This window comes from Micromonospora sp. HK10, assembly GCF_000982955.1.
Lineage (GTDB): Bacteria > Actinomycetota > Actinomycetes > Mycobacteriales > Micromonosporaceae > Micromonospora.
The window spans coordinates 1-52,304 of sequence record NZ_KQ058783.1 but is presented as its reverse complement, the minus strand read 5'-3'; the positions used below and the strand labels follow the sequence as shown (position 1 = coordinate 52,304).

Sequence of the window (52,304 nt, the reverse complement as noted above, 5' to 3'; positions counted from 1 at the left end):
GGGTGCCCCGGCCGGCGGCGGTGGCCGTCCGGGCGGTGGCGGTCGTGGCCGTGGCGGCGGCGCCGCGGGTGCCTTCGGGCGTCCGGGTGGCCGGCCGACCCGTGGCCGCAAGTCCAAGAAGCAGCGCAGACAGGAGTTCGACAACCTGTCGGCCCCGACCATGTCCTCGGGCGCGCCCCGCGGGCAGGGTCAGGTCGTCCGGCTCTCCCGTGGCGCCTCGCTGTCGGACTTCGCCGACAAGATCAACGCCAACCCGGGTTCGCTGGTCCAGGAGATGTTCAACCTGGGCGAGATGGTGACCGCGACCCAGTCCTGCTCCGACGACACCCTGCTGCTGCTGGGTGAGCACCTCGGCTTCGACGTGCAGATCGTCAGCCCGGAGGACGAGGACCGCGAGCTGCTCGCGCAGTTCAACATCGACCTCGACGCCGAGGTCGCGGCCGACCGCCTGGTCAGCCGTGCGCCGGTGGTGACCGTCATGGGTCACGTCGACCACGGTAAGACCAAGCTGCTCGACGCGATCCGCAAGGCGAACGTGGTGGCCGGCGAGGCGGGTGGCATCACCCAGCACATCGGCGCGTACCAGGTCCACGTCCCGCACGACGGCGAGGACCGCGCGGTCACCTTCATCGACACCCCGGGTCACGAGGCGTTCACCGCCATGCGTGCCCGTGGTGCCCAGGTCACGGACATCGTGATCCTGGTGGTGGCGGCCGACGACGGCGTGATGCCGCAGACCATCGAGGCGCTCAACCACGCCAAGGCGGCGGACGTGCCGATCGTGGTCGCGGTCAACAAGGTCGACAAGCCCGAGGCGAACCCGGACAAGGTCCGCCAGCAGCTGACCGAGTACGGTCTGGTCGCCGAGGAGTACGGCGGCGACACCATGTTCGTCAACGTGGCGGCCAAGCCCGGCATCGGCATCGAGGAACTGCTCGAAGCCGTGCTGCTGACCGCCGACGCGTCGCTGGAGCTGACCGCTCCGATCGACGGGCCGGCACAGGGTGTCGCCATCGAGGCGCACCTGGACAAGGGCCGCGGTGCGGTGGCGACCGTGCTGGTGCAGAAGGGCACCCTCCGGGCCGGCGACTCGATCGTCGCCGGTGGGGCGCACGGCCGGGTCCGGGCCATGCTGGACGAGAACGGCAAGCCGGTCGACGAGGCCGGGCCGGCGCGTCCGGTCATGGTGCTGGGTCTGACCACGGTGCCGGGTGCGGGTGACACCTTCCTGGCCGCCGAGGACGACCGGACCGTGCGGCAGATCGCCGAGCAGCGGCAGGCGCGGCGGCGGGCGGCCTCGTTCGCCAACTCCCGCGGCCGGGCCACCCTCGAGACGCTCATGGAGCAGCTCAAGGAGGGCGAGAAGACCTCGCTCAACCTGGTGCTCAAGGGCGACGTCTCCGGTTCCGTGGAGGCCCTCGAGGACGCGCTGTTCAACCTCGACATCCCGGAGGAGGTCCAGCTTCGGATCATCCACCGGGGCGTGGGTGCGATCACCGAGAGCGACGTCATGCTCGCGAGCGCCTCGTCCGAGGCGGTCACGATCATCGGCTTCAACGTGCGGGCCGCCAACAAGGTCCGCGAGATCGCCGACCGCGAGGGCGTGGAGATCCGGTACTACACGGTCATCTACCAGGCCATCGAGGAGATCGACGCCGCGCTCAAGGGGCTGCTCAAGCCGGAGTACGAGGAGGTCGAGCTGGGCACCGCGGAGATCCGCGACGTCTTCCGCTCGTCCAAGATCGGCAACATCTCCGGCTGTATCGTCCGGTCCGGCCTCATCCGCCGCAACGCCAAGGCGCGGCTGCTGCGGGACGGGGCGGTCGTGGCGGACAACCTCACGATCAGCTCCCTCAAGCGGTTCAAGGACGACGCGACCGAGGTCCGCGAGGGCTTCGAGTGTGGTCTGACGCTGGGCGGTTTCAACAACGTCCAGGTCGGCGACATCATCGAGACCTTCGAGATGCGGGAGAAGCCGCGCGCCTGAGCGGTGTGCACGACCGGTGACGGCCGGGGCCTTCGGGCCTCGGCCGTCACCGTTTTCGCAGGCTGCGACAATCTCCCGCGTGCTCAGGTACGCGCTGCTGCTCGCCCCGTCCGCCAACCGCGTCTACGCCGACGCGGCTGGCCGGCTGGCCCGGGCCGAGCTGGACATCTTCGCCCGCTCGGGGGTGCTCGACGCCGTGCCGGTGGACGGCGCGGTGCAGCGGATCGGCGGGGTGGAGTACCTGACCTTCGCCGCGCCCGGGCCGGGCCTCGGTGTCCGGGACCTGGCCTACCTGGCGAACCTGTCGGCGGCGTACGCGCTGTTCGAGCGGGTGGGCGAGGACCTGTTCCGCCCGGTGCCGCTGCACCCGCTGGCCCGGTACGACGCCGACCTGATCACCATTCCCAAGTACGCCGGCAAGACCAACGAGCAGTTCACCCGGCTGCTGCTCAACGCCACGCTGCTCGCCTCCGCCTCGGCGGGCGCCATGCTGGACCGGCAGCTGGTGGTCCTCGATCCGCTCTGCGGCCGGGGCACCACGCTCAACCAGGCGCTGATGTACGGCTACGACGGCATCGGGGTCGAGCACGACGGCAAGGACGTCGACGCGTACGCCGCCTTCCTGCGTACCTGGCTGCGGCGCAAGCGGCTCAAGCACACCACGGAGACGGTGCCGGTGCGCCGGGACCGCCGGCTGGTCGCCCGGCGGTTCGAGGCGGTCCTCGCGCCCTCCCGGGACGAGCACCGGTCCGGAACCACCCAGCGGGTCACCGTGCTGCACACCGACACCGTCCGGGCCCGGGAGGTGCTCCGCTCGCGCTGCGCCGACGTGCTGGTGACCGACGCCCCGTACGGGGTGGCGCACGGCAGCCGCACCGACCAGGGGCTGTCCCGCAGCCCGCTGGAGCTGCTCCGGGCCGCGGTGCCGGTCTGGCGGGAACTGCTGCGCCCGGGCGGCGCGCTGGGACTGTCCTGGAACACCCGCGTGGCGCCCCGGGCGGCGGCCGAGGCGGTGCTGACCGACGCCGGCCTGCGGGTGGTGGGCGGGCCCGGCTACCTGGACCTGGCGCACCGGGTGGACCAGGCGATCGAGCGGGACGTGCTGGTGGCGGTCGCGCCCGCGGACGTTCCGGCGCGGCCGGCCGGAGGCCGTACCGAAACCGGATGACCCCGAGGCGGCCCTGCCGTACCGTTGCTCGCCGTGTACACCGGAACCGCGCAATTCGATCTGTTGCTGCCGGGGGACTCCCGGTCCCTGAAGGCCAAACGGTCGTACGTCCGGCCGATCGTCGCCGCGCTGCGCCGCTTCGAGGTATCCGCGGCCGAGGTGGGCGCGCTCGACCTGCACGGCCGGGCCGAGATCGGGGTGGCCGTGGTGGCCGCCGAGGCGGCGCACGTCCGCGAGGTGCTCGACTCCTGCGAGCGCCTGGTGGCCGCCCGCCCCGAGACCGAACTGCTGTCGGTGCGCCGCCGCCTGTACGGCGCGGACGACGACTGACAGTGCCTCCGCGCCCGGCCGAGTTCCGACCGGGCCGGCGGCCGGCCGACCGGGTCCGCGCCCGGCCGAGGTCCGGCCGGGTCCGGCGACCGGCGGACCGGGGTCGTCCGGTGACTGGCCGACCGGGCCGGCGCGTCGGCGGGTGGGCAGGCGGATCCGGTCCGGTGCCGTGGGGTGCGGACCGGGGCGCCGCCCGGCCCGGCGGCCCGGCGCGGGGGCCGCGGGCGCGCGGGTAGTGTGCGAGATGTTGGGCGGCTCCAGGTCGCGGCGCGTCGCCAGACGCGCCGAGCTGGAGCCGTCGTAAGGAGCAGGGTGACCCTGGAGGTGGGGGAGATGACGGATCCGGCCAAGGTACGCCGGCACGCGGAGCGCATCCGTGAACTGGTCGCGTCGGTGGTGCGGAGCCAGATCAAGGACCCCCGGCTCGGGATGATCACCATCACCGATGCCCGGATCACCGCCGATCTGCGCGACGCCACCGTCTTCTACACGGTGCTCGGCGACGCGGCGGCCCAGTCCAGCACCGCCGCCGCGCTGGAGAGCGCCAAGGGCATGCTGCGCAGCACGGTCGGCAAGGCGCTCGGCCTGCGCCACTCGCCGACCCTGACCTTCGTCCTGGACGACGTGCAGGACCAGGTCAAGCACATCGACGACCTGCTGGCGGCGGCGCGCAACGCCGACGCCGAGGTGCAGCGGCTGGCCGCCCGGGCGCAGTACGCGGGCGAGGCGCAGCCGTACCGGCTAGAGGACGAGGACGAGGACGCCGAGGACGGGACCACGGTCGAGGACGAGGACGAGCCGCGCGGCGGCGACCGCCCGTGAGCGAATCCGCCGAGGTCGGTACGGCGGCCGGCGCCGGCCCGACCGACACCGACTGGGCGGCCGCCCTCGCGGCCGTACGCGGGCTCCCCGCCGACGCGCGGGTGCAGCTGATCTGCCACGTGAACCCGGATGGCGACGCGCTGGGCACCATGCTCGGCTTCGGGCTGGGCCTGCGCCGGCTCGGCGTACGGCAGCTGCGGGCGACCTTCCCCGGGCCGCCGGTGCTGCCCGAGCCGTTCCGTTGGCTGCCGGGGCTGGAACTGCTGGTCGGGCAGGACGACGCGTACCCGGAGCCGGACCTGGTGATCTGCTTCGACGTGGCGAGCGAGTCCCGGCTGGGTGACCTGGCCGACCGGCTGGACAAGGCCGGGACGGCCCTGGTGCTGGACCATCACGCCTCGAACACCCGGTTCGGCGACCTCCACCTGGTGGACCCGCACGCCGCGGCCACCTCGGTGGTGGCGCAGGAACTGCTGGACCGGCTCGGGGTGCCGCTGGACGCGGAGATCGCGACCTGCTTCTACGTGGCGCTGAGCACGGACACCGGCTCGTTCCGGTTCGAAGCCACCACCCCGGCCGTGCACCGGCTGGCGGCCCGGCTGCTGGCCACCGGCATCCGGCCCGGTGACATCTCCCGGCGGATCTTCGACACCCGCCCGTTCGGCGCGGTCCGGCTCTTCGGCGAGGTGATGCTGCGCGCCCGCCTGGAGCCGGCGGCCGCCGCCGGGCGCGGGCTCGTCTGGACGTACGCCACCCGCGAGGACCTGGCCCGCCACGACCAGCCGGCGTACGTGCTGGAGGCGCTGATCGACTCGGTCCGGTGCACGGCCGAGGCGGATGTGAGCTGCGTGGTCAAGCAGGTCGACGCCGCCGAGTGGGCGGTGTCGCTGCGCAGCAAGGGCGCGGTGGACGTCAGCGCGGTGGCGGTGGCGCTGGGCGGCGGCGGGCACCGGTTCGCGGCCGGCTTCACCGGGCGCGGCACGGTCGACGAGGTGGTGGACCGGATCCGGGGCGAGCTGGCCGGGGCGCTGCTGCCCGGCTGAGATCAGGGGCGGCTCCGGGGCGCGGCGGTCTTCCCGCACTTCGTGACCGTGGGGACAATCGGTAGATGGATCACCCCCGAGAGCTCACCGTCGAGGCGCCCCGAGCCTGGGACCGTCCAGTCGTCTCCGTACCGGTGCTGATCTGCCTGTCCCTGGTCGGTGGCCAGTTGCCCTCGTTCTCGGCCCAGGCCAACCTCTACACGCTCGGCACGGGTGGCGCGCTGATCTGGATCGGCCTGAACAACCGGGTGCCACGCCGGCCGGCGCCGCGCCGGCTGGGCCGCGGCGCGGTCTGGTGGTTGCTGCCGGCGACCCTCTTCGGGGTGCTCGAGGGAGCCACCTTCGTGCTCGCGGTGGGTGACGAGTTCCCCACCTTCTCCCGGCTGGCCGACCCGCTGCTGGAGGACCATCTGGTCCGGTCGGCGGCCTGGTTCGCCTGGCTCTCCGCGTTCTGGGGACTGGTGCGCCGATGATGCGGCTGCTGGCGATCGGCGGTTTCCTCACCGCGCTGGCGCTCTTCGCGGTGATCGAGTGGGCGGCCCGGCGGGAGGGCTCCCGGATCCCGTCGCTCGGTGAGGTCTGCGCGTTCGTGATGCGTTACGAGGTGGGCCCGGTGCCGGTGGGCCGGATCGGACTGTTCGGCTTCTGGTGGTGGCTGGGCTGGCATTTCCTGGCCCGCTGACGGGGCCGCGCGGGGTGTCCGCATTCCGGGAACTGCGGGCAGCATGTGGAAAATGAACGTTAACTTGGGTGCGGGACCGGCGCCTTGCGGCGCTGGTCAGGGGCGGTGGCTCCGCACCAGGTGCCGCCTCCCTCCAGGGTCAGACCGACCCGGGCTCACGCTGCCAGGCGAGCCGCTCCGGTGATCCCGGACCGCTCCCGGGCGCTCCGAACCGCCCGAAGGGCCGCCGCCGTCGGCGGTCCGCACCCTGGAAGGGAAGATCCCGTGGCGACCAAGCACAAGCCGCAGACCGAGACCACCACCGACGAGGCGCGGGAGCAGATGCGCCGCGCGCTGCAGACCTCGATGGACACCCGTCAGTGACGTCGGCCCGCCGGCGGTGACGTCCGGTCAGCCGACGTCACCGCCGCGCCGACCGCACGTCGCGGCCCTGGCGCCACCGTCCCGGCCGGTGCGACCGCAAACCTGATCGCCGGGAGTGCCGTGCTCGGTCGGTCTCCGGATCGCCGCCGTCCCGGCGCTATCGTCGGTCGGTGCGCCGCATCCTGATCGTCGGCAGCGCGGGCGCCGGCAAGAGCACCCTGGCCCGCGAGGTCGCCCGCCGGCTCGACCTCCCCCTCGTCCACCTGGACCGGCACTACTGGCGGCCGGGCTGGGTCGCCGCCCCGGACGCCGCGTTCCGCGCCGAGGTCGGCGCGCTCGCCGCCCGCCCGGCCTGGGTGATGGACGGCAACTACGCCGCCACCCTGGATCTGCGCCTGCCCCGCGCCGACCTGCTGGTGCTCTGCGACACGCCCCGGCTGCGCTGTCTCGCCCGGGTGCTCCGCCGCCGCTGGACCCACCGGGGCACGCCCCGACCGGACCTGCCGCCGGGCTGCCCGGAGCGGATCGACCTGGCGTTCCTCCGCTACGTCTGGCACTACCCGCGCCGCTCCCGCCCCCGCGTCGAAGCCGCCGCCCGCACGCTCACCCCCGACCTGCCGGTGGTCCACCTCCGCACCCCCACCCAAACCCGCTCCTGGCTCACCACCCTCCCCACCCCTTGATTCCCCCCACCCCATCTCCGCCCGCCGTCATGAAGTTGTTGCGGCGGTGCGGAGGACAACTCCTTCAGGGCGGGGAAGGAGAGCGGGGTAGTAAGTGATGCTGTGGGTTGCGGGCCTTACGCGGGGCGTGCCAGGATCGGCCGTGATGAGCCAGACCCTCGCCCCCGCATCGCCGGCTGTCTCGGCGCGGCGCATCGCCGGGCTCGCCCTGCCGGCCCTCGTGGTGCTCGCCGCCGAGCCGCTCTATGTCCTGGTCGACACCGCCGTCGTGGGGCACCTGGGCCGGGTCCCGCTCGCCGCGCTCGCCGTGGGTGGCACGGTGATGACGTTGGCCGCCTGGCTGGGCACGGTCGTCGCGTACGGCACCACCGGGCGGTCGGCGCGCCGGTTCGGCTCGGGGGACCGGGCCGCCGCGGTGGCCGAGGGCGTCCAGGCCTCCTGGCTCGCGCTGGCCGTCGGGGTGCTGGTGGCGCTCGCCGTCCAACTCGGCGGGGGCGTGCTGGCGCGTACCCTGGTCGGCGGCTCGGGGGAGGTGGCCGAGCAGGCCGCGACCTGGCTGCGGATCGCGGCGCTGGGCGCACCCGGCCTGCTGCTCGCCGCCGCCGGCAACGGCTGGCTGCGCGGCATCCAGGACACCCGGCGCCCGCTGCTCTTCGTGCTCGCCCCCAACCTGCTCTCGGCGCTGCTCTGCCCGCTGCTGGTCTACCCGGCCGGGCTGGGGCTGGCCGGCTCGGCGGTGGCGAACGCCGCGGCCCAGACCCTCTCCGGCGGGCTGTTCGCGGCGGCGCTGGTCCGCGAACGGATCTCCCTGCGGCCCCGGCCCACGCTGATCCGCCAGCAGCTCGTGCTCAGCCGGGACCTGCTCGTCCGGGGCGTCGCCTTCCAGGCCAGTTTCCTCTCCGCCACCGCGGTCGCGGCCCGGTTCGGCGCCGCCGCGGTCGGCGCGCACCAGATCGCCGTACAGCTGTGGTTCTTCACCGCCCTGGTGCTGGACGCCCTCGCCATCGCGGCGCAGTCGCTGGTCGGCGCCGCGCTCGGCGCCGGCGACGCGGCCGGCGCCCGCGCGCTGGCCCGGCGCATCGCGTTGGTCGGTGGGGCGTGCGGCGTGGCGTTCGCGGTGCTCATCGCCGCCGGCGCCGGCGTGGTCCCGTCCTGGTTCAGCGCCGACCCGCAGGTACGCGAGCAGGCCATGGTCGCCTGGCCCTGGTTCGTGGCGCTGCAACCGATCGGCGGGGTGGTCTTCGCCCTCGACGGGGTGCTGATCGGCGCCGGTGACGTCCGCTACCTGCGCAACCTCACCATCGTGGCGGCGTTCGGCGGTTTCCTGCCGGCGATCTGGCTGGCCTACGGGCTCGACCTGGGCCTCGGCGGGATCTGGGCCGGGCTGCTGCTGTTCGTGGTGCTCCGGCTCGTCGCCCTGCTGCTGCGGCTGCGCTCCGGCGGCTGGGCGGTGGTCGGCGCGGTCCGCTGACCGGCGTGCCGTCGCCGCCGGGTGGGACGAGACGCGGAGCGGAGACGTCGCCCCGAGGCCCGGTTCAGAGCTGCCGCTGCCTGATCTGGTGGAAGAGGTACAGGGCGCCGACCACCAGGCAGGTGGCCGCCACCGCGACGAAGACGAAGGACACGATCGCGGAGAGCACCGGGCGCCGCTCGCTGAACCGGGTCCGGTCCCGCCAGGCCCAGAGCCGTCGTCGCGTCGCCGCCAGCGCCGGCACGCCGTCGACGAGGTCGGAGAGCCGGCGGCCGAGGGTACGGCGCGCTGGTTCCGGGTTCCGCATCCAGTCGGGCAGGTCGACCCGCGGGCGGTGCTCGTGCGACGGCGGGGTGGTGCTCATCGAGGGCTCCTTGGCGTGGGGAGGCGGGAAGGTGGCAGCGGCGTGCCGGCACGGGCAGGCACCGTGACCAGGCGCTCCGCGCCCGACCGAGGTCGTCGTCACGCACCGGGTGGTCGGGTCGGAGTCGAGCGAGGGGCGCATGACCTTGGCACGCCGGTCGATCGGACCGGTATCCCCCACCCGGCCGACCCCCGCCGTCTGGCAGGCTTGGCGGGCGTGAGCACTGACGGACTGATCGTGGTCGACAAGCCCGGCGGCATGACGTCGCACGATGTGGTGGCCCGGATCCGCCGGCTGGCCCGGACCCGGCGGGTGGGGCACGGCGGCACGCTCGACCCGATGGCCACCGGGGTGCTGGTGATCGGCGTCGGGCGGGCCACCCGGCTGCTCACCTACGTGATCGGTGCCGGCAAGAGCTACACCGCGACGATCCGGCTGGGGCAGGCCACCGTCACCGACGACGCCGAGGGGGACGTGATCGCGGCCACCTCGACCGCCGGGGTCACCGACGAGTCGATCCGGGCCGCGCTCGCCGCGCTCACCGGCGAGATCGACCAGGTGCCGAGCGCGGTGAGCGCCATCAAAATCAACGGGCAGCGGGCGTACCAGCGGGTGCGCGACGGAGAGAGCGTCGACCTGCCCGCGCGCCGGGTGACCGTCTCCCGCCTCGAGGTGCTGGCCATCCGGCGGGACGCCCCGGACGTGCTCGACGTCGACGTCGACGTGACCTGCTCGTCCGGGACGTACATCCGGGCCATCGCGCGCGACGCGGGCCTGGCGCTGCGGGTCGGTGGCCACCTGACCGCGCTGCGCCGCACCGCGGTCGGCGGCTTCACGCTGGCCGAGGCGGCCACCCTGGACGCGCTGGAGCAGCGCGCCCCCGAGGTGGTCAACCTGCCGCTCGACGCCGCGGCCGACCGGTTCTTCCCGCGCCGGGACGCCACCGTGGTGGAGGCGAAGGTGCTCTCCCACGGCGGACCGCTGGACCCGGCCGGCATCGCCGGCCCGTACGCGGTCTTCGGCCCGGAGGGCGGGTTGATCGCTATCGTCAGCGAGCGGGACGGCCGGGCCCGCGCGGAGATCGTGCTGGCCCCCGCCTGACCGGCGGCGCGGGGCTTGTCGAGCAGGGGAGGAGCGGGAATGCAGCGGTGGCGGGGGTACGAGGCGGCGCCCGGCGGCTGGGGTCGCTCGGTGGTCACCATCGGCGTCTTCGACGGGGTGCACAAGGGCCACCAGGCCACCATCGGCCACGCCGTGGCCCGGGCCCGGGAGCTGGGCGTCAAGTCGGTGGTGGTCACCTTCGACCCGCACCCGGCCGAGGTGGTCCGGCCCGGCTCGCACCCGGCGGTGCTCACCGAGCCGGCGCGCAAGGCGGAGCTGATCGAGGCGCTCGGGGCCGACGTGCTCTGCGTGGTGCCGTTCACCGCCGAGTTCTCCCGGGTGCCGGCCGAGGCGTTCGTGCACGACATCCTCGTCGAGCACCTGCACGCGGCGCTGGTGGTGGTCGGGGACAACTTCCGCTTCGGGCACCGGGCCGCCGGCGACGTGGCCCTGCTGGAGCGGCTGGGCCGCACCTTCGGCTTCGGGGTCGAGGGCGCCCCGCTGGTCGCCGAGGCGGGCACCGTCTTCTCCTCCACGTACATCCGCTCCTGCGTCGACGCGGGCGACGTGGCCGCGGCGGCCGCCGCGCTCGGCCGGCCGCACCGGGTGGAGGGCGTGGTGGTCCGTGGCGACCAGCGCGGGCGGGAGCTGGGCTACCCCACCGCCAACCTGTTGACCCACCGGTACGCGGCGGTCCCCGCCGACGGCGTGTACGCGGCCCGGCTGGTGCGCCGGGGCGGGGAGCCGCTGGCCGCCGCGGTCTCCATCGGCACCAACCCGACGTTCTCCGGCCGGGAGCGGCGGGTGGAGGCGTACGCGCTGGACTTCACCGGTGACCTGTACGGCGAACGGCTCGCCCTGGACTTCGTGGCGCACCTGCGCGAACAACGGACGTACGACGCGATCGAGCCGTTGGTGGCCCAGATCGCCGAGGACGTGGAGCGGACCCGGCGGGCGGTCGGCTGACGCCCACCGGGCCGCCGCGCCGCCCTTCACCGGGCGGTTCCCGGCCGGGCTGGTAGTCTGGCGGGGACGTCGGCTGACCGACGTGGGGCCTCGCGTGCCTGCACGACGCCGCGGGTGCGAGGAACCGGTCCGTTGCCCGGTCACGCAGACCGATCCGACGGACCTCATCGAACGTTCCACGAAACAGGGAGAACATGGCGCTCGACCAGGAAGCCAAGGCCAAGATCCGCGCGGAGTACGCGACCGCTGAGGGCGACACCGGTTCGCCGGAGGTGCAGGTCGCGGTCCTCACCAAGCGGATCGCCGAGCTCACCGAGCACCTGAAGGTGCACAAGCACGACCACCACAGCCGCCGCGGGCTGCTGCTGCTGGTCGGCCGTCGCCGTCGGCTGCTCAACTACGTCCAGAAGAAGGACATCAACCGCTACCGGTCGCTCATCGAGCGGCTCGGTCTGCGCCGATGACGTGACGGGGGAGTGGCCGCTCGGCCGCTCCCCCGTTCCGGTACCACAGAAGAAACCGGCCACACGACAACCCGAGAGGGAACTGGTCAGCGCACCGGTCTCCGGTAGTGGCCCCCGGGAATCCCGGCATCATGCCGGCCACCCGGGCGCTTCGATCGAAGACCGGCCGTCTGGGCAGGTCCCCGTGTCGTGGCCGACGACGCGAAGGAGCACCACCGAACATGACCGAGACCAACCTCGGCACCGAATCCCGCACCGCCGTGATCGACAACGGGGCCTTCGGCACCCGCGAGATCACCTTCTCCACCGGCCGGCTGGCCCGTCAGGCCGCCGGCTCCGTCATCGCCCAGCTGGGCGAGACGGTCGTCCTCTCCGCCACCACGGCGGGCAAGCAGCCGCGCGAGTCGTTCGACTTCTTCCCGCTGACGGTGGACGTCGAGGAGCGGATGTACGCCGCGGGCCGGATCCCCGGCTCGTTCTTCCGCCGCGAGGGTCGCCCCAGCGAGGACGCCATCCTCACCTGCCGGCTGATCGACCGGCCGCTGCGCCCGTCCTTCGTCAAGGGCCTGCGCAACGAGGTCCAGGTCGTCGAGACCGTGCTGGCGCTCGACCCGCAGCACCCGTACGACGTGGTGGCGATCAACGCCGCCTCGATGTCCACCAAGCTCTCCGGCCTGCCGTTCTCCGGCCCGATCGGCGCGACCCGGGTCGCGCACGTCGACGGCCAGTGGGTTGCCTTCCCGACCCTGGAGGAGCTGGCGCGGGCCACCTTCGACATGGTCGTGGCCGGCCGGGCGCTCGCTGACGGTGACGTCGCGATCATGATGGTCGAGGCCGAGGCGACGCCGCACGCCGTGGCCCTGATCGCGGACGGCGCCACCGCTCCGACCGAGGAGATCGTGGCCAGCGGCCTGGAGGCCGCCAAGCCGGCGATCCGCGAGCTGTGCCGGGCGCAGAGCGAGCTGGCCGAGGTGGCCGCCAAGCCGGTCGCCGAGTTCCCGGTCTTCCTGGACTACCAGGATGACGCGTACGAGGCGGTGGCCGAGCTGGCCCGCGCCGAGGTCGCCGAGGCCCTCAAGATCGCCGGCAAGGCGGATCGCGAGGAGGCCCTCGACCGGGTCAAGGCCAAGGTTGCCGAGGAGCTCGGCCCGCGTTTCGAGGGCCGCGAGAAGGAGCTCTCCGCCGCCTTCCGCTCGCTGACGAAGTCCGAGGTGCGCAACCGGGTGCTGCGCGAGCAGGTCCGCATCGACGGCCGCGGCCCGCGCGACATCCGTCCGCTGACCGCCGAGGTCGGCGTGCTGCCGCGGGTGCACGGCTCGGCGCTGTTCGAGCGGGGCGAGACCCAGATCCTGGGCGTCACCACGCTGAACATGCTGCGCATGGAGCAGATGGTGGACACCCTCTCCCCGGAGAACCGCAAGCGCTACATGCACAACTACAACTTCCCGCCGTACTCGACCGGTGAGACCGGCCGGGTCGGCTCGCCGAAGCGGCGCGAGATCGGTCACGGCGCGCTGGCCGAGCGGGCGCTGATCCCGGTGCTGCCGTCGCGCGAGGAGTTCCCCTACGCCATCCGGCAGGTCTCCGAGGCGCTCGGCTCCAACGGCTCCACCTCGATGGGCTCGGTCTGCGCCTCCACGCTGGGCCTGCTCTCGGCCGGTGTGCCGCTGAAGGCGCCGGTCGCCGGCATCGCCATGGGCCTCATCTCCGACGAGGTCGAGGGCAAGACCCGGTACGTGACGCTGACCGACATCCTCGGCGCCGAGGACGCGTTCGGTGACATGGACTTCAAGGTCGCCGGCACCCGGGACTTCGTCACCGCGCTCCAGCTCGACACCAAGCTCGACGGCATCCCGTCGGACGTGCTGGCCGCCGCGCTGCAGCAGGCGAACGAGGCCCGGCAGACCATCCTCGACGTGATGCAGGCGGCGATCGAGGCCCCGGCCGAGATGTCGGATTACGCGCCGCGGGTCACCACCGTGAAGATCCCGGTCGACAAGATCGGCATGGTGATCGGCCCGAAGGGCCAGACCATCAACGCCATCCAGGACGAGACCGGCGCCGAGATCTCCATCGAGGACGACGGCACCATCTACGTCGGCGCGACCAACGGCCCGTCCGCTCAGGCGGCGGTGGACCGGATCAACGGCATCGCCAACCCGACCCTGCCGAAGGTGGGGGAGCGGTTCCTCGGCACCGTGGTGAAGACCGCCGCGTTCGGCGCCTTCATCTCGCTGCTCCCGGGCCGGGACGGCCTGCTGCACATCTCCAAGGTGGGCGACGGCAAGCGGGTCGAGAAGGTCGAGGACTTCCTCAACGTCGGCGACAAGGTCGAGGTCGAGATCGCGGACATCGACCAGCGCGGCAAGATCTACCTGGACAAGATCCGCCCGGAGGGTGCCGAGGCGCCGGCCGCCGAGGAGGCCGCCGGTGGCGAGCGTCCGGCCGGCCGGGACCGCGGCGACCGTGCTCCGCGGGACCGGGGCGACCGGGGCGACCGGGGTGACCGGGAGCGCGGCGGCCGGGGCTCCGAGCGGGGCGAGGGTGGCGAGGGCGGCGGCGAGTCCCGCCCGCGTCGCCGGACCCGGCACAGCTGATCCACCGTCCGGCCCGGGGGACGCCGACGGCGTCCCCCGGGCCGGACCACAGCTCCAGCGGCACGGCTTCCGGCCGGTGCGCGGCCACGGCCGAGCTGGAGTTGTCGGTTTCCCGTGGCGCCCCGAGCGGCACCACCGCACCCTCCACCCCTCGTTGAAACTGGGAGCAGGTTCTCGTGAGTCGGACCCGGCGTTCGTCTTCCCCGACGGCTCGACCGGGGGTGGCGCCGCCGGGCGGCCGGATGGCCCGGGCGGTCACCCGTACGCTCAGCGAGGACCCGCTCGGCGGCACCGTGCGCCGTACCGTCCTGCCCAGCGGGCTGCGCGTGCTCACCGAGGCCATCCCGGCGATGCGCAGCGTGTCGTTCGGCATCTGGGTCGCCGTCGGTTCCCGCGACGAGACCCGGCCGCAGGCCGGGGCCGCGCACTTCCTGGAGCACCTGCTCTTCAAGGGCACCAGCAAGCGCACCGCGCTGGACATCTCGGCGGAGATCGAGGCGGTCGGCGGCGAGACCAACGCCTTCACCACGAAGGAATACACCTGCTACTACGCCCGCGTGCTGGACGAGGACCTGCCACTGGCCATCGACGTCATGTGCGACCTGGTCGCCGACTCGGTGCTCGACCCCGCCGACGTGGAGACCGAGCGCGGAGTCATCCTCGAAGAGATCGCCATGCACGACGACGAGCCCGGCGACGAGGTGCACGACCTCTTCGCCCGCGCCGTCTACGGCGACCACCCGCTCGGCCGGCTCATCTCCGGTACCGAGGAGACGGTCACCCCGATGACCCGGGGGCAGATCCAGAGCTTCTACCGCCGCCGCTACACCCCGCCGGGGATCGTCGTGGCCGCCGCCGGCAACCTCGACCACGGCGCCGTGGTCCGGCTGGTCCGCCAGGCGCTGCGCGGCACCCCCCTGGACACCGATCCGGCGGCGCCGGCGCCGTGCCGGCCGGCGGCTCCGGCGGTACGCACCAAGCCGGTCACCACGCTGGTCGAGCCGAAGGAGACCGAGCAGGCGCACGTCATCCTCGGCTGCCCCGGCATCGACCGGGCCGACGAGCGGCGGTTCGCCCTCGGTGTGCTCAACAACGTCCTCGGCGGCGGCATGTCCAGCCGGCTGTTCCAGGAGATCCGCGAGCAGCGCGGCCTGGCCTACTCGGTCTACTCCTACGCCAGCCAGTACGCCGACAGCGGCCTGTTCGCCGTCTACGCCGGCTGCGCGCCGGGCAAGGTGGACGAGGTGCTCCAGCTGACCCGGACGGAGCTGGCCAAGGTGGCGGAGCACGGGATCACCGAGGAGGAGTTGGCCCGGGGCAAGGGGATGAGCAAGGGCTCCTTCGTCCTCGGCCTCGAGGACACCGGCTCCCGGATGAGCCGGCTCGCCAAGGGCGAGCTGCTCTACGGCGACCTGATGCCGGTGGACGAGCTGCTCGCCCGGGTCGACGCGGTGACCCTGGACGACGTGAACGTCCTCGCCGCCGAGCTGCTCACCCGGCCGATGTCCCTCGCCGTCGTCGGCCCCTTCGACGAGGCCGCCTTCCTCGCCTAACAGACCTGCCCTGCCCTGCCCCGCCCGTCGGGCCGTCGGGCTGCCCCGCCCGGCCGCCCTGGCCGTGGGCCGAGCCGCCCCGTGGGCCGAGCCGCCCCGTGGGCCGAGTCGTCCGTGGGGCCGAGTCGTCCGTGGGGCCGAGTCGCCCCGTGGGCCGAGTCGTCCGTGGGGCCGAGTCGTCCGTGGGGCCGAGTCGCCCCGTGGGCCGAGTCGTCCGTGGGGCCGAGTCGCGGATTGCGGCAGTCTGGGGCTTCCCGGGCCAGGGAAGGCACGGTTTGCCGCAACCCGAGTCGATCATGACCGAATGGTGGGACGGTTCCGGCCGGTCGGTCGAGGACGTGACGTCCCGAATGGGACTGCCCGGAGGCGGGTCCGGTCGGTCGGGGGATAACGGGCCGCGTCTCGTGGGAAGTGGTCGGGTGGTGGGACGGTGCCGGTCTGGCCGGGAGGCGACGTCCCGATTGGGATAGGTTGTGCCCCGTGACTGACGAGCGGGAGCAGGACCGGGCCGAGCCGATCCGGGTCGGCGTGCTGGGCGCCCACGGCCGGATGGGCAGGGAGGTCTGCAAGGCGGTCGACGGCGCCTCCGACCTCGACCTTGTCGCGGCGATCGACCAGGGCGACGAGCTGGCCGCCGCCGGCAACGCCGGCACCGAGGTGGTCGTCGACTTCACCACCCCGGACGTCGTGATGGACAACCTGCGGTGGTGCATCGACCAGGGGATCAGCGCGGTGGTCGGCACCACCGGCTTCACCGAGGAGCGGCTGGACCAGGTACGCGGCTGGCTCGCGGGCAAGCCCGAGGTGGGCGTGGTCATCGCCCCGAACTTCGGCATCGGTGCGGTGCTGATGATGCAGTTCGCCACGAAGGCGGCCCGGCACTTCGAGTCGGTCGAGATCATCGAGCAGCACCACCCGCGCAAGCTGGACGCGCCGAGTGGCACCGCCACCCACACCGCCCGCCTGATCGCGCGGGCCCGGGCCGAGGCCGGTCTCGGCCCCACCCCCGACGCCACCAAGGACGAGGTGCCCGGCGCCCGCGGCGCCGACATCGCCGGGGTACGCGTGCACGCGGTCCGGGCGGCCGGCCTGGTCGCCCACCAGGAGGTGCTGTTCGGCACCACCGGCGAGACGCTGACCATCCGGCACGATTCGCTGGACCGGGCCTCGTTCATGCCCGGGGTGCTGCTGGCCGTGCGTGAGGTGCGCCGCCGGCCGGGCCTGACGGTCGGCCTGGACGCCCTGCTCGACTGACTCGGACCGGGTGACCCGCCGCCGGGCTTGACGGTCGGGTTGGACGGCCTGCCCGACTGACCCGGCCCGGGGGTCACCCGCCGGCAGGTTCGCTGGACCGGTCCCTGTTCATGCCCGACCGACCCGACCGACCCGACCGGGAGGCACCCGCCGGCAGGTTCGCTGGACTGGTCCCTGTTCATGCCTGACCCGGCCCCGGCGGTCACCCGCCGGCAGGATCGCTGGACCGGTCCCCGTTCCTGCCCGGCCTGCCGTGGGCCCGCCGGGTCGGCCGTCCCGGTGGCGGCCGGCAGGTCCGCAACGGCGATCAAGCGGGGCGCGGGCCGCCCGGTGCAGGCTGTCAGCATGACCTCGCCGGATGGGCTCACCAGAATCCTCGACTCGATCCAGGTCGCGCTCGACGACCCGGCCGTCGGTCCGGGCGAGGTCGCGGCCCGGGCCCACCTGTCCCGGTTCCATTTTGACCGGTTGGTCGCCGCCGCGACCGGGGAGCCTCCCGGCGCCCTGCGGCGTCGGCTGCTGCTGGAGCGCGCGGCGCACCGCCTCACCACCAGCGACCGGACCGTCCTCGACATCGCCGTGGAGGCCGGGTACGGCTCGCACGAAGCGTTCACCCGCGCCTTCCAGCGGGCGTACGGGATGGCACCGACCGCCGTCCGGCGGCGTCCACCGGTCACCTTCCGCGAGCTGGAGCTGTCCTGCCCCAGCGGCGTCCACTTTCAACCGCCCGGCGGCCTGCGGCTGCCGGCTACCCGTCAGGAGACTCCGATGAACGTCCTCCAGCACCTGGTCGACCACCACGTCGACACCCTCACCGCGATCATCGAGCGGGCCGGCACGCTCGACGACGAGGTGCTCGACCGACCCATCACCGTGTCGGTGGAGACCATCGACGACCGGCCGACGCTGCGTTCCCTGATCAACGCCATGGTCACCCAGGAGGAGCACTGGCTGTCGGCGCTGCGTGGCGGCGACTGGCCGGACGAGAGCGACCAGTCGGTGCGCGGGCTGGCCGCCCGGCACGCGGCCGCCGGCCGGGACTGGCGCGGCTTCGTGGCCCGGACGTTGGCCGAGGGGACCCTGGCCGACACGTTCGTGGACACCACCTGCACGCCGCCGACCACGCACACCCTGGGAGGCACGATCGGGCACGTGATCACCTTCGCCGCCGTCCGGCGTACCCTCGCCGTCGGGGCGTTGAGCAGCGCGGGGATCACCGACCTCGGGGCGGGCGACCCGCGGCCCTTCCTGGACGCCGCGGCGGCGGGCTGAGCCGGCCGCCGGAAAGGACGGGCTGAGCCGGCCGCCGGAAAGGACGGGCCGAGCCGGCCGCCAGAAGATGGCGGGCCGAGCCGGCCGCCGGAAAGGACGGGCTGAGCCGGCCGCAAGAAAATGGCGGGCCGAGCCGGCCGCCAGAAACGGCGGGCTGAGCCGGCCCCCGGAAACCCGGTCGTCGGGCGAGGCGGGCCGCACCTAGGCTCACCCGCGTGATCGATTCAAGGCTGGCTGACCGCGCCGGTCGTCGGGTGACGCTGCGACCCGTCGACGACGAGAACTGGCGGGCCGTGGCGGACGTCGCGCCCCGCGACGAGCAGCGGTCCTGGGTGCCCGCGTTGGCCGCCCGCTACCTCCTGCTCACCATGCGCTCGCCGGTGTGGACCTCGCTGGCCGTGTACGCGGACGACACCGTGGTCGGGCACCTGATGTGGGGCGTGGACGACGACGGGTCCCGCTGGATCGGCGGCATGGTTATCGACGGCGCCGAGCAGGGCCGCGGGGTGGGTCGGGCCGCCGTGGCCACCCTCGCGGAGTGGCTGGCCGCGCAGGGCCGACCGGTACGGCTCAGCTACCACCCGGACAACCTCGCGGCCGCCGCCCTCTACCGCTCCCTGGGCTTCCGGCCGACGGGTGCGATGGAGGACGACGAGGTGGTCGCCGAACTCACCCCGAGCTGACCGCAAGGCCGGGCTCGACCGGAAGCCGGGCTGGCCGCAAAGCCGGGCTGGCCGCAAGGGCGGGCCGGCCGTAACGGCGCCGCTGGTGGTCCCGCCCCGTGCCGGGACCACCGGCGGCGCGGCGGCGTACGAGGGGTGGACGAGACGCGCCGGCGAAACTCATCGGTGGCTCACCGGTCCAGCCGCAGCGGCAGGCCGAAGCGGGGGAAGAGGTCGGGCTGGAGGAAGTGGTGCAGCCCGGCGATCCGGCCGCCGGAGAGCTCCAGCACCTGGATCGAGAAGGCCGCGTGGCCGCCGGCCGGGTCGACCCGGTACTGGGCGAAGGCCGGCCCACCGTTCGCGGCGATCGGCACCAGCCGCGACCCCCGGCACTCGGCGCCCGGACCGGACAGCCAGCGGCCGATCTCCGTGGCCCCGCGCAGCCACATCGCGTACGGCGGCATGCTCTGCACGGCGTCCGCCCGCAGGAGCGCCACCAGCGCGTCGATGTCGTACCGGGTGAAGGTGTCCACGTACCGGTCGAGCAGGTCGCGGTCGGCCGGGTCGAGCCCCGGGCCGGCGGCCGGCTCGATCCGGGCTCCGGCCAGCGTGGCCCGGGCCCGCTGAAGGGCGCTGTTGACCGCCGGCACGCTGGTGCCGAGCAGCTCGGCCACCTCGTCGGCCCGCCAGCGCAGCACGTCCCGCAGGATCAGCACCGCCCGTTGCCGGGCCGGCAGGTGCTGGAGCGCGGCCACGAACGCCAGCCGCACCGACTCCCGGGCCACCGCCAGCTCCGCCGGGTCGGCCGGCAGCACCGTGCTGTCCGGCACCGGCTCCAGCCAGTCGCCGGCCGGCGTGCCGAGCGACTCGACGACCGGTGGCGACGGGGCGCCCAGGCCGACCGGCAGGGCCCGCCGGGCGCGCCCGCGCAGCAGGTCGACGCAGATGTTCGTGGTGATCCGGTAGAGCCAGGTGCGCAGGCTGGACCGGCCGTCGAAACCGTCCCACCCGCGCCAGGCCCGCAGCAGGGTCTCCTGCACCGCGTCCTCGGCGTCGAAGACCGAGCCGAGCATCCGGTACGCGTAGCCGGTCAGCTCGACCCGGTACGCCTCCAGGTCGGTGGGGTGCGCCGTCGCCGTGGTGCTCATCGCCCCACCGTAGGCGCACCGCCTGACAACCGGCACGTGCGGCGCGGGTACCTCAGGGTGCGGCCGGCCTGGCGGGGACGGCGACGTGCAGGCGGAGCTGGGGGACGAGCATGTCGTCGACGTCCAGCGCGCGGGCCGCGCCGTCGGGCTCCCAGCCGGTGGAGGTGAGGAACTTCCGGGTCGCCGCGTCGGCGTCGAAGACCCAGGCGACCGCGCGGCCGAGGCCGTCGGCGCGCCAGTGGTCGACGGCCGCGGCGAGCAGCCGGCTGCCGTGCCCGCGCCGCCCCCAGCGCGGCTCGACCAGCAGGTCGGTCACGGCGGCCACGCCCTCGCCGAGCGCCTCGGCCGGCTCGCCCGGCGCCAGCGCTTCGGCATCGGCCGGACCGGAAGCGGCGAACCCCACCAGATAGGATTGCTCGGCCTGTTCGACGGCGACCAGCACCCGGTGCGCGCCCGAGGGCGGCTCCTGCACCGCCGCGCTCCACCGCCGCGCCAGGTACGCCTCGTCCAGGTTGTCGAGCACGTGCCGGGGCAGGATCCGGCGGTACGCGACCCGCCAGGTCGCGAGCTGGATGCGTGCGATCTCGGCGGCGTCCTCCGGACGCGCGGGGCGGACATAGCCTGCTGCCATGGCACGTGAGCCTACGCAGGGCGAGGGAGGCGACGGTGGCGCAGGGTGCCAGGCGGACGACCGGGCAGGTCGTCGCCGTGCTGGTGCTCGCCGGCGTGGTGGCGGCCTTCCTCGCGGTCGCCGCCGTCCGGCACGGCTTCTTCGACCTGAGGGTCTACTACGGCGCGCTGCGGTTCTGGGTGCACGACGGCGGCGAGATCTACGACTTCCTCAAGCCCGGCACCCAGTACGGCTTCACCTATCCGCCGTTCGCCGCCCTGGTCATGCTGCCGATGGCGTACCTGCCCTGGCTGGCCGCGATCACCGTGAGCGTGGTCATCACCGTGCTGGCCAGCACCGTGGTGATCTGGTGGCTGGTCGGCCCGATCGCCCGGCGCGCGGGCTGGACCGGCTGGTTCAGCCTCGCCGTCGCGCTCCTGCTGGCCGCCGCCTTCGAGCCGATGCGCGAGACGGTGAACTTCGGCCAGGTCAACATGCTGCTGCTCTTCCTGGTGGCGGTGGACCTGCTGCGGCTGCTGCCGGCGGGCAGCCGGTGGGCCGGCGTCGGCATCGGCCTGGCCACCGCGATCAAGCTGACCCCGGGGCTGTTCATCCTGTATCTGCTGGTCACCGGCCGCTGGCGGGCCGCGTTCACCGCGATCGGCACCGCCACCGCGGCCACCCTGCTGGCCGGCGCGCTCGTCCCGGACGCCTCGCGCGAGTTCTGGACCACGGCGTTGTGGAACACCGACCGGGTGGGTGAGCTGGCCTTCATCTCCAACCAGTCGCTGCGGGGGATGGTCGCCCGGCTGGACCCGGTGCATCCGAGCACGGCGGCCTGGCTGGTGCTCGTGCTCGCCACCCTGGCGGTCTGGGGGTGGCGCTCCCGGGCCGCCGTCGCCGCCGGTGACGAGGCGACCGGGTTGGCGCTCACCGGCGTCACCGGCTGCCTGATCAGCCCGGTGACCTGGGTGCACCATCTGGTCTGGCTGCTGCCCGCGCTGATCCTGCTGGTCGACAACGGCATGGCGGCGCCCGCCCGGGGCCGCCGGCGCCGCCTGCTGCTGGCCGCCGCGTTCGTCGGGTACGCCTTCCTGATCAGCCGGATCGTCTGGGCGTGGGAGGACGACTTCACCGGCCTCGACGGCTTCCTCGGCAGCAACACGTACGTCTGGATCAGCCTGGTTCTGCTGCTGGTCCTGCCGATCCGGCGCTCGGCGGCGCCGGCCGGCGGCGGCTCCGCCGACCGGGACGGGCCGACCCCGTCAGCCGTCCGTCCGGGCGGTGTAGCGCAGCTCGCGGAGGCGGACCGGCTCGCGTCCGCCGGGCAGCGGCACCGGGTAGGTGGACTCCGTGCCGTCGGGTGACAGGCCGGCCCGTTCGTAGAAGCGGCGGGCCCGGGCGTTCTCGGCCAGCACCCAGAGCCGGTACTCCGTCCAGCCCCGCTCGGCCAGTCCGGAGCGGGCCGCGGCGAACAGTGCCCGCCCGGCCCCGGTGCCCCAGTGCGCCGGCTCCAGGTACATCGCCACGATCTCGCCGTACCGCGGGTCGAGGTCGGCGCGGTCCTGGTTGTTCCGGTACGGGCCGAAGGTGGTGAAGCCGACGACGGTGCCGTCGACCTCGGCCAGCAGGGTGGCGAACGGGTGCTCGGGGTCGGCGGTGCCCAGGTCGCGGCGGCGCTGCGCCCAGGCGGCCGGGTTCAGCCGGGCCAGCACCTCCGCCGGCATGATCCCGGCGTATCCGGCCTGCCAGCCGTGCACGTGCGCCCGGGCGACCGCCTCGGCGTCGTCGGGTTCCTCGCGGCGAATGGTGAGCATCCGTCCGTTCTATGCCGGTCGGGGCGGCGGGTCCAGCGTCCGCACCGCGCGGCGCGCGACTCGGCCGTTCCGGGCCGGGCCGCCGGATGCGGGACGGGCGTCGTACCGGTGGATTAGGGTCGCCGACGATGGCCGCACCGGAATCGCTCTCGCCCGCCCAGGCCCGTCGGGTGGCGCTCGCCGCCCAGGGCTTCGCCGACCCGGCGCCGACCGGCGTGCCCACCCGCCGCCACCTGCGCCGGGTGCTGGACCGGGTCGGGCTGATCCAGATGGACTCGGTCAACGTCCTGCAACGGGCGCACTACCTGCCGCTCTACAGTCGGCTCGGGCCGTACCCGACCGCGCTGCTCGACACCGCCGCCTACCGCCGCCCCCGGGAGCTGTTCGAATACTGGGGGCACGAGGCGTCGCTGGTGCCGGTCGGCCTGCACCCGGCGCTGCGCTGGCGGATGGCCCGGGCCCGGGACGAGGCCTGGGGCGGGATGCGCCGGATCGCCCAGGAGCAGCCCGAGCTGGTCGCCTGGGTGCGCGACGAGGTGGCCGCCAAGGGGCCGCTGACCGCCGCCGAGATCGAGCACGACGCCCCCCGGCAGACCGGCAACTGGGGCTGGAACTGGTCGTCGGTGAAGCAGGCGCTGGAGTTCCTGTTCTGGGCCGGCGAGGTGGCCGCCGCGGAGCGCACCACCTCGTTCGCCCGCCGCTACGACCTGCCCGAGCGGGTGCTGCCGCCGGCCGTGCTCGACGCGCCCACCCCGAGCGACGCGGACGCCCACCGGGCCCTGGTCGCGATCGCCGCCCGGTCGCTGGGGGTGGCCGCCGAGCCGGAGCTGCGCGACTACTTCCGGCTGCCGGTTGCCGCCGCCCGGCGGGCGGTCGCCGAGCTGGTCGAGGCGGGCGAGCTGACCCCGGTCACGGTGCCGGGCTGGCGGCAGCCGGCCTACCTGCACGCGCAGGCCCGGCTGCCCCGCTGGGTGCGCGGCAACACCCTGGTCAGTCCCTTCGACCCGCTGGTCTGGGAGCGGTCGCGCGCCGAGCGGCTCTTCGACTTCAGCTACCGGATCGAGATCTACGTGCCGGCGCCGCAGCGGGTGTACGGCTACTACGTGCTGCCCTTCCTGCAGGGGGAGCGGTTCACCGCCCGGGTCGACCTGAAGGCCGACCGGAAGGCGGGGGTGCTGCTGGTCCCCGCCGCGTGGGCCGAGCCGGGGGTGGATCCGGGGGAGACCGCGGTGGCGCTGGCGGCGGAGCTCTACCGGCTCGCCGGCTGGCTCGGCCTCGACGCGGTCGCCCCGCCGGCGGCCGGCGATCTGGCCGCCCCGCTGACCGCCGCGCTGGTGGGCGTGGCCGGTGTACGGTAAGCCCGTGACGAGCGTTGACCGGCCCGGCGCCCCGGCCGACCCGCAGCCGGCTCCCGTAGCGTCCACCGGCTCGCAGCCGGTCTCCGTCGCACCCGCCGGCTCGCAGCCGGCTTCCGTCGCACCGGCCCACCCGGAGCTGGCGCCCGCCGGCTCGCAGCCGGCCTCCGCCGCACCCGCCGGCCCGCAGCCGGCCTCCGCCGCACCCGCCGGCCCGCAGCCGGCGCCCGCTGGCCCGCCAGCCGGTCCCGACGGCACGCCGCTCTGGCCCGCCGGGGTCGCCTACCAGCCGGTCGAGCCGGACCGGTTCACCCGCCTGGTGCTGCGCCTGCACGCCCGCGCCCCGCGCTGGGCGGTGCCCCTCGCGGCGCTCGGCTGCGTCGGCGTCGGCATGACGTACGCCCTGCTCAGCGACCCCACGCACAGCGACCCGGATGCCCGCCCGACCTGCCTGCTCAAGCTCCTCACCGGGCTGGACTGCCCGGGCTGCGGCGGCACCCGCGCGCTCTGGTACGTGCTGCACGCCGACCTGCCGGCGGCCGCCCGGCACCACTTCCTCTTCGTCTTCGCGCTGCCCTTCCTGGCGTACCTCTTCGTCGCCTGGGCCGGCAACCGGGCGTTCGGCTGGCGGCTGCCGGAGCTGTCGCTCAGCCCCAGGGTGATCGGTGGCTTCCTCGCCCTCTGGTTCGCCTTCTCGGTGGCCCGCAACCTGCCCTGGGCCCCGTTCACCGCGCTCTACGTCTGATCACCGGAGCCGTCCGGTCCCGGCCCGGCGGTGGTGCGGCGATTCACCTCCGGCGTGCCCCCGTTTTCCGAGCGGCCACCGGCCACTACAGTCCCAGGAATGCCGGAGATGGTGCAGCCCCAGGTCAAGCTGATCGCGTGGACCCAGTTCCAGGCGCCGGACGACGTGCCGTGGTCGACCGACGCCGACGGCGGCCAGGCCCTCGCCGAGTTCGCCGGCCGGGCCTGCTACCAGAGCTGGAAGAAGCCGAACCCGGCCACCGCGACCAACGCCGGCTACCTGGCGCACATCCTGGACGTCGGTCACCTGAGCGTGCTGGAGCACGGCTCGGTGAGCTTCTACTTCAGCGGGGTCTCCCGCTCCTTCACCCACGAGCTGATCCGACACCGGCACTTCTCCTACTCCCAGCTCTCCCAGCGGTACGTTCCGGAGCGGGACGCCGCCATGGTCGAGCCCGCGGTGATCGCCGAGGACCCGGAGCTGCACAAGACGTTCGTCGAGGCGAGCGAGGCGGCCGTCCGGGCGTACACCGAGCTGCTGGCGGGGCTGGAGGCCCGGTTCGGCGACGAGCCGAACCCGACGCTGCGCCGCAAGCAGGCCCGGCAGGCGGCCCGCGCGGTGCTGCCCAACGCCACCGAGACCCGGATCGTGGTCACCGGCAACTACCGGGCCTGGCGGCACTTCGTGAAGATGCGCGCCACCGAGCACGCCGACGTGGAGATCCGCGAGCTGGCCGTGGAGTGCCTGCGGCAGCTCCAGGGGGTGGCGCCGAACGTCTTCGCCGACTTCGTGATCTCCAAGCTGCCCGACGGCACCGAGGTGGCCGCGTCGCCGCACGCGGAGTGACTCGTCAGACTTCGCCGCCGGGCCACCGGTGGCCGTCCGCTAGGTTGTGAGCATGACGCACGACCACTCCGCCGCCCCGAGCCAGGGCGCGTCGCGCCCGTTCGGGCGAGTGATGACGGCCATGGTGACCCCGTTCACGCCGGAAGGCGGCCTGGACCTCGACGGCGCCGCCCGGCTGGCCGAATACCTCGTGGACGAGCAGGGCAACGACGCGCTGGTGCTCAACGGCACCACCGGCGAGTCCCCGACCACCACGGACGCGGAGAAGGAGTCGCTGATCCGGGCCGTGGTGGAGGCCGTCGGCGACCGGGCCCGGATCGTCGCCGGGGTGGGCACCAACGACACCCCGCACACCGTCGAGCTGGCCACGCAGGCCGAAAAGGCCGGGGCGCACGGCCTGCTGGTGGTCACGCCCTACTACAACAAGCCGCCGCAGGCCGGGCTGCTGCGTCACTTCACCACCGTGGCGGACGCCACCGGCCTGCCGGTGGTGCTCTACGACATCCCGCACCGCACCGGGGTGGCGATCGCCACCGAGACGCTCGTCAAGCTGGCCGAGCACGGCCGGATCGTCGCGGTGAAGGACGCCAAGAGCGACCTGTTCGCCACCGCCGAGGTGCTCAGCCGCACCGACCTGGCCTACTACAGCGGCGAGGACGCGCTCACCCTGCCGATGCTGTCGGTCGGCGCGGTCGGCGTGGTCGGCACCTCCACCCACTTCACCGGCGCGCTGACCAAGCAGATGATCGAGGCGTTCGAGGCGGGCGACAACGCCCGGGCGCTCGCCCTGCACCGGCAGTTGCTGCCGCTCTACACCGGCATCTTCCGCACCCAGGGCACGATCCTGGTCAAGGCCGGGCTCGGGGCGCAGGGTCGCCCGGCCGGTCCGGTGCGGTCGCCGCTCGTCGACGCCACCGGTGACGAACTGGCCCAGCTGCGCGCCGACTGCGCCGCGGCGGGCCTGCCCCTGCCCGAATGAACCAACGACACGACGGACGCCGCGCGACGGCGTCGCAGAATGAGGTGACGCGTGACCGAGGCGCACATCGAGGGTGAACTGCCCCCGCCGCTGCCGGAGGGCGGCCTGCGGATCATCCCGCTCGGCGGACTCGGCGCCATCGGCCGGAACATGACCGTCTTCGAGTACGACGGCAAGCTGCTGATCGTCGACTGCGGGGTGCTCTTCCCCGACGTCGAGCAGCCGGGCGTGGACCTGATCCTGCCCGACTTCGGCCCGATCCTGGACCGGCTGGCCGACGTGCAGGCGATCGTCCTCACCCACGGCCACGAGGACCACATCGGCGCGGTGCCGTACCTGCTCGCCCACAAGCCGGACATCCCGCTGGTCGGCTCCCAGTTCACCCTCGCGCTCGTCGAGGCGAAGCTGGCCGAGCGGCGGATCCAGCCGTACACGCTGACCGTGGCGGAGGGGCGGCGGGAGCGGCTCGGCCCGTTCGAGTGCGAGTTCTTCGCCGTCAACCACTCGATCCCGGACGCCCTCGCGGTGGCCATCCGTACCCCGGCCGGCCTGGTGCTGCACACCGGCGACTTCAAGATGGACCAGCTGCCGCTGGACGGCCGGATCACCGACCTGGCCGGCTTCGCCCGGCTCGGCGCCGAGGGCGTCGACCTGCTGCTGTCCGACTCGACGAACGCCGAGATCCCCGGTTTCGTCACGCCGGAGCGGGAGATCGGGCCGGTGCTCGACTCGATCTTCGCGAAGGCCAAGGGGCGGATCATCGTCGCCTCGTTCGCCTCGCACGTGCACCGGGTGCAGCAGGTCTTCGACTCGGCGGCCGAGCACGGCCGCAAGGTGGCGCTCATCGGCCGGTCGATGGTCCGCAACATGGGCATCGCCCGGGATCTCGGCCTGCTCAACATCCCGCCCGGCCTGGTGGTCGGGCTGGAGGAGGCCACCACGCTGCCGCCCGAGCAGATCGTGCTGATGTCCACCGGGTCGCAGGGCGAGCCGATGAGCGCGCTCGGCCGGATGGCCAGCGGCGACCACCGGCACATCACCATCGCCCCGGGCGACACCGTGGTGCTCGCCTCCTCGCTGGTGCCCGGCAACGAGACCTCGGTCTACCGGGTGATCAACCGGCTGGCCCGGGCCGGCGCCACCGTGATCCACAAGGACGTGGCGAAGGTGCACGTCTCCGGGCACGCCCCCGCCGGTGAGTTGCTCTACCTGCTCAACGTGACCCGCCCCAGCAACCTCATGCCGGTGCACGGGGAGTGGCGGCACCTGCGGGCGCACGCCCGGCTCGGCATCGAGTCCGGGGTGGCGCCCGACCGGGTGGTGCTCTGCGAGGACGGCGACGTCGTCGACCTGGTCGACGGCCGGGCCAGCCTGGTCGGCCACGTCAAGAGCCGGTACGTCTACGTCGACGGCCTCGCCGTCGGCGACGTCAGCGAGTCGCTGCTCACCGAGCGCCGGATCCTCGGCGACGGCGGTTTCATCGCCACCACCGTGGTGGTCGACTCGGTCACCGGCAAGGTGGTCGGCGGCCCGACGGTCTCGGCGAAGGGCTTCTCCGAGGACCCGGAGGCGTTCAACCCGGTGATCCCGCTGGTCACCGAGGCGTTGAACCGGGCCGCCGCGGACGGCATCACCGACCCGCACCAGCTCCAGCAGATCGTCCGGCGCACCGTCGGACGCTGGGTCAACGACGCGTACCGCCGCCGGCCGATGATCGTGCCGACCGTGGTCGAGGTCTGAGCCCACCGGCACCGCCCGCCGGTCCACCCTCCGCGGTGGGCCGGTGTCGCCGTCCGGGTACGCCCCGCAGTCGGCTGGCCACGCTGCGTCGAAGCTGACCGGCCGACCTCAACCGATCGGCGTCCGTCTCCGTACTCCCGTCCGGCCGGGGTGACCCGCGCCGGCCGGGAGGAGCGTGGCGGATGGACCGCAGACGGATGACAGCCATCGGCGTCGTGGTGGTGGCGGTGGGCGCGACGGCGGCGGTGACGCTGCCCTCGTTCGCCGGGGAGAACGCCCCGGGCCGGCGCGCCGCGCCCCCGGCGGCCGGCGGGGTCGCGCCCGAGGTGCTGGACGCGGTGAGCCGGGACCTGTCGCTCACCCGGGACCAGGCGACGCGGCGGCTGGCCACCGAGCGGTGGGCCGCCGGCACGGTTCCCCGGCTCCGCGCCGACCTGGGCGCCGACTACGGCGGCAGCTGGCTCGGCGCCGACGGGCGGACCCTGCACGTGGCGGTCGCCGACCCGGCGCACGCCGCCCGGGTGCGGGCCGCCGGGGCGGTGCCGGAGCAGGTCGACCGGGGCGTGGCCGAGCTGGACGCGGTGAAGACCCGGTTGGACGCGGCCGGCGCCTCGGCCACCCCGGACATCACCGGCTGGTACGTGGACGTGGCCGACAACGCGGTGGTGGTGCTCGCCCAGCCCGGCGCGGAGGCGTCCGGCCGCCGCTTCGCCGCGGCCGGCGGGGTGCCCGCCGGCACGGTCCGGGTCCGCACCAGCGACGAGGCGCCCCGGCCGCTGTTCGACGTCCGCGGCGGCGACGCGTTCCTGATCAACAACGCGGCCCGCTGCTCGGTGGGCTTCTCCGTGGTCGGCGGGTTCGTCACCGCCGGGCACTGCGGGCGGCCCGGCGACCGGACCACCGGTGCGAACCGGGTCGCCCAGGGCACCTTCGCCGCGTCCTCGTTCCCGGGTGACGACTGGGGGGTGGTGCGGGTCAACGGCGACTGGACACCGCAGGGCGTGGTGAACGACTTCAACGGCGGCACGGTGCCGGTGAACGGTTCGACGGAGGCCCCGGTGGGCGCCTCGGTCTGCCGTTCCGGCTCGACCACCGGCACCCGGTGCGGGGTCATCCAGGCCCGGAACGCCACGGTGAACTATCCGGAGGGGACGGTCACCGGGCTGACCCGGACCAACGTCTGCGCCGAGCCGGGCGACTCCGGTGGCGCGTGGCTCTCCGGCGACCAGGCGCAGGGGGTCACCTCGGGCGGCTCCGGCGACTGCACCCGCGGCGGGGTGACCTTCTTCCAACCGGTCAACGAGATCCTCCAGCGCAACAACCTGACCCTGGTCACCGCGGCCGACGGCGGTACGCCGAGCACGCCGCCGGCCGACGGCGGGGCGACCCCGCCGGCCCCCACCGCGCCCGCCCCACCGCCGACCGGGGGGACGGACGGGTGCACCGGCCAGGTCAGCCGGGCCGGGCAGGTCGCGGCCGGCCGGGTGCAGGTCCAGCCGGACGGCCGGTTCTTCCGCACCTCCGGTGGCACCCAGCAGGCCTGCCTCGCGGCGCCGGACGGGGTCCGCGTCCGGCTGGAGCTGCAACGCTTCACCGGCACCGCGTTCCGCACCGTGGCCAGTGCCGTGACCGGGGACGAGCCGGCCCGGCTGAGCGTGGCGACGCCGGCCGGCGCCTACCGTTACCGGGTGGCCGGGCTGGCCGGCGCCGGCGCGTACACCCTGGCGTTCTCGGTCCGCTAGACCACCGGCGGGCCGCACCGGACCGCGGCCCCCGGCCACCACCGCCCGGTGGCCGGGGGCCGCGCCACGTTCCGGCCCGGCCGCCGCGCCGGGCGCGGTCAGCCCTCGTCGCCGCCGGGCAGCGCGGCGACCGCCTCGGCGTACGCCACCCCGGTGCTGACCGCGGCGGTCACCAGCACCACCAGCTGCGCGAGGGCCACCCCCTGCGCCAGGTCGGTGGTGACGCCGCCGACCAGCACCAGCGCCCCGTCGCCCGGATCGTGCACGTACGCGGCCGGCAGCAGCCGGTCGTGGTTCCAGGCGTTGCAGAACGCGTACGCCTCGGCACGCCGGTCGGCCGGCACCCGGCGGGTGGCCACCACCCGGGCGTGCAGGATCTCGCCCCGCTCGCCGAGCCGGCGGAACTGGATGACGGCCGCGCCCCAACGCCCCACCACGGTGCCGTCCCGCTCCACGGCGTACCCGTCGCCGCGGGCGTCGAGGGCGCGGGTGAGCAGCGCCAGGCTCAGCGGGACGGGTTCCTCCTCGCCCGGCTCGGCCGGGTCGTCGGGCGGGGCGCCGTCCTCGTCCTCGTCCTCGGCCGGTAGCGGCACCGGCTCGGCGACCGGCCGGTCGGCGAGCCAGGAGGCGATCCGCCCGGACTGGTGCCCGGTGCCGTTGCGGGCGTCGAAGCTGCCGGCCAGCGCGGTGGCGAGGGCCTGCAACTGCCCGCCGAGCGTGGCCACCTCCAGATCGGCCGCCGGCCGGGCGCCGTGCCCGGGCCGGTGGATCCGCCGCCCGCCCAGCCCGGCCTCCACCGCGAGAGCGCAGACCAGCGACCCGGCCGCGGCGAACTCCATCGCGGCGAGGTCGTCCACCGGCTGGTCCAGCCGGGGCAACTGCTCGGCCAGCACCGCCAGCCCTCGCTCCAGGTGCCCGCCCAGCGCGCAGAAGCGCAGGTGCGTGGCGAGCAGCGGGAACGCCGCTCGTTCCCGGCGGTGCCGGCGGTACGCGCGCAGGTGCGCCCGGGCGGCCCGCGTCGCCGCCCCGGTACGCAGCCAGGGCAGCAGCCCGGCCACCAGGGCGCGCTCCGGCTGGTCGGTGCAGTCCACCTCGCCGTCGAGCACCGGGCGCAGCGCGGCCAGGGCCTCGACCGGCTCGCCCCAGCCGGCCAGCAGCTCGGCCCGCCGGGCCGGCGCGCAACCGGGACAGCCTGCGACCGCCCCGGCGGACCGGTCGTCGGCGCCGGCGGCCGGCCCGACCGCGCCGCTCGCCTGGGCCGGGACGGCCGTCCGGGCGGCCGGCTCCTGCCGTGGCGCGGAGACGGCGGCCGGGTCCTGCCGTGGCGCGGTCGCGGCGGCCGGGTCCTGCCGTGGTGCGGTCGCGGCGGCCGGGTCCTGCCGTGGCGCGGTCGCGGCGGCCCGGCCCTGCCGTGGCGCGGTCGCGGCGGCCTGCCAGCGGGCGTACTCGCGGCGGGCGGTCGGCTCGTCACCGAGGTGGTCGGCGAGCCGGCAGCGCAGCTCGGCCACCGGCTCGGCCGCGCCGCCCAACCGCTCGGCCAGGTCGTCGAGCAGGAACCGCGCCTGGTCGAGCCCGACCCGGGGGGTGCCCAGCAGCGCCTCCACCGCCTGCCGCTGGTGCCGCAGCAGCCGGGTCACGTCGCCGGGGCGGCCGCCGGCGGGCTCCTGCGCCAGCGTGGACCGGCAGCGGCGTACCGGCTCGACCAGCCGCCACCCCTGACCGAGTTGGAGGTACGTCTCGATCAGCGCGAAGCGGGCCGCCAGCGCGGTGGCCGGGTCGCCGGTGGCGTCGGCGTGCGCGGCGATCCGGTCCAGCTCGGCGCAGCGGGCCTCGCCGTCGGGCAGGTCGAGGGCGTCGGCCAGCGCGTCGGCCGGGCCGCGGTCCCGGGCGGTGGTCACCGGACCGACCCGCCGGGCAGGCGCCCCACCTCGGCGGCGAGCTGGCAGCCGGTGCTGATGCCGCAGTCCAGCAGCTGGTCGAGCTGGTGCGGGGTGACGCCGCGTTCCAGGTCGGTGATCACCTCGCCGCAGATCTGCGCCAGCCCGTCGTCGGCCACGTGCACGAACACCTTGGGCCAGAGCCGGTCGTGGTTCCAGGCGTTGCAGAAGGCGTAGAGGGCGGGCACGTGCTCGATGCCGAAGCGGTGCCCGGTGACGGTGCGGACCTGGAGCAGCTCCCCGTCGGCGCCCCGGCGGTGGAACCAGATCAGGCTCTCCGCCCAGCGGCCGACCAGGTCACCGGCGGCATCCTCGGCCACCGCGTACCCCCGGTTGGTCAGCACGGCGGCGATCAGGGCGCCAGTCAGCGGCCGCAACGTCTGCGGGTGTCCGGCCAGCGGGCCGTCCGGACCGTCCTCGAGCTCCGGCGACGCCATGAGGGCATCCCTTCTGCGGCGAATAACACAAACGGCGCCCGGTCCGTGCTGCGACGCGCGGACACGACCCGGAAAAGCGGCGATCTGCCGGGTCCCGCCGTTACGGTGACTCTATGGCGGGCCGTACCTCTCAGGCGAGCCGGCGGCGCGGCGCGTCGCCGCGCGGCACCACGAACAGCCGTGCCCGCCAGCCGGCCAGGAAGGCCACCCGCGCGGCGGCCCGGCGGCGGCCGGCGGCGGGCCCGGGCCTGGCCGTCTACCTGGGACGCGCGGTCGGCGCGGTCTGGATGGGCCTGGCGCACGGCCTCGGCTGGGCGGTCCGGGCGGCCGGCCGGCAGGCCGCCTCGGCCCGGGACCTCGACCCCGAGCACCGCCGCGACGGCGGCGGCCTGCTGTTGTTCGGCCTCGCCCTGCTCAGCGCGGTGGCCATCTGGTTCGGCAAGGCCGGCCCGGTCGGCCAGCGGCTGGCGGACAGCGTCCGGCTCTTCCTGGGCGCGATCGCGATCGTGGTGCCGGTGCTGCTGATGATCGGCGCCTGGCGGCTGCTGCGGACCCCGGCCGACCCGGAGCACCGCGGCCGGGGCCTGGTGGGCTGGGGTTCGATGCTGCTCGCCACCGCGGCGATGCTGCACATCGGACAGAACCCGGTGGACGCCGTGCAGCGCGACTACGCGGGCGGGCTGATCGGCGCGGGCATCGGCGACCTGCTGGAGGCGGCGGTGACCGCCTGGGTGGCGGTCCCGCTGCTGATCCTGCTGCTGGTCTTCGGCCTGCTGGTGGTCACCGCGACCCCGATCAACAAGATCCCGGAGCGGCTCGGCCTGCTCGCCGGCACCCTGGTGGGGCCGCCCGCCGCGCCCGAGGAGGAAACCGGGGAGGCGCCGAAGCCGGCCCGTCGGCGGCCGGCCAAGCGGCTGCCGCCGCCGCTGGACCCGGCGGAGCTGGACGACGACCTGGACGGGGTGGACCTGCAGGACACCCTGGTGCTGCCGCGCAAGTCGCCGGGGAAGGTGCCGGCGAGCCGCAAGCCGGTGGAGCCGCCGGAACACTCGCCGCTGCCCACCCGGGCCGAGCAGCTCGCGCTCACCGGGCTGGCCGGTGACTACACGCTGCCGCCGGCCAACATGCTGGGCACCGGGACCGCGCCGAAGACGCGGAGCAAGGCCAACGACGAGGTGATCGCCGCGCTGACCGGCGTCTTCGAGCAGTTCGACGTGGACGCCGCGGTCACCGGTTTCACCCGTGGCCCGACGGTCACCCGCTACGAGGTGGAGCTGGGCCCGGGCGTCAAGGTCGAGCGGATCACCCAGCTCTCCCGCAACATCGCGTACGCGGTGAAGTCGCCGGACGTGCGGATCCTCAGCCCCATCCCGGGCAAGAGCGCGGTCGGCGTGGAGATCCCCAACACCGACCCGGAGAACGTGGCGCTCGGCGACGTGCTGCGCTCGCGGGCCGCCACCGGCGACCACCACCCGATGGTGGTGGCGCTCGGCAAGGACATCGAGGGCGGCTACGTGGTGGCCAACCTCGCCAAGATGCCGCACATCCTGATCGCGGGCGCCACCGGCGCCGGCAAGTCGAGCTGCCTGAACAGCCTGCTCGTGTCCATCTTGACGCGAGCCACCCCGGACGAGGTACGGCTGCTGCTGATCGACCCGAAGCGGGTCGAGATGACCGGCTACGAGGGCATCCCGCACCTGGTCACCCCGATCGTGACCAACCCGAAGAAGGCGGCCGAGTCGCTGGAGTGGGTCGTCCGCGAGATGGACATGCGCTACGACGACCTCGCCGCCAACGGGGTCCGGCACATCGACGACTTCAACCGCAAGGTGCGCAACGGCGAGATCAAGGCGCCGCCGGGCAGCGAGCGGGAGCTGCGGCCGTACCCGTACCTGCTGGTGATCGTGGACGAGTTGGCCGACCTCATGATGGTCGCGCCGCGCGACGTGGAGGACTCCATCGTCCGGATCACCCAGCTGGCCCGCGCCGCCGGCATCCACCTGGTGCTGGCCACCCAGCGGCCCTCGGTCGACGTGGTGACCGGCCTGATCAAGGCGAACGTGCCGTCCCGGCTGGCGTTCGCCACCTCGTCGCTGGCCGACTCGCGGGTCATCCTCGACCAGCCCGGCGCGGAGAAGCTGCTCGGCCGGGGCGACGGCCTCTTCCTGCCGATGGGCGCGTCGAAGCCGGTCCGGATCCAGGGCGCCTGGGTGACCGAGCGCGAGATCCACGACGTGGTGAAGTTCTGCAAGGACCAGCGCGAGCCGGAGTTCCGCCCGGACGTGCTGACCGCCGCGCAGGAGAGCAAGAAGAAGATCGACGAGGACATCGGCGACGACCTGGATCTGCTGGTCCAAGCGGTGGAGCTGGTGGTCACCTCGCAGTTCGGCTCGACCTCGATGCTCCAGCGCAAGCTGCGGGTCGGCTTCGCCAAGGCGGGCCGGCTGATGGACCTCATGGAGACCCGGGGGGTGGTCGGCCCGTCCGAGGGCTCCAAGGCCCGCGACGTGCTGGTCAAGCCGGACGAGCTGGAGGAGGTCCTGGTCGGCCTGCGCGGCGACGGGGACTGACAGCGACGGGCCCGCCGGTGCTCCGGCGGGCCCGTTCGCGACGTACGGCGGCGGTCAGGAGTTCAGGATCGCGTAGCCGATCACCATGCCGAGCACGGCACCGACCACGCTGGCGGCGGCCGCGTACCAGCCCAGCGGCTTGTCGCCGAGCACCGCGCCGACGATGCCGAGCACCAGCCCGACCAGGCCGAACAGCGGCGGCAGGAAGAAGATCGCGATCACCGCGAAGACGAACGCGATGATGGTGCAGACACGCGCGGCGCTGCTGCGCGGGCGGGCGGTGGCGTGGATGTCGGCCATGGTGTCCTCCGTGTGATCGGTCGCTCTGTTGAGGTGCCGCATCACTACCCGCCGCGGCCCCGCCGGCAAACCGGACACCGGGGCCTAGTGGAACAGTTTCAACCCGACCACGCCCGCGACCACCAGCAGCAGGCAGCCGATCCGGGGGAGGGTGGCCGGCTCGTCCAGCGCCACCATGCCGACCGCCGCGGCGCCGACCGCCCCGATGCCCACCCACACCGCGTAGCCGGTGCCGACCGGGATCTCCCGCAGCGCGTACGCCAGGCCGGCCATGCTGGCCACCAGCGAGGCGGCGAACACCAGCGAGGGGGCGGGGCGGCTGAAGCCGGCGCTGCGGTCCAGGGCGATCGCCCACACGGTCTCCAGCAGTCCGGAGAGCACCAGCACGATCCAGGCCATGACGGTCACCTCTGACGGGGCGGGCCCGGCCGGGAGGGCCGGGACGGGCGGTCACGCTGGGGCGTCTTGGCCTGACCGGGTACGCCCACCACTCGTCCGGGGCGGCACCGGCCGCCGCCACCGACGCTAGCACCGGTCGAGATCCGCCGACGGCGCGGTGAGAAAGGCCACCATCGCTGGAGTTGACGTCAACTTCAGGTTGCACGATGTCGTCATGACCGTGCTCTTCTCCGACGCGGACGTCGCCGCCGCGGTGGACGCCCCGCTGACCGTCGCGGCGATGCGGGACGCGCTGCTGGCCGCGTACCAGGGGCGGCTGATCGCGCCGCCCCGGGCGTCCGCACCGCTCGGCGGCGGCCGGATGGTGCTCACGGCCGGTCACCTCACCGGTGAGTGGTACGGCTTCCGGTCGTACGACACCTTCGGCCACCCGGAGAGCGGACAGCTGGTGGTGCTGCATGACGCCCGGACCGGCGCGGTGCGGGCCATCGCGGTGGGCGAGGAGCTGGGCTCGCGGCGCACCGGGGGACTGGGCGGGGTGGCCGTGGACGCGCTGGCCCGCCCCGACGCGGCCACCCTCGGCGTGGTCGGCTCCGGCCGCCAGGCGTGGACCCAGGTCTGGGCGGCCGCCGCGGTGCGCCCGCTGCGCGAGGTGACCGTGCACAGCCGCTCGGCGGCCCGGCGGGAGGCGTTCGCCGCCCGGGTCCGGGCCGAGCTGGGCCTGCCGGCGCGCCCGGTCGGCTCGGCCGCCGAGGCGGTCCGCGGCCGGGATCTGGTGGTGCTCGCCACCACCAGCACCACCCCGGTGCTCGACGCCGCCGACCTGGCGCCCGGCACCCACGTGAACACCGTCGGCTTCAAGCAGGCCGACCGGCACGAGTTCGGCACCGACCTGCTGGACGCCGCCGACCTGCTGGTCACCGACTCGCCGGCGCAGGCGGCCGCGTACGTCCCGCCGCTGCTCACCGCCGTCGAGCCGTACGCGGACCGGCTGCGCGACCTGGGCGCGGTGCTGGCCGGGACGGTCCCCGGCCGGACCGGCGCGGACCAGCTCTCGGTCTTCTGCTCCACCGGCCTGGCCGGCACGGAGGTCTTCCTCCTCGACCGGCTGGCCCGGGTCGGCGCGGCCGTCCGCTGACCCGCCGCTCGGTGTGAGCCGGCCGATGCCCCGGCCGGGCGGCGCGGCGATCCCGGCGCGGCCCGGTACCCTCGGATGGTGTCTGCCACCTCCCCTTACGACAACTCCAGCGCGCCGCGCCGCGACCCGGAGCCGTCGGCCGCCGGCCGCCGGGTCGCCCTGCTGACCTTGGGCTGTGCCCGCAACGAGGTCGACTCGGAGGAGCTGGCCGCCCGGCTGCACGCCGACGGCTGGCAGGTGACGACCGACGGCGAGGGCGCCGACGTGGTGGTGGTGAACACCTGCGGCTTCGTCGAGAAGGCCAAGCAGGACTCGATCCAGACGCTGCTGGCGGCCGCCGACACCGGCGCCAAGGTGGTCGCGGCCGGCTGCATGGCCGAGCGGTACGGCCGCGAGCTGGCCGACAGCCTGCCCGAGGCGCAGGCGGTGCTGAGCTTCGACGACTACCCGGACATCGCGGCCCGGCTGGACTCGGTGCTCGCGGGCGAGGCGATCGGCGCGCACACCCCGCGGGACCGGCGCGAGCTGCTGCCGCTCACCCCGGTCAAGCGGCGCGAGGCGGCGGTGTCGCTGCCCGGTCACGGTACCCCCACCCGGGTCGCCGCCGAGGCCGACGAGCACACCCCGGCGCACCTGCGGCAGGTGCTGCGGCACCGGCTCGACACCGGCCCGGTGGCCTCGCTCAAACTGGCCAGCGGCTGCGACCGGCGCTGCGCGTTCTGCGCCATCCCGGCGTTCCGTGGCGCGTTCGTCTCCCGGACCCCGGACGAGCTGCTCGCCGAGGCGGAGTGGCTGGCCAAGACCGGCGTCCGTGAGCTGGTGCTGGTCAGCGAGAACTCGACCTCGTACGGCAAGGACCTGGGCGACCCCCGGGCGCTGGAGAAGCTGCTGCCGCAGCTCGCCGCGATCGACGGGATCGTCCGGGTGCGCGCCAGCTACCTGCAGCCGGCCGAGACCCGGCCCGGCCTGGTCGAGGTGATCGCCAGCACGCCGGGCGTGGCACCCTACTTCGACCTGTCGTTCCAGCACTCCAGTGAGCCGGTGCTGCGCCGGATGCGCCGGTTCGGTTCCACCGACCGGTTCCTGGAGCTGCTCGCCTCCGCCCGGGCCCTCGCGCCCGAGGCGGGCGCGCGGAGCAACTTCATCGTCGGCTTCCCCGGCGAGACCAAGCAGGACGTGGCCGAGTTGGTCCGGTTCCTGACCGATGCCCGGCTGGACGCGATCGGCGTCTTCGACTACAGCGACGAGGACGGCACCGAGGCCGCCGGCCTGCCCGGCAAGGTCTCCGCCGCCACCGTCAAGCGGCGGTACGACCGGCTGGCCGCGCTCGCCGACGAGCTCTGCTCGCAGCGGGCCGAGGAGCGGCTCGGCTCGACGGTCGAGGTGCTGGTGGACTCGGTCGCCGACGGCGTGGTCGAGGGTCGCGCCGCGCACCAGGCGCCGGAGGTGGACGGCTCGACCACCCTGGTGGCCCCGGTCGGCGGCGGGGTCGATCTGGCCGCGTTGCGCCCCGGTGACCTGGTCCGGGCCACGGTGACCGCGACGGAGGGTGTGGACCTGCTCGCCGTACCGGATGAGATGATCTCGGCGGCGCCCGGCGCGGTACGGTGACGGCGGGCCCGGACGGAGCGGGGAAGCCACGTGGGGCGGTGCCGGAGATGACCGGGGCGGAGTCGGTGGCGGCCCGGGTGCCGTTGCTCAACGCGGCGAACGTGCTCACCGCGCTGCGTTTCGTGCTGGTGCCGGTCTTCGCGGCCACCGTGGTCGTCTCGGCGATGAGTCACGCCGGCTGGCGGACGGCGGCCTGCCTGATCTTCGTGGTGGCCTCGGCGACGGACCTGGTCGACGGCTGGATCGCCCGCCGGTTCGGCCTGGTCACCTCGCTGGGCAAGGTCGCCGACCCGATCGCCGACAAGGCGCTCACCGGCGCGGCGCTGGTGCTGCTCTCCTGGTACGACCGGCTGCCCTGGTGGGTGACCGTGGTGATCCTGGCCCGCGAGCTGGGCATCACGGCGTTGCGCTTCTGGGTGATCCGGCACGGCGTGATCGCCGCCAGCCGGGGCGGGAAGATCAAGACCGCGTTGCAGATCCTCGCGATCACCTGGTACCTGTGGCCGATGCCGGCGGCGCTGGCCCCGGTCGGCCCCTGGATCATGGGGGCCGCCGTGCTGGTCACCGTGGTCACCGGCTTCGACTACGTCGCCCAGGCGCTGCGCCTGCGCCACCCGGCCCGCTGACGCCCGGCGCACCCGCCGTCCGTCCTGCACGCGACGAGGGGTTCCTGGCGATAACCTCATGATCGCCCCCCAGCGGGAGTAGCGGACGGCCGGGCGGGAAGAGAGGGCTGGCATGGGAACGGATGCGAACCACGAGCGACCGGTCGGCAGCCCGGCGGCCTCCGTCGTGCACAGCCTGCACGAGCGCAAGGAGACCCTGGCCACCGTCGAGTCGCTGACCGGCGGCCTGCTCTCCGCCTCGATCGTGGAGATCGCCGGGGTGAGCAGCGTCTTCCGCGGCGGGCTGGTCACCTACGCCACCGAGCTGAAGTCGGTGCTGGCCGGCGTACCGGAGGACCTGCTGGCCGAGCGCGGGCCGGTCGACCCGGACGTGGCCGCCGCGCTCGCCGAGGGCGGGCGGCGCCGCTGCGGCGCCGACTGGGGGCTGGCCACCACCGGCGTGGCCGGGCCGGAGCCGCAGGACGGCAAGCCGGTCGGCCTGGTGTACGTGGCCGCCGCCGGGCCCGGCGGCTGCGAGGTGCGCCGGCTCGACCTCGACGGCGACCGCGAGTACATCCGCGGCGCGACCGTGATCGAGGCGCTGCGGTTGCTGGCCGAACGGATCCAGACCACCGGCGGCGTCGAGGCGGCGGCGGAGGCCGGCGATCCGGCCGGGGCGGGGCACCGGTGAGCCGGGCCACGACACGCCCGGGTGCGGGCGCGCCGGGCCGGGGCACCCGGGCCCGGCCGGCCGGACGGAACGCCGGAATTGAAGGGGTGGGGCGGGATGTCGGCGGGCCCGGCAACGGGTACGGTTGCGGGAAGGCTCCGGCGGACGACGCCGGCGCCGGGAGTGGACCGCCACGCCCGGCGCGGCACGCCCGGCCGGAGATGGTGGTCCCGTCTGGGGGAGGTGCGATGGTCCTGCTACGCCGAGTGATCGGTGACGCACTGCGGGCGCGCCGGCAGGGGCAGCACCGCACCCTCCGCGAGGTCTCCTCCGCCGCCAACGTGAGCCTGGGCTACCTCTCCGAGATCGAGCGCGGCCAGAAGGAGCCCTCTAGCGAGCTGCTGGCGGCGATCTGCGACGCCCTCGGCGCCCGCCTCTCCGAGCTGCTGCGCGAGGTCAGCGACACGGTCGCGCTGGCCGAGCAGATGCCGGGGGTGCTGGTGCCGGTCGCCGACGAGCCCACGCCGGTCGCCGCGCCCGCGGTGCGCAGCGCGACCAACCGGGGCGTCCGCCAGGTCACCTCGGACGGCTCGGTGGCGGTCCAGGTGCGGCAGGACGGGCCGCTCAAGGCCACCCTGCGCAGCACCCGGGTGCGCCCCGCCGACCGGGACGTGGTCTGCGCCGCCTGACCGGACGCGCGCGATGGCCTCCGGTGGCGTTCGCCGCGTACTGTTGATCAGGGTCGTCCGGGTGCCGGGCTGGCGTCCGACTGGGACGATGGAGGTACACCGCGCGGCCCGCCCCTCGACCGGGGGCGAGGTGACGCGACGCTACTGAGGGGACTGGGCGGAATGGCGAACCCGTTCGTCAAGGGTTGGAAATACCTGATGGCGCTCTTCGGCGCGAAGATCGACGAGCACGCCGACCCTAAGGTGCAGATCCAGCAGGCCATCGAGGATGCCCAGCGGCAGCACCAGGCCCTGGTCCAGCAGGCGGCCGCGGTGATCGGCAACCAGCGTCAGCTCGAGATGAAGCTTTCCCGGCAGATGTCCGAGGTCGAGCAGCTCCAGGCCAACGCCCGGCAGGCCCTGGTCCTGGCCGACCAGGCCCGCGCCAAGGGGAACGAGACCGAGGCCGGGCGGTACGAGCAGTCCGCCCAGCTGCTCGCCAGCCAGCTGGTCTCCGCCGAGCAGGCCACCGAGGACCTGAAGACGCTGCACGACCAGGCGCTCGGCGCGGCCGCCCAGGCCCGCAAGGCGGTCGAGAACAACTCGATGATCCTGCAGCAGAAGCTGGCCGAGCGCACCAAGCTGCTCAGCCAGCTGGAGCAGGCCAAGATGCAGGAGTCCGTGGCCCGCTCGCTGGAGTCGATGTCCTCGCTCACCGCCCCCGGCAGCACGCCGTCGCTGAACGAGGTCCGCGACCGGATCGAGCGCCGGTACGCCGACGCAATGGGCCGGGCCGAGCTGGCCGGCAACTCCGTCGAGGGCCGGATGCTGGAGATTCAGAAGGCGACCCTGGACACGGCCGGCTCGGCGAGACTGGAGCAGATCCGGGCGAGCATGGCCGGCGAGCAGCTCGGCGGCCGGCAGGACCGACCCGCCGTCGGGCAGGGGCAGGGCGCCCCCGCCGACCCGGCGGCGGCCGCCCGGCTCGACGAGATCCGGTCCAGCATGAGCCGGGAGCGCCCCACCGGCGAGAGCACCACCGGCTGACCCACGGGAGACGACGATGGCGGACGAACGGGCCCGACACTTCCGTCGACTGCGCCGGCTGCGGCGCTCCGCGAGGCGGTGGAGCGTGCTGGCCGGTGGCCTCGGTGGCGCCGCCGCCGTGCTCACCCCGTACGCGGGGCTGGGCCTGCCGGACGCGGCCTGGGCCGGCGCCGCGGGCAGCGCCATCGCCTTCGCCGCCTGGCGCTGGATCGATCTGCGGGCGCTCGCGGCCGCACCGCCACCGCCCGCCCTCGACCCCGCCCAGGCCGCCGCCCGCTCCCGGGCCCGGCTGGTCGCCGCCGTCGAGCGGCTGCCCGTCGGTCCCGGCGTCCTCGCCGAGGTACGCCGGGTCCGGTCCCGCGTGGCGCTGCGCGGCACCGCCGCCGGCGAGGCGTGGGCCCGGCTGGACCGAGCGTCGTTGACCCTGGCCGGAATGGCCGGCCGGCTGAGCGGGCTGGCCGAGCCGGCGGTGCGGGAGGCCACCGAGGCCGACCACTCCCTGCGGGAACTGGCCTGGCGGGTGGCCAGCATCGAAAGGGCCCTCCGGTTGGCGCCGCGCGGGCCGCTGGCCGAGGTGCACGCCACCCTCGCCGCCCAGCTGGAGAGCGGGGTCGACGCGTACGAGCGGCTGGTGGTGGCCGCCGCCGGCTACCTGGCCGAGGACACCCGCCCGGCCACCGAGTACCCGGCCGCCGCCCGGCTCACCGAGGCCACCGACCTGCTGCACGGGGTCGCCGCCGCGCTGGCCGAGCTGCGCCCCACGGCGCCGCTGCGCACCCCCTGAGCGTCCGCCCGGTCACTCCGGGGTGCGCACGGCGGTCACCGCCGTCCAGCCGGAGGTGCCGACGACGTTGTACGACCGGATCCGGTAGTGGTAGGTGGTGCCCCGGGCCAGCCCGGTGTTGGTGAACCCCCGACCGGTCACCGTGAAGGTCTCCACCTCCTGGTCGAAGGCCGCGTCGGTGGCGCGCTGCACCACGAACCCGGCACCGGCGCCGGTGGGCGTCGCCGACCAGCTGAGAATGACCGTGGCGGTGTCCGGTGCGGGCGCGTTGGCCGCGGCGGTCACCCCGGTCGGCGCGGCCGGTCGGGGCGGGGTGGTCACCGTGGCGACCGTCGACCAGGGGGACGCGGCGCCCAGATAGGTGGTCCGCACCCGGTAGTAGTAGGTGGTGTCCGGGGCGACGGCCGGGTCCAGGTGGGCGTCGCCGACCATGATGGCGGTGGTGCCCGGCCCGCTGCTGAACGTCGGGTTGGTGGCCCGCTGCACGTCGACGCCGGTGGCGAAGGAACGGTTGGCCCACCGCAACGCCACCCGCAGCGGCGCGGCCGGCGGCACCGCCGCGGTCAGCTTCGCGGGCGCGGCGAGCCGCACCGACGCCGGGACGCTGTTCGACCAGGACGAGCAGCTCACCGCGTTCTCCGCCCGGATCCGGTAGTGGTAGGTCACCCCGGGGGTCACCGTGGCGTCGGTGTACCGGGTGGCGGTGGCCGCCACGGTGATCTCGGTCAGCCCGGTCACGAACGCCGCGTCGGTGGCCCGCTGCAGCAGGTGGCTGGTGGCCGGCGGGCGGCTGCCGTTGCCGGTCCAGGTCAGCGCGATGGCCGGCAGCGCGGTGGCCGAGCCCGGCGCGGGGACCGCGGTGAGCCCGGTCGGGGCCTTGGGCGCCACCCGCAGCACCAGCGGCCGGCTCATGCCCTGGTCACGCAGGCCCGCCGCGCGGGTCCCCCAGCGGTACTCCCAGCCCAGGTTGACCAGCTGGTTCAGCACGGTGGCGGGCCGCCCGTCGACCGGGCTGACCGGGCTGGCGTCCAGCCGCGCGCCGACCGGCCGGGTCGGGTCGAGCAGGCGTACGCTGTCGCCGATCTTGAAGGGGAGGCTGGGCGGGACGGGGCGCAGTGCCACGATCACGTCCTCCCGCGGGTTGACCCGGACGGTGTCCTTCCAGCCCAGTTCGCCCGGCTCGGGCGGGCGGATGGTGCCGTCCCAACCGACCCGGTTGACCAGTTGCACGTCGCAGCCCTCGACGTGCACCGGGTGGGTCCGCGGTGCGTCGCCGACGATGCGCCAGAGCTGGGTGCCGTCGGCCGGACCGCCCAGCGCCGCCGTCGGATCGGTGGCGTACAGCACCTCGGTGGCCGGGTCGGCCGGCCCGAGCGGCAGGGTGGCCGGGGTGACCGGGCCGGCGAGCGGGTGCCCGACGCCGAGCCGCCCCACCGCCCGGCCGTGCCGGGGCTCGAAGACCTGCCCCACCGACTTCACCGCCAGCGGCAGGGTCACCGGGGCGACCGCGCCGGGTGGGGTGAACTCGACCGTGGTGGCGCGCGCCGGGACCAGCGTCTCCCGGGGCGTCCGGGTGCCGAAGGCCGCGTCGTAGGCCGGCTGCGGCACGATCGGCGGGCGCTGGCTCTCCGCGTACGCGGCGGGCAGCCGGGCGGCGAGCCGGGCCAGGTCGTACGGCTGCGCCGGGGTCCCGGCGACCCGGAACTGGAGCAGGGTGCGGGTGTTCGGGCCGTACCCGGGCCGGGTGGTGGGCGGCCCGCCGGTGGCGGTCCGGTCCGGGGCGTCGGTGTGCTGGTCGTAGCGGGGGTCGAACCGGGGCAGCGGCGCCGGGCAGTCGTTGTAGAGGATCACGGTGCTGCCCGGCGGGACGGTGGCGAAGTCGACCAGCACGTCGGCCCGCTCGCCGGGGGCGAGCAGCAGGGTGTGCCCGTCCACGTTGAGCGCGGTCGGGTCCTGCCGGTCGTACCGGAAGCCGATCGGGCGGTTCACCAGCCGCACCGGGGCGGGCAGCAGGCCCCCCTCGTTGCCGATCTGGATCAGATCCGGGCCGGCCGCCCGCGGGTCGGGCACCCCGCCCTCCCGCCCGTCGGTGGGCCAGTACGCCGGCCGCCCCGCGGCCCGTACCGCCTCCACCATCGGCACCTCCCCGGCCTCCAGTTCGGCGGGCCGGCCGTCGTCGGTCCACATCGGCTCGTCCGAGCAGGCCCGGTAGAGCTGGAGGTTGAGGCCGCGGTCGGGGCAGGCGTTGAGGATCCGGAACCGGTACGTCCGCGGCTGCACCTCCAGGTACGGGTAGGCCACCCCGTTGACCAGCGGGGTGTCCCCGTACGCCTCCGGCACCGCCGACGGGTGGGGCACGCCCGGCGCGAGCGGCGGCTCGTCCGGTTCGGCGACCGGATCGTGGTGCGGGTTGGGCACCGGGGCCACCCATGGGCTGCCGCCGCCGTCCGGGTCGTGGGCCCAGGGGCCGTAGTCCCAGCGGCCGGTGGGGTTGCCGCCGGTGCCCCGGTAGGGGTTCTGCCGCGGCTGGTAGACGTGCGGGTGCCAGAGGCTGCCCTTGGCGCCCCAACGGTCCCGGTCCCAGGTGGGGTCCGCCGCGGCGAGTTGCGCGTCGTCCGGCACGAAGGTCTTGTCCTCGATCACCAGCGGCACCTGGTCGGCGGGGAGCACACCCTCGTCGACCAGCCGCTCCTCGGCCGGGTCGGTGAGCAGGTAGACGGCGAGCTGACCGGCGTAGACGGTGAGCCGGGACAGCCCGAGGGTGTTGTCGCGCAGCCACATCAGCCGGCCGCTCTGCTCGTTCGGGAAGTACAGCGTGGTGGCGCCCGCCCCCGGCGGCGGCATGTCCGGCACCGGCGTGACGCCCACCCCGGTCGGGTAAGGGGTGATCTCCCCGGCCGGGGTCACCCACTGCCACGGGTTGCCGGCGCTGATCCAGCCGGTCTGCGCGCCGTCCAGGTGGAGCACGGCCCGGTTCTGCGGGTACGGCGCCGGCCCGTCCAGCGGACCGGTTCCGGCCCCGTCGAGCGTCTCGTCGACCGGGAGGAAGAGTTCGCCGGCCCGGCCGGTGGGAAGCTGGTTGATGAACTTGATCCGGACCGGCCGGCCGCGCCGGGCCATGATCATCGGGCCGAGGTGCCAGGGCCGGTCCGGCGGGCCGACGGTGTTGTGCCCGGCCGGATCGGTGCCGAGGTTGAGCTGCCGGTAGCCGCGCAGCCGGGTGGCCGGCAGATCCCGGTGCAGCCGCTGCGCGTACTCCTGCAACCCGATCTCGTAGTAGTCGCAGCCGGGCCAGGTGATGGTGTCCGGCACCGCGACCGGCAGCCGGGCGCCCGGCCCGTCGCTGCCGGGCGGGCCGGGCAGCGGCAGCGCGTCGACGAACTTGCGGATGCCGGTGCCGGGCACCGGGCGGTCGGCCGGGTCCAGCGCGGGCCGCGGCGAGCCGGCGAAGTTCGGCACCGGCCCGAAGCAGCGCGGCACCGCGGCCGGATCGAGGCTGGCCGGCGCGGGGGTCGCCGGTTCCTCCCCGGCACCGCGGCTGGCCGGCACGGGGGTTGCCGGTTCCTCCCCGGCACCGCGGCTGGCCGGCACGGTGGGCGTGTGGTCCTCGGCGGTCCGGGCGGCGCGGTCCGCCCAGCCCGGTCGCTGGAGTCTGCGGAACAGGGCCATGGCTCTCCCCGGGATCGGGGCGCGCCCGCCCTCCACCCCGGCGTGCCGGGCGTACGCGCTGCTGACGATCGGTGAGCACTCCACCGCAGCATGCGACGCCGATTGGCGGCGAGGGAAGTACCCAATCGTCCGTTTCTCGGGGGAAACTTGGCGGTTCGTGGAACTTCCACGGGTGGGGCCGCCCGGTCAGCGAGGCGAAGCAGGTCTTCGGCCCGGACCGGCGTCAGGAGCGGGCCGGCTGGCACGCCGGGCACCAGTAGGTGACCCGGCCGCCCAGCTCCTCCTTGCGGATGGCGGTGCCGCAGCGCCGGCAGGGCTGGGTCCGCCGGCCGTACACGTAGCTGGTCTGCCCCCGGTGCAGCGACCCGGTGGTGCTCTGCGCCCAGCGACCCCGGTTCGCGGCCAGCAGCCGCTGCGCCAGGGTGACCGTGCCGGCCAGATCGGGCACCGCCCGCACCGGCGTCCACGGCGAGAGCCCGCGCAGGAACAGCACCTCACACTTGTACAGGTTCCCCACCCCGGCCAGGTTGCGCTGGTCCAGCAGGGCCTCGCCGATGGTCTGGTCCGGGTGGGCGGCCAGCCGGCGGACCGCCTCGTCCGGGTCCCAGTCCGGCCCGAGCAGGTCCGGCCCCAGATGGCCGACCAGTGACCCCTCCTCGGCGGTCGGGATCAGCGCCAGCTCGTGCAGGTGGTAGCCGACCGCGACCGCGCCGGGGGAGCGGAGCACCACCCGGATCAGGTGCGCCGGCCGGGCCGCCCACCGCTCGCCCGGGGCGTACGCCCGCCAGGCGCCGTCCATCCGCAGATGCGAGTGCAGCGTCCAGTCCGCCCCGTCGGCCGCCGGCGCGGCGGTGAGCCGGAGCAGCAGGTGCTTGCCCCGGCTGGCCGACTCGCGGACGGTCCACCCGGTCAGGTCCGCGGTGGCGAGCTGCGGCACCCGGAACTCCGAGCCGGTGAGCCGGGCACCGGCCAGGGCGCGCTGGAGGACCCGCGCGGTGTTCCAGACAGTGTCGCCTTCGGGCACCTCCCCATCCTCCCGCACCGCCCGCTGCCCCGCGCGCCGCCGGCGGTCAGCCGCCCGCGCGGACGGTGACCAGGTCGCCGGGGACGAGGCCGAGCAGGTCGGCGGCCCGGCCCCCGTGCACCGCCACCGCCACCAGGTCGGCGGAGTCGGCGAAGAGCACCAGCGCCCCGGCGGGGGCGTCACCGAAGGTCCGCCCGCGCACGGCCGGCTGGTCGGCCACCAGCGGCCGGTCCCCGACCTCGTCGAGCAGCGCCGGCTCCGCCGCGAGCTGCACGTTGCCGAAGTGGTCGACGGTGAGCACCTCGGCCGTGAACCCGCCGGCCATCCGGCGCAGCACCGGTGGCGGCAGCCGCACCAGCGTGTCCGGATCCACCGGGGGGCCGGCGTCGGCCGGCGTCGCCCCGCCGGCCAGCCGGGCCGCGACCGGGGCGAACACGTCCCGGCCGTGGAAGGTGCGGGACACTCGCGGCGCCAGCCAGCCCGGGTCGGTCAACTCGACGGCCGAGGTGACCCCGCCGAGCGCGGTGGCCGCCGGCAGCAGCAGCCCGTTGTCCGGCCCGACGAGCAGGCCGCCCGGGGTGACCAGGGCGATGCCGCGGCGCGCGGTGCCCACGCCGGGGTCGACCACTCCGATGTGTACGCCGTACGGCAGGTGCGGCACGGTCTGGGCCAGGACGGCGGCGCCCCGCCGGACGTCGCCCGGTGGAACCAGGTGGGTGATGTCGATCACCCGGGCAGCCGGCGCCATCCGGGCGATCACCCCGTGGCAGGCCGCCACGAATCCGTCGGTCAGGCCGTAGTCGGTGGTCAGCGAGATCCAGGCGGTCCGGGTCATGCCGGCAGGCTAGCGGCTGGGCCGGGCGCCCCGGACCGGCATCCGCGACCGACCGACCGGCCGGTGCCGTGCCGGCCGAGGCGTCCGGCACACTTCCGGGGTGACGAAACGCCTTCGCCTGTTGTCGACCGCCGCCACCGTCCTCCTCGCCCTCGGGCTGACCGCCTGCGGCAAGGACTCCGCCGACCGGGACGGCGGAGCCTGGGCCGACGGCCAGTCCAAGGCGCCGGCGACCAGCCCGGCCGCTCCGGACGAGGCGCCGGACGCCGCCGAGGGCCGCCCGAAGGGCAAACCGACGGAGAGCCCGTCCACCCCGCCCTTCACCATGCCGACGAAGGCCAAGAGCGCCCCGTCCGCCCGGCGGGTGGTGGACGCGTTCAAGGCCGCCGGACTGGCCGTGCCGAACCTCCGGGACCGGACGAAGGACTGCGGGCCGGACGGCAAGGGCATCGGCTGCGCGCAGCTGGTCGCCACCGACGCCGTCTCCGTGTACGTCTTCCCCGACGAGGCCTCGGCCACCAACCAGACCGAGATGTGGGGCAGCGACGCCTTCCGCAAGGGGGCGGTGGTGCTGAGCTACCTGGGCACCCGGACCTCCACCACCGAGCGGAAGCGCTACGACGAAGTGCTCACCAAGCTCGCCTGAGCCGGCGTCAGCCGCCGCTCCAGCCGCAGTTCGTCGTGGAGCGGGATGCGGTCGGCGCCGGCCAGCGGGATGCTCGGCTTCAGCGCGCGGGCGCGGTCCACCGCGCCCGCGTCCACCCCCACCAGGCGCAGCCCTCGACGCTGGTAGAACCGCAGCGCGGCGAGATTGTCGTTGGTCGTGACCAGCCACAGCCGGTCCGCCCCGGCGGCCACCGCCACCGCCTCGGCCTCGGCCAGCAGGGCGGTGCCGGCGCCCTGCCCGCGGCCGGTGGCGGCCAGGCTCACCACCTCCAGCCCGTCCGCGTCCAGCCGGTAGACCAGCGCGCCGGCCAGCTCGCCCGCCCCGTCCACGGCCACCAGGGTGGGCAGTTCCCGCAGGTCATAGCGGGTGTCGTGGACCACCACGTACGGGCCGCCCCATTCGCGCCCGTGCAGCTCCGCCAGCCGCTCGCGGTCGCCAGGCTCGGCGGGTCGTACCCGGATCGGTCCCATCGGAGTGTCCTTTCTCGTCGTCAACCGGGCAGGTCTCGTCGTCAACCGCGCAGGCGCAGGCCGCGTGGGGTGGCGCGGAAACCGGCGGCGGTCAGCGCGTCGCGCAGCGGCGACGAGTGCACCGCCTCGCCGTCGGCCCGCTCGACCGAGATCGCCCCGAGCGCGCCGGAGTGCACCGCGTCGGCGAGCGCCTTGCCGCCCGCGGCGAGCACCTCCGGCTCGTCGGTGAAGGAGAGGATGGTGCGCCCGCCCCGCTCCACGTAGAGCACGAGCTCGCCGCCGATCAGTACCACCAGCGCGCCGGCCTTGCGACCGGCCCGGTGCCCGGTCGCCGGGGCGGACCCGTCGCCGGAGTCGACCACCCGTTCCGGCCAGGGCAGCGCCGCGCCGTACGGGTTGGCCGGGTCGGTGGCGGCGAGCACCACGGCCGCCCCGCCCCGGCCCCGGGCCTCGTCGGCCGGGTCGGCCAGGGCACGGATCCGGTCGACCGCCCCGGGCACCGCGAACTGCGCCGCGCCCAGCCCTTCGACGAAGTAGCCGCGCCGGGCCGCGCCGCGCTCCTCCAGGGCGGCCAGCACCGGGTAGACGGCCGCGAAGCCGCCGGTCACCTGCTCGGCCATGACCGCACCCCGGGTCACCACGCCGTGCCGCTCGAGCAGCAGGTCGGCCAGGGCGGCGGCCCGGCGGGTGGGGTCGAGGTCGCGCTCGGGCAGCCGCGACCAGCGCCCGGCCACGGTGGGCGGCCCGCCGCGGCTGGGCAGCGCGACCCGGCCGGGCCGCCGGTAGCGGGTCCGGGGCGCCGCCGGCCGGGACCGGTGCGCCCCGCCGCCGCCGAGCACCGCCCGCAGCGGCGCGAGGGTGTCATTGGTGAGGTGACCGGCCCAGACCAGATCCCACACCACCCCGGCCAGCGCGGTGTCGTCGGTGGCGCCGACCCGGTCGGCGAGCGAGCGGAAGAAGAGCGCCTGCCCGTCGCCGAGCGCGTCGAGCACCGCCTCGTGCAGCGGGGTGAGCGCCAGCGCCTCCTCCGGCGGCGCGAGCAGCAGCGGTGCGACGTCCGCGTACGCCAGGGTGACCCAGCCGTCCCCGCCGGAGATCGCGCCGGAGCCGGCCCAGACCACCTCCCCGCTGGCGCAGAGCTCGTCGAGCTGGGCGGGGCTGTAGTCGGCGACCCGGGCGGGCAGCACCAGCCGTTCCAGCGCCGAGGCCGGCACGGCGGCCCCCTGCAACTGCTCGACGGCGGCGGCCAGCGCCTCCACTCCCCGCGCCGACGAGCCGACCTGCTGCCAGCGGGGCAGGAAGGTGGCCAGCGCCCGGGGCGGCACCGGCTCGATCTCCCGGCGCAGCGCGGCGAGCGAACGGCGGCGCAGCAGCCGCAGCACCTCGGCGTCGCACCACTGGGTGCCGACGCTGTCCGGCGCGAACTCCCCGGAGACCACCCGCCCGGTGGCGGCGAGCCGGCGCAGCGCCTGCTCCACCACGAAGACGCCGAGCCCGAACCGGGCGGCGCAGGTCGCCGCCGCGAACGGGCCGTGGGTGCGGGCGTACCGGGTGACCAGGTCGCCGAGCGGGTCGGCCACCGGCGTCAGGTACGCCTCGGCCACCCCGACGGGCAGCGCCACGCCGAGCGCGTCGCGCAGCCGGGCGGCGTCCTCCACCACCACCCAGCGGTCCTCGCCGGCGATCCGGACCCGCAGCACCCGCCGGGCCGCGGCCAACTCCGCCAGCCAGCCGACCGGCGCGCCCCGCTCGGCCAGCTCGGCGTCGCCGAGGTCGCCGACCACCCGGAGCAGCTCGACCACGTCCTCCGCGTCGCGGGGGCGGCGCTGCTCGGTCAGCCAGCGCAGCTGCCGCTCGGTCTCGGCGAGCACCGCCGGGTCGAGCAGCTCCCGCAGGTCGACCCGGCCGAGCAGCTCACCGAGGAGCCCGGAGTCCAGGGCCAGCGCGGCGGCCCGGCGCTCGGCCAGCGGCGCGTCGCCCTCGTAGAGGAACGCGCCGACGTAGCCGAAGAGCAGCGAACGGGCGAACGGCGAGGGGCGCTCGGACTCCACCTCGACCAGCCGCACCTTGCGCGCGGCCAGGTCGCGCATCAGGCCGGCCAGGGCCGGCTGGTCGAAGACGTCCTGGAGACATTCCCGGGCGGCCTCCAGCGTCACCGGGAAGTCGGCGTACTCGCGGGCCACGTCGAGCAGTTGGGCGGCGCGCTGGCGCTGCTGCCACAGCGGCTGGCGGCGGCGCGGATCGCGGCGGGGCAGCAGCAGGGAGCGGGCCGCGCACTCGCGGAACCGGGACGCGAACAGCGCCGAGGTGCCGACGGACTCCTCGACCAGCTGGGTGATCTCTTCGGGCTCGAAGACCACCACGTCGGCGCCGGGCGGGGTCTCGGCGGTGTCCGGCAGGCGGACCACGATCCCGTCGTCGGAGGGCATGACCTGGGCGTCCACCCCGTAGCGTTCGGCGAGCCGGCGGCCGATGGCCAGCGCCCACGGCCCGTTGACCCGGGCGCCGAGCACCGAGTGCACGGCGAGCCGCCAGTCGCCCAGCTCGTCGCGGAACCGCTCGACCACCACCGTGCGGTCGTCGGGCAGCGACCGGGTGGCCGCCTGCTGCTCGCGCAGGTAGGTCAGCAGGTTGCCGGCGGCCCAGTCGTCCAGCCCACCGGCCCGCAACGCGGTCACCGCGTCGGCGTCGGACTGGCGCAGCAGCGCCCGGACCCGGGCGCCGATCGCCCGGCCCAACTCGACCGGGCGGCCGAGCTGGTCGCCCTTCCAGAACGGCATCCGGGCGGCCTGGCCGGGAGCGGGGGAGACCAGCACCCGGTCGGGGGTGATCTCCTCGATCCGCCAGGACGACGAGCCGAGCAGGAAGACGTCGCCGACCCGCGACTCGTAGACCATCTCCTCGTCCAGCTCGCCCACCCGGGCGGCGCGTTCCGCGCCGGCCAGGAAGACGCCGAACAGGCCCCGGTCGGGGATGGTGCCGCCGCTGGTCACGGCCAGGCGCTGAGCGCCGGGCCGGCCGGTGAGCACGTCGGTGGCCCGGTCCCAGACCAGCCGGGGGCGCAGCTCGGCGAACGCGGTCGACGGGTAGCGCCCGGAGAGCATGTCGAGGACCGCGTGCAGCGCGGAGTCGGGCAGCTCGGCGAACGGAGCCGCCCGGCGGACCAGCACGGCCAGGTCACCCACCCGCCACGGCTCCAGGGCCACCATGGCCACGATCTGCTGGGCCAGCACGTCGAGGGGGTTGCGCGGATAGTGCAGCTCCTCGATCGCGCCGGTGCCCATCCGTTCGGCGACCACGGTGCAGGAGAGCAGGTCGCCGCGGTGCTTGGGGAAGACCACGCCCCGGGAGACCGCGCCGACCTGGTGCCCGGCCCGGCCGACCCGTTGCAGGCCGGCGGCGACGCTGGGTGGCGCCTCGATCTGCACCACCAGGTCGACCGCGCCCATGTCGATGCCCAGCTCCAGGCTGGAGGTCGCCACCACGGCCGGCAGCTGGCCGGACTTCAGCGCCTCCTCGATGTGCTTGCGTTCCTCGCGGGAGACGCTGCCGTGGTGGGCCCGGGCGATCACCGGGGGCGCGCCGGCCGCGGCCCCGGACTGCGCCATCACCTCGGCCGGCTGCCGGGGCGCGCGCAGCGGCCCGACCGGCCCGCCGAACGCCTCCGCGCCGCGCCGCCGGCCCGGGTCGAGGCGGGCACCCCGCCCAT

General features: G+C 75.0%; 46 protein-coding genes and 1 riboswitch. Of the genes, 33 read left to right on the top strand and 13 right to left on the bottom strand.

Translation table 11 applies throughout. The annotated features are described in order from the left end of the window. The 9 genes from infB to LQ51_RS11535 all read left to right on the top strand — a co-directional run. Positions 1 to 1,987, top strand: a 1,987-nt coding sequence (infB, locus tag LQ51_RS11575) for a translation initiation factor IF-2 (RefSeq protein ID WP_052744823.1), incomplete at its 5' end; no start/stop codon positions are given. A 79-nt stretch (positions 1,988 to 2,066) separates the two neighbouring features. After that, entirely contained in the window at positions 2,067 to 3,155 is a 1,089-nt protein-coding gene (locus LQ51_RS11570; protein WP_046564986.1) for a TRM11 family SAM-dependent methyltransferase, read from the top strand. 33 nt (positions 3,156 to 3,188) lie between these two features. Beyond that, positions 3,189 to 3,485 carry a DUF503 domain-containing protein gene (locus LQ51_RS11565; RefSeq protein ID WP_046565005.1) on the top strand — a complete coding sequence of 99 codons (297 nt, stop codon included), beginning with the start codon at positions 3,189 to 3,191 and terminating at the stop codon, positions 3,483 to 3,485. Positions 3,486 to 3,818: 333 nt separating this feature from the next. Beyond that, positions 3,819 to 4,307, top strand: coding sequence for a 30S ribosome-binding factor RbfA (gene rbfA / locus LQ51_RS11560; protein ID WP_046565003.1), 489 nt, complete (start codon positions 3,819 to 3,821; stop codon positions 4,305 to 4,307). Continuing rightward, positions 4,304 to 5,350, top strand: a complete 1,047-nt coding sequence (locus LQ51_RS11555; protein ID WP_046564984.1) for a DHH family phosphoesterase — start codon at positions 4,304 to 4,306, stop codon at positions 5,348 to 5,350. Before rbfA ends, LQ51_RS11555 begins: the two co-directional genes overlap by 4 nt. A gap of 65 nt (positions 5,351 to 5,415) precedes the next feature. Then, on the top strand, positions 5,416 to 5,823 hold the full coding sequence (locus LQ51_RS11550; protein WP_046564981.1) for a hypothetical protein: 408 nt from the start codon (positions 5,416 to 5,418) through the stop codon (positions 5,821 to 5,823). Further along, positions 5,823 to 6,032, top strand: a complete 210-nt coding sequence (locus tag LQ51_RS11545) for a DUF6186 family protein (protein WP_197087662.1) — start codon at positions 5,823 to 5,825, stop codon at positions 6,030 to 6,032. Before LQ51_RS11550 ends, LQ51_RS11545 begins: the two co-directional genes overlap by 1 nt. Before the next feature lie 533 nt (positions 6,033 to 6,565). Then, on the top strand, positions 6,566 to 7,078 hold the full coding sequence (locus tag LQ51_RS34350; RefSeq protein ID WP_046564977.1) for a P-loop NTPase family protein: 513 nt from the start codon (positions 6,566 to 6,568) through the stop codon (positions 7,076 to 7,078). A gap of 145 nt (positions 7,079 to 7,223) precedes the next feature. Continuing rightward, positions 7,224 to 8,549 (top strand): MATE family efflux transporter, encoded by a 1,326-nt coding sequence (locus LQ51_RS11535; RefSeq protein ID WP_046564976.1) that lies wholly within the window; start codon positions 7,224 to 7,226, stop codon positions 8,547 to 8,549. Positions 8,550 to 8,613: 64 nt separating this feature from the next. Here the strand turns inward: LQ51_RS11535 and LQ51_RS11530 are convergent, their stop codons facing one another. Beyond that, entirely contained in the window at positions 8,614 to 8,913 is a 300-nt protein-coding gene (locus tag LQ51_RS11530) for a hypothetical protein (protein ID WP_046564975.1), read from the bottom strand. 216 nt (positions 8,914 to 9,129) lie between these two features. Between LQ51_RS11530 and truB the strand changes: the two genes are divergently transcribed. The 8 genes from truB to LQ51_RS11490 all read left to right on the top strand — a co-directional run bounded on the left by truB (position 9,130) and on the right by LQ51_RS11490 (position 18,803). Continuing rightward, positions 9,130 to 10,014: a tRNA pseudouridine(55) synthase TruB gene (gene truB, locus LQ51_RS11525; protein WP_046564973.1), complete on the top strand. Its 885-nt coding sequence runs from the start codon at positions 9,130 to 9,132 to the stop codon at positions 10,012 to 10,014. A 39-nt stretch (positions 10,015 to 10,053) separates the two neighbouring features. After that, complete coding sequence (locus tag LQ51_RS11520; protein ID WP_046564971.1) at positions 10,054 to 10,980, top strand: bifunctional riboflavin kinase/FAD synthetase; 927 nt, start codon at positions 10,054 to 10,056, stop codon at positions 10,978 to 10,980. Between the two features lie 194 nt (positions 10,981 to 11,174). Beyond that, positions 11,175 to 11,444 (top strand): 30S ribosomal protein S15, encoded by a 270-nt coding sequence (gene rpsO / locus LQ51_RS11515; protein ID WP_043962418.1) that lies wholly within the window; start codon positions 11,175 to 11,177, stop codon positions 11,442 to 11,444. 221 nt (positions 11,445 to 11,665) lie between these two features. Next, positions 11,666 to 14,041 carry a polyribonucleotide nucleotidyltransferase gene (locus tag LQ51_RS11510; RefSeq protein ID WP_046564969.1) on the top strand — a complete coding sequence of 792 codons (2,376 nt, stop codon included), beginning with the start codon at positions 11,666 to 11,668 and terminating at the stop codon, positions 14,039 to 14,041. 242 nt (positions 14,042 to 14,283) lie between these two features. Next, positions 14,284 to 15,594, top strand: a complete 1,311-nt coding sequence (locus LQ51_RS11505; RefSeq protein ID WP_156313041.1) for a M16 family metallopeptidase — start codon at positions 14,284 to 14,286, stop codon at positions 15,592 to 15,594. Positions 15,595 to 16,065: 471 nt separating this feature from the next. Next, complete coding sequence (gene dapB, locus LQ51_RS11500; protein WP_369799840.1) at positions 16,066 to 16,848, top strand: 4-hydroxy-tetrahydrodipicolinate reductase; 783 nt, start codon at positions 16,066 to 16,068, stop codon at positions 16,846 to 16,848. A 345-nt stretch (positions 16,849 to 17,193) separates the two neighbouring features. Continuing rightward, positions 17,194 to 18,120: a helix-turn-helix domain-containing protein gene (locus LQ51_RS11495; RefSeq protein ID WP_046564963.1), complete on the top strand. Its 927-nt coding sequence runs from the start codon at positions 17,194 to 17,196 to the stop codon at positions 18,118 to 18,120. Positions 18,121 to 18,335: 215 nt separating this feature from the next. Further along, complete coding sequence (locus tag LQ51_RS11490) at positions 18,336 to 18,803, top strand: GNAT family N-acetyltransferase (RefSeq protein ID WP_046564962.1); 468 nt, start codon at positions 18,336 to 18,338, stop codon at positions 18,801 to 18,803. 170 nt (positions 18,804 to 18,973) lie between these two features. Here the strand turns inward: LQ51_RS11490 and LQ51_RS11485 are convergent, their stop codons facing one another. Further along, a complete protein-coding gene (locus tag LQ51_RS11485; RefSeq protein WP_046564960.1) occupies positions 18,974 to 19,930 on the bottom strand; it encodes a sigma-70 family RNA polymerase sigma factor in 957 nt (318 codons plus the stop codon). A gap of 52 nt (positions 19,931 to 19,982) precedes the next feature. Continuing rightward, positions 19,983 to 20,561: a GNAT family N-acetyltransferase gene (locus LQ51_RS11480; protein WP_046564958.1), complete on the bottom strand. Its 579-nt coding sequence runs from the start codon at positions 20,559 to 20,561 to the stop codon at positions 19,983 to 19,985. A gap of 35 nt (positions 20,562 to 20,596) precedes the next feature. On the opposite strand from LQ51_RS11480, the gene LQ51_RS11475 reads away from it, so the two are divergent. After that, positions 20,597 to 21,907 (top strand): glycosyltransferase 87 family protein, encoded by a 1,311-nt coding sequence (locus tag LQ51_RS11475; protein WP_046564956.1) that lies wholly within the window; start codon positions 20,597 to 20,599, stop codon positions 21,905 to 21,907. Here the strand turns inward: LQ51_RS11475 and LQ51_RS11470 are convergent. Continuing rightward, positions 21,806 to 22,357 carry a GNAT family N-acetyltransferase gene (locus tag LQ51_RS11470; protein WP_046564954.1) on the bottom strand — a complete coding sequence of 184 codons (552 nt, stop codon included), beginning with the start codon at positions 22,355 to 22,357 and terminating at the stop codon, positions 21,806 to 21,808. The genes LQ51_RS11475 and LQ51_RS11470 overlap by 102 nt on opposite strands. 128 nt (positions 22,358 to 22,485) lie before the next feature. Here LQ51_RS11470 and LQ51_RS11465 point away from each other — a divergent pair, with 128 nt between their 5' ends. The 6 genes from LQ51_RS11465 (at position 22,486) to LQ51_RS11440 (ending at position 29,764) form a co-directional block, all read left to right on the top strand. Further along, positions 22,486 to 23,715: a winged helix-turn-helix domain-containing protein gene (locus tag LQ51_RS11465; RefSeq protein WP_046564951.1), complete on the top strand. Its 1,230-nt coding sequence runs from the start codon at positions 22,486 to 22,488 to the stop codon at positions 23,713 to 23,715. A gap of 136 nt (positions 23,716 to 23,851) precedes the next feature. Further along, positions 23,852 to 24,457, top strand: a complete 606-nt coding sequence (locus LQ51_RS11460; RefSeq protein ID WP_046565001.1) for a DUF2752 domain-containing protein — start codon at positions 23,852 to 23,854, stop codon at positions 24,455 to 24,457. 108 nt (positions 24,458 to 24,565) lie between these two features. Next, a complete protein-coding gene (gene thyX / locus LQ51_RS11455; protein ID WP_046564999.1) occupies positions 24,566 to 25,303 on the top strand; it encodes an FAD-dependent thymidylate synthase in 738 nt (245 codons plus the stop codon). Between the two features lie 52 nt (positions 25,304 to 25,355). Continuing rightward, positions 25,356 to 26,282, top strand: coding sequence for a 4-hydroxy-tetrahydrodipicolinate synthase (gene dapA / locus LQ51_RS11450; protein WP_046564949.1), 927 nt, complete (start codon positions 25,356 to 25,358; stop codon positions 26,280 to 26,282). A 51-nt stretch (positions 26,283 to 26,333) separates the two neighbouring features. Then, positions 26,334 to 28,022: a ribonuclease J gene (locus LQ51_RS11445; RefSeq protein WP_046564948.1), complete on the top strand. Its 1,689-nt coding sequence runs from the start codon at positions 26,334 to 26,336 to the stop codon at positions 28,020 to 28,022. Between the two features lie 182 nt (positions 28,023 to 28,204). Then, positions 28,205 to 29,764 (top strand): S1 family peptidase, encoded by a 1,560-nt coding sequence (locus tag LQ51_RS11440; protein WP_046564945.1) that lies wholly within the window; start codon positions 28,205 to 28,207, stop codon positions 29,762 to 29,764. 98 nt (positions 29,765 to 29,862) lie between these two features. Here LQ51_RS11440 and LQ51_RS11435 read toward each other — a convergent pair whose 3' ends face one another. Both LQ51_RS11435 and LQ51_RS11430 read right to left on the bottom strand, forming a co-directional pair. Next, a complete protein-coding gene (locus tag LQ51_RS11435; RefSeq protein ID WP_369799841.1) occupies positions 29,863 to 31,437 on the bottom strand; it encodes a YbjN domain-containing protein in 1,575 nt (524 codons plus the stop codon). 221 nt (positions 31,438 to 31,658) lie between these two features. Further along, positions 31,659 to 32,138 (bottom strand): YbjN domain-containing protein, encoded by a 480-nt coding sequence (locus tag LQ51_RS11430; RefSeq protein ID WP_046564939.1) that lies wholly within the window; start codon positions 32,136 to 32,138, stop codon positions 31,659 to 31,661. Between the two features lie 113 nt (positions 32,139 to 32,251). Here LQ51_RS11430 and LQ51_RS11425 point away from each other — a divergent pair, with 113 nt between their 5' ends. Continuing rightward, on the top strand, positions 32,252 to 34,708 hold the full coding sequence (locus tag LQ51_RS11425; protein WP_046564938.1) for a DNA translocase FtsK: 2,457 nt from the start codon (positions 32,252 to 32,254) through the stop codon (positions 34,706 to 34,708). A gap of 54 nt (positions 34,709 to 34,762) precedes the next feature. Here the strand turns inward: LQ51_RS11425 and LQ51_RS11420 are convergent, their stop codons facing one another. Further along, the gene (locus tag LQ51_RS11420) at positions 34,763 to 35,008 is read right to left on the bottom strand and encodes a hypothetical protein (protein WP_046564998.1); all 246 of its coding nucleotides are present in this window, start codon (positions 35,006 to 35,008) and stop codon (positions 34,763 to 34,765) included. A gap of 84 nt (positions 35,009 to 35,092) precedes the next feature. Beyond that, on the bottom strand, positions 35,093 to 35,407 hold the full coding sequence (locus LQ51_RS11415; RefSeq protein ID WP_046564996.1) for a DMT family transporter: 315 nt from the start codon (positions 35,405 to 35,407) through the stop codon (positions 35,093 to 35,095). A 55-nt stretch (positions 35,408 to 35,462) separates the two neighbouring features. Beyond that, a riboswitch (guanidine-III (ykkC-III) riboswitch) is annotated at positions 35,463 to 35,529 on the bottom strand. A 92-nt stretch (positions 35,530 to 35,621) separates the two neighbouring features. Between LQ51_RS11415 and LQ51_RS11410 the strand changes: the two genes are divergently transcribed. The 7 genes from LQ51_RS11410 to LQ51_RS11380 all read left to right on the top strand — a co-directional run bounded on the left by LQ51_RS11410 (position 35,622) and on the right by LQ51_RS11380 (position 41,930). Beyond that, a complete protein-coding gene (locus LQ51_RS11410; protein ID WP_046564935.1) occupies positions 35,622 to 36,545 on the top strand; it encodes an ornithine cyclodeaminase family protein in 924 nt (307 codons plus the stop codon). A 75-nt stretch (positions 36,546 to 36,620) separates the two neighbouring features. Beyond that, a complete protein-coding gene (gene rimO, locus LQ51_RS11405) occupies positions 36,621 to 38,156 on the top strand; it encodes a 30S ribosomal protein S12 methylthiotransferase RimO (RefSeq protein WP_046564934.1) in 1,536 nt (511 codons plus the stop codon). A 47-nt stretch (positions 38,157 to 38,203) separates the two neighbouring features. Continuing rightward, complete coding sequence (gene pgsA / locus LQ51_RS11400) at positions 38,204 to 38,782, top strand: CDP-diacylglycerol--glycerol-3-phosphate 3-phosphatidyltransferase (protein ID WP_046564995.1); 579 nt, start codon at positions 38,204 to 38,206, stop codon at positions 38,780 to 38,782. 112 nt (positions 38,783 to 38,894) lie between these two features. Beyond that, the gene (locus tag LQ51_RS11395) at positions 38,895 to 39,452 is read left to right on the top strand and encodes a CinA family protein (protein WP_046564932.1); all 558 of its coding nucleotides are present in this window, start codon (positions 38,895 to 38,897) and stop codon (positions 39,450 to 39,452) included. A gap of 227 nt (positions 39,453 to 39,679) precedes the next feature. After that, positions 39,680 to 40,120, top strand: a complete 441-nt coding sequence (locus tag LQ51_RS11390; protein ID WP_046564931.1) for a helix-turn-helix domain-containing protein — start codon at positions 39,680 to 39,682, stop codon at positions 40,118 to 40,120. A gap of 162 nt (positions 40,121 to 40,282) precedes the next feature. Further along, the gene (locus LQ51_RS11385; RefSeq protein WP_046564930.1) at positions 40,283 to 41,146 is read left to right on the top strand and encodes a PspA/IM30 family protein; all 864 of its coding nucleotides are present in this window, start codon (positions 40,283 to 40,285) and stop codon (positions 41,144 to 41,146) included. Positions 41,147 to 41,162: 16 nt separating this feature from the next. After that, entirely contained in the window at positions 41,163 to 41,930 is a 768-nt protein-coding gene (locus LQ51_RS11380) for a phage shock envelope stress response protein PspM (protein ID WP_046564929.1), read from the top strand. Positions 41,931 to 41,942: 12 nt separating this feature from the next. On the opposite strand, the gene LQ51_RS11375 is transcribed toward LQ51_RS11380, so the two are convergent. The 3 genes from LQ51_RS11375 to LQ51_RS11365 form a co-directional block, all read right to left on the bottom strand. Then, a complete protein-coding gene (locus LQ51_RS11375; protein WP_046564994.1) occupies positions 41,943 to 45,599 on the bottom strand; it encodes a multicopper oxidase domain-containing protein in 3,657 nt (1,218 codons plus the stop codon). A gap of 223 nt (positions 45,600 to 45,822) precedes the next feature. Then, on the bottom strand, positions 45,823 to 46,623 hold the full coding sequence (locus LQ51_RS11370) for a DNA-formamidopyrimidine glycosylase family protein (RefSeq protein WP_046564991.1): 801 nt from the start codon (positions 46,621 to 46,623) through the stop codon (positions 45,823 to 45,825). Between the two features lie 46 nt (positions 46,624 to 46,669). Continuing rightward, the gene (locus LQ51_RS11365) at positions 46,670 to 47,458 is read right to left on the bottom strand and encodes an SAM hydrolase/SAM-dependent halogenase family protein (protein WP_046564926.1); all 789 of its coding nucleotides are present in this window, start codon (positions 47,456 to 47,458) and stop codon (positions 46,670 to 46,672) included. A 100-nt stretch (positions 47,459 to 47,558) separates the two neighbouring features. On the opposite strand from LQ51_RS11365, the gene LQ51_RS11360 reads away from it, so the two are divergent. Beyond that, a complete protein-coding gene (locus LQ51_RS11360; RefSeq protein ID WP_156313039.1) occupies positions 47,559 to 48,104 on the top strand; it encodes a hypothetical protein in 546 nt (181 codons plus the stop codon). Here the strand turns inward: LQ51_RS11360 and LQ51_RS11355 are convergent. Then, positions 48,074 to 48,595, bottom strand: coding sequence for a GNAT family N-acetyltransferase (locus tag LQ51_RS11355; protein WP_052744821.1), 522 nt, complete (start codon positions 48,593 to 48,595; stop codon positions 48,074 to 48,076). The two genes, LQ51_RS11360 and LQ51_RS11355, sit on opposite strands and share 31 nt — an antisense overlap. 41 nt (positions 48,596 to 48,636) lie before the next feature. Beyond that, on the bottom strand, positions 48,637 to 52,304 hold a 3,668-nt coding region (locus tag LQ51_RS11350), incomplete at its 5' end, for an Lhr family helicase (protein WP_046564922.1).

Coding starts and splice junctions, on each gene's coding strand:
- rbfA (WP_046565003.1), top strand. CDS start 3,819: ATGACGGATCCGGCCAAGGTACGCCGGCACGCGGAGCGCATCCGTGAA.
- LQ51_RS11550 (WP_046564981.1), top strand. CDS start 5,416: ATGGATCACCCCCGAGAGCTCACCGTCGAGGCGCCCCGAGCCTGGGAC.
- LQ51_RS11545 (WP_197087662.1), top strand. CDS start 5,823: ATGCGGCTGCTGGCGATCGGCGGTTTCCTCACCGCGCTGGCGCTCTTC.
- LQ51_RS11535 (WP_046564976.1), top strand. CDS start 7,224: ATGAGCCAGACCCTCGCCCCCGCATCGCCGGCTGTCTCGGCGCGGCGC.
- LQ51_RS11530 (WP_046564975.1), bottom strand. CDS start 8,913: ATGAGCACCACCCCGCCGTCGCACGAGCACCGCCCGCGGGTCGACCTG.
- LQ51_RS11520 (WP_046564971.1), top strand. CDS start 10,054: ATGCAGCGGTGGCGGGGGTACGAGGCGGCGCCCGGCGGCTGGGGTCGC.
- rpsO (WP_043962418.1), top strand. CDS start 11,175: ATGGCGCTCGACCAGGAAGCCAAGGCCAAGATCCGCGCGGAGTACGCG.
- LQ51_RS11510 (WP_046564969.1), top strand. CDS start 11,666: ATGACCGAGACCAACCTCGGCACCGAATCCCGCACCGCCGTGATCGAC.
- LQ51_RS11505 (WP_156313041.1), top strand. CDS start 14,284: ATGGCCCGGGCGGTCACCCGTACGCTCAGCGAGGACCCGCTCGGCGGC.
- LQ51_RS11495 (WP_046564963.1), top strand. CDS start 17,194: ATGACCTCGCCGGATGGGCTCACCAGAATCCTCGACTCGATCCAGGTC.
- LQ51_RS11485 (WP_046564960.1), bottom strand. CDS start 19,930: ATGAGCACCACGGCGACGGCGCACCCCACCGACCTGGAGGCGTACCGG.
- LQ51_RS11480 (WP_046564958.1), bottom strand. CDS start 20,561: ATGGCAGCAGGCTATGTCCGCCCCGCGCGTCCGGAGGACGCCGCCGAG.
- LQ51_RS11470 (WP_046564954.1), bottom strand. CDS start 22,357: ATGCTCACCATTCGCCGCGAGGAACCCGACGACGCCGAGGCGGTCGCC.
- LQ51_RS11465 (WP_046564951.1), top strand. CDS start 22,486: ATGGCCGCACCGGAATCGCTCTCGCCCGCCCAGGCCCGTCGGGTGGCG.
- thyX (WP_046564999.1), top strand. CDS start 24,566: ATGGTGCAGCCCCAGGTCAAGCTGATCGCGTGGACCCAGTTCCAGGCG.
- dapA (WP_046564949.1), top strand. CDS start 25,356: ATGACGCACGACCACTCCGCCGCCCCGAGCCAGGGCGCGTCGCGCCCG.
- LQ51_RS11440 (WP_046564945.1), top strand. CDS start 28,205: ATGGACCGCAGACGGATGACAGCCATCGGCGTCGTGGTGGTGGCGGTG.
- LQ51_RS11430 (WP_046564939.1), bottom strand. CDS start 32,138: ATGGCGTCGCCGGAGCTCGAGGACGGTCCGGACGGCCCGCTGGCCGGA.
- LQ51_RS11425 (WP_046564938.1), top strand. CDS start 32,252: ATGGCGGGCCGTACCTCTCAGGCGAGCCGGCGGCGCGGCGCGTCGCCG.
- LQ51_RS11420 (WP_046564998.1), bottom strand. CDS start 35,008: ATGGCCGACATCCACGCCACCGCCCGCCCGCGCAGCAGCGCCGCGCGT.
- LQ51_RS11415 (WP_046564996.1), bottom strand. CDS start 35,407: ATGGCCTGGATCGTGCTGGTGCTCTCCGGACTGCTGGAGACCGTGTGG.
- LQ51_RS11410 (WP_046564935.1), top strand. CDS start 35,622: ATGACCGTGCTCTTCTCCGACGCGGACGTCGCCGCCGCGGTGGACGCC.
- rimO (WP_046564934.1), top strand. CDS start 36,621: ATGGTGTCTGCCACCTCCCCTTACGACAACTCCAGCGCGCCGCGCCGC.
- pgsA (WP_046564995.1), top strand. CDS start 38,204: ATGACCGGGGCGGAGTCGGTGGCGGCCCGGGTGCCGTTGCTCAACGCG.
- LQ51_RS11395 (WP_046564932.1), top strand. CDS start 38,895: ATGGGAACGGATGCGAACCACGAGCGACCGGTCGGCAGCCCGGCGGCC.
- LQ51_RS11390 (WP_046564931.1), top strand. CDS start 39,680: ATGGTCCTGCTACGCCGAGTGATCGGTGACGCACTGCGGGCGCGCCGG.
- LQ51_RS11385 (WP_046564930.1), top strand. CDS start 40,283: ATGGCGAACCCGTTCGTCAAGGGTTGGAAATACCTGATGGCGCTCTTC.
- LQ51_RS11380 (WP_046564929.1), top strand. CDS start 41,163: ATGGCGGACGAACGGGCCCGACACTTCCGTCGACTGCGCCGGCTGCGG.
- LQ51_RS11375 (WP_046564994.1), bottom strand. CDS start 45,599: ATGGCCCTGTTCCGCAGACTCCAGCGACCGGGCTGGGCGGACCGCGCC.
- LQ51_RS11365 (WP_046564926.1), bottom strand. CDS start 47,458: ATGACCCGGACCGCCTGGATCTCGCTGACCACCGACTACGGCCTGACC.
- LQ51_RS11355 (WP_052744821.1), bottom strand. CDS start 48,595: ATGGGACCGATCCGGGTACGACCCGCCGAGCCTGGCGACCGCGAGCGG.